The sequence below is a fragment of the Sphingomonas hylomeconis genome (assembly GCF_025370105.1).
Lineage (GTDB): Bacteria > Pseudomonadota > Alphaproteobacteria > Sphingomonadales > Sphingomonadaceae > Sphingomonas > Sphingomonas hylomeconis.
This window is the reverse complement of record NZ_JANQBK010000006.1, coordinates 56,454-99,326: the sequence shown is the minus strand read 5'-3', so window position 1 is coordinate 99,326 and position 42,873 is coordinate 56,454. Positions and strand designations below refer to the sequence as shown.

The 42,873-nt window shown below is 67.0% G+C and carries 43 protein-coding genes and 2 tRNA genes (1 of these 45 cut by a window edge); 31 read left to right on the top strand and 14 right to left on the bottom strand.

The features are described 5' to 3' along the window. Nucleotides 1-684 (bottom strand): tetratricopeptide repeat protein (locus NV401_RS10770; RefSeq protein WP_390903625.1); only part of this gene is annotated, 684 nt, incomplete at its 3' end. Nucleotides 685-857: 173 nt separating this feature from the next. Between NV401_RS10770 and NV401_RS10765 the strand changes: the two genes are divergently transcribed. The 4 genes from NV401_RS10765 (at nucleotide 858) to NV401_RS10750 (ending at nucleotide 4,170) form a co-directional block, all read left to right on the top strand. Further along, nucleotides 858-1,574: a ParA family protein gene (locus NV401_RS10765; protein WP_261294423.1), complete on the top strand. Its 717-nt coding sequence runs from the start codon at nucleotides 858-860 to the stop codon at nucleotides 1,572-1,574. 4 nt (nucleotides 1,575-1,578) lie between these two features. Beyond that, the gene (locus tag NV401_RS10760; protein WP_261294422.1) at nucleotides 1,579-2,208 is read left to right on the top strand and encodes a hypothetical protein; all 630 of its coding nucleotides are present in this window, start codon (nucleotides 1,579-1,581) and stop codon (nucleotides 2,206-2,208) included. Nucleotides 2,209-2,222: 14 nt separating this feature from the next. Next, the gene (locus tag NV401_RS10755) at nucleotides 2,223-3,578 is read left to right on the top strand and encodes an SPOR domain-containing protein (protein ID WP_261294421.1); all 1,356 of its coding nucleotides are present in this window, start codon (nucleotides 2,223-2,225) and stop codon (nucleotides 3,576-3,578) included. A 127-nt stretch (nucleotides 3,579-3,705) separates the two neighbouring features. Beyond that, nucleotides 3,706-4,170 carry a hypothetical protein gene (locus NV401_RS10750; protein ID WP_261294420.1) on the top strand — a complete coding sequence of 155 codons (465 nt, stop codon included), beginning with the start codon at nucleotides 3,706-3,708 and terminating at the stop codon, nucleotides 4,168-4,170. Here NV401_RS10750 and NV401_RS10745 read toward each other — a convergent pair. The 7 genes from NV401_RS10745 to NV401_RS10715 form a co-directional block, all read right to left on the bottom strand. Next, nucleotides 4,167-5,387, bottom strand: a complete 1,221-nt coding sequence (locus NV401_RS10745) for a dihydroorotase (RefSeq protein ID WP_261294419.1) — start codon at nucleotides 5,385-5,387, stop codon at nucleotides 4,167-4,169. The genes NV401_RS10750 and NV401_RS10745 overlap by 4 nt on opposite strands. Further along, nucleotides 5,384-6,373 (bottom strand): aspartate carbamoyltransferase catalytic subunit, encoded by a 990-nt coding sequence (locus tag NV401_RS10740; RefSeq protein ID WP_261294418.1) that lies wholly within the window; start codon nucleotides 6,371-6,373, stop codon nucleotides 5,384-5,386. The genes NV401_RS10745 and NV401_RS10740 overlap by 4 nt, the downstream gene beginning before the upstream one ends. A 46-nt stretch (nucleotides 6,374-6,419) precedes the next feature. Beyond that, complete coding sequence (locus NV401_RS10735; protein ID WP_261294417.1) at nucleotides 6,420-7,949, bottom strand: methyl-accepting chemotaxis protein; 1,530 nt, start codon at nucleotides 7,947-7,949, stop codon at nucleotides 6,420-6,422. Then, entirely contained in the window at nucleotides 7,949-8,263 is a 315-nt protein-coding gene (locus tag NV401_RS10730) for a hypothetical protein (protein ID WP_261294416.1), read from the bottom strand. Before NV401_RS10730 ends, NV401_RS10735 begins: the two co-directional genes overlap by 1 nt. Nucleotides 8,264-8,369: 106 nt before the next feature. Next, on the bottom strand, nucleotides 8,370-8,621 hold the full coding sequence (locus NV401_RS10725) for a DUF1294 domain-containing protein (protein WP_380816977.1): 252 nt from the start codon (nucleotides 8,619-8,621) through the stop codon (nucleotides 8,370-8,372). A gap of 70 nt (nucleotides 8,622-8,691) precedes the next feature. Beyond that, the gene (gene ruvX, locus NV401_RS10720) at nucleotides 8,692-9,153 is read right to left on the bottom strand and encodes a Holliday junction resolvase RuvX (protein ID WP_261294414.1); all 462 of its coding nucleotides are present in this window, start codon (nucleotides 9,151-9,153) and stop codon (nucleotides 8,692-8,694) included. Further along, nucleotides 9,150-10,253: a DUF3089 domain-containing protein gene (locus NV401_RS10715; protein WP_261294413.1), complete on the bottom strand. Its 1,104-nt coding sequence runs from the start codon at nucleotides 10,251-10,253 to the stop codon at nucleotides 9,150-9,152. The genes ruvX and NV401_RS10715 overlap by 4 nt, the downstream gene beginning before the upstream one ends. A gap of 141 nt (nucleotides 10,254-10,394) precedes the next feature. Between NV401_RS10715 and gatC the strand changes: the two genes are divergently transcribed. From gatC to NV401_RS10680, 7 genes are all read left to right on the top strand, one after another. Continuing rightward, nucleotides 10,395-10,682, top strand: coding sequence for an Asp-tRNA(Asn)/Glu-tRNA(Gln) amidotransferase subunit GatC (gatC, locus tag NV401_RS10710; protein ID WP_261294412.1), 288 nt, complete (start codon nucleotides 10,395-10,397; stop codon nucleotides 10,680-10,682). Further along, entirely contained in the window at nucleotides 10,682-12,166 is a 1,485-nt protein-coding gene (gene gatA / locus NV401_RS10705; protein ID WP_261294411.1) for an Asp-tRNA(Asn)/Glu-tRNA(Gln) amidotransferase subunit GatA, read from the top strand. Before gatC ends, gatA begins: the two co-directional genes overlap by 1 nt. A gap of 33 nt (nucleotides 12,167-12,199) precedes the next feature. Further along, nucleotides 12,200-12,478, top strand: a complete 279-nt coding sequence (locus tag NV401_RS10700; RefSeq protein WP_261294410.1) for an AbrB/MazE/SpoVT family DNA-binding domain-containing protein — start codon at nucleotides 12,200-12,202, stop codon at nucleotides 12,476-12,478. Continuing rightward, complete coding sequence (locus NV401_RS10695; RefSeq protein ID WP_261294409.1) at nucleotides 12,475-12,885, top strand: type II toxin-antitoxin system VapC family toxin; 411 nt, start codon at nucleotides 12,475-12,477, stop codon at nucleotides 12,883-12,885. The genes NV401_RS10700 and NV401_RS10695 overlap by 4 nt, the downstream gene beginning before the upstream one ends. Then, on the top strand, nucleotides 12,882-14,357 hold the full coding sequence (gatB, locus tag NV401_RS10690) for an Asp-tRNA(Asn)/Glu-tRNA(Gln) amidotransferase subunit GatB (RefSeq protein WP_261294408.1): 1,476 nt from the start codon (nucleotides 12,882-12,884) through the stop codon (nucleotides 14,355-14,357). Before NV401_RS10695 ends, gatB begins: the two co-directional genes overlap by 4 nt. Before the next feature lie 88 nt (nucleotides 14,358-14,445). Beyond that, nucleotides 14,446-15,057, top strand: a complete 612-nt coding sequence (locus NV401_RS10685; RefSeq protein ID WP_261294407.1) for a hypothetical protein — start codon at nucleotides 14,446-14,448, stop codon at nucleotides 15,055-15,057. Beyond that, nucleotides 15,054-15,914 carry a hypothetical protein gene (locus tag NV401_RS10680; protein WP_261294406.1) on the top strand — a complete coding sequence of 287 codons (861 nt, stop codon included), beginning with the start codon at nucleotides 15,054-15,056 and terminating at the stop codon, nucleotides 15,912-15,914. Before NV401_RS10685 ends, NV401_RS10680 begins: the two co-directional genes overlap by 4 nt. A 35-nt stretch (nucleotides 15,915-15,949) precedes the next feature. Here NV401_RS10680 and NV401_RS10675 read toward each other — a convergent pair whose 3' ends face one another. Both NV401_RS10675 and NV401_RS10670 read right to left on the bottom strand, forming a co-directional pair. Beyond that, the gene (locus tag NV401_RS10675; protein ID WP_261294430.1) at nucleotides 15,950-16,144 is read right to left on the bottom strand and encodes a hypothetical protein; all 195 of its coding nucleotides are present in this window, start codon (nucleotides 16,142-16,144) and stop codon (nucleotides 15,950-15,952) included. Between the two features lie 12 nt (nucleotides 16,145-16,156). Further along, complete coding sequence (locus NV401_RS10670; protein WP_261294405.1) at nucleotides 16,157-16,330, bottom strand: hypothetical protein; 174 nt, start codon at nucleotides 16,328-16,330, stop codon at nucleotides 16,157-16,159. Between the two features lie 136 nt (nucleotides 16,331-16,466). Between NV401_RS10670 and NV401_RS10665 the strand changes: the two genes are divergently transcribed. The 5 genes from NV401_RS10665 (at nucleotide 16,467) to clpX (ending at nucleotide 21,516) form a co-directional block, all read left to right on the top strand. Continuing rightward, nucleotides 16,467-16,551: transfer RNA gene (locus NV401_RS10665), tRNA-Leu, on the top strand. Between the two features lie 66 nt (nucleotides 16,552-16,617). Further along, nucleotides 16,618-18,333 carry a trigger factor gene (tig, locus tag NV401_RS10660; RefSeq protein WP_261294404.1) on the top strand — a complete coding sequence of 572 codons (1,716 nt, stop codon included), beginning with the start codon at nucleotides 16,618-16,620 and terminating at the stop codon, nucleotides 18,331-18,333. A gap of 130 nt (nucleotides 18,334-18,463) precedes the next feature. Beyond that, nucleotides 18,464-19,402: a glycosyltransferase family 2 protein gene (locus tag NV401_RS10655; protein ID WP_261294403.1), complete on the top strand. Its 939-nt coding sequence runs from the start codon at nucleotides 18,464-18,466 to the stop codon at nucleotides 19,400-19,402. A 72-nt stretch (nucleotides 19,403-19,474) separates the two neighbouring features. Further along, the gene (locus NV401_RS10650) at nucleotides 19,475-20,167 is read left to right on the top strand and encodes an ATP-dependent Clp protease proteolytic subunit (protein WP_261294402.1); all 693 of its coding nucleotides are present in this window, start codon (nucleotides 19,475-19,477) and stop codon (nucleotides 20,165-20,167) included. An 86-nt stretch (nucleotides 20,168-20,253) separates the two neighbouring features. Beyond that, complete coding sequence (gene clpX, locus NV401_RS10645) at nucleotides 20,254-21,516, top strand: ATP-dependent Clp protease ATP-binding subunit ClpX (protein ID WP_261294401.1); 1,263 nt, start codon at nucleotides 20,254-20,256, stop codon at nucleotides 21,514-21,516. A gap of 424 nt (nucleotides 21,517-21,940) precedes the next feature. Here clpX and NV401_RS10640 read toward each other — a convergent pair whose 3' ends face one another. The 3 genes from NV401_RS10640 to NV401_RS10630 all read right to left on the bottom strand — a co-directional run bounded on the left by NV401_RS10640 (nucleotide 21,941) and on the right by NV401_RS10630 (nucleotide 24,229). Then, nucleotides 21,941-22,288 carry a hypothetical protein gene (locus NV401_RS10640; RefSeq protein ID WP_261294400.1) on the bottom strand — a complete coding sequence of 116 codons (348 nt, stop codon included), beginning with the start codon at nucleotides 22,286-22,288 and terminating at the stop codon, nucleotides 21,941-21,943. A 79-nt stretch (nucleotides 22,289-22,367) separates the two neighbouring features. Next, entirely contained in the window at nucleotides 22,368-22,601 is a 234-nt protein-coding gene (locus NV401_RS10635) for a hypothetical protein (RefSeq protein ID WP_261294399.1), read from the bottom strand. Then, a complete protein-coding gene (locus NV401_RS10630; RefSeq protein ID WP_261294428.1) occupies nucleotides 22,598-24,229 on the bottom strand; it encodes a M1 family metallopeptidase in 1,632 nt (543 codons plus the stop codon). The genes NV401_RS10635 and NV401_RS10630 overlap by 4 nt, the downstream gene beginning before the upstream one ends. 175 nt (nucleotides 24,230-24,404) lie before the next feature. Here NV401_RS10630 and lon point away from each other — a divergent pair, with 175 nt between their 5' ends. The 5 genes from lon to NV401_RS10605 all read left to right on the top strand — a co-directional run bounded on the left by lon (nucleotide 24,405) and on the right by NV401_RS10605 (nucleotide 32,156). Beyond that, the gene (gene lon / locus NV401_RS10625; protein WP_261294398.1) at nucleotides 24,405-26,801 is read left to right on the top strand and encodes an endopeptidase La; all 2,397 of its coding nucleotides are present in this window, start codon (nucleotides 24,405-24,407) and stop codon (nucleotides 26,799-26,801) included. Between the two features lie 168 nt (nucleotides 26,802-26,969). Further along, a complete protein-coding gene (locus NV401_RS10620) occupies nucleotides 26,970-27,242 on the top strand; it encodes an HU family DNA-binding protein (protein WP_261294397.1) in 273 nt (90 codons plus the stop codon). Between the two features lie 109 nt (nucleotides 27,243-27,351). After that, nucleotides 27,352-27,426: transfer RNA gene (locus NV401_RS10615), tRNA-Val, on the top strand. A gap of 291 nt (nucleotides 27,427-27,717) precedes the next feature. After that, a complete protein-coding gene (locus NV401_RS10610) occupies nucleotides 27,718-29,334 on the top strand; it encodes a hypothetical protein (RefSeq protein ID WP_261294396.1) in 1,617 nt (538 codons plus the stop codon). Nucleotides 29,335-29,420: 86 nt separating this feature from the next. Beyond that, nucleotides 29,421-32,156 (top strand): TonB-dependent receptor domain-containing protein, encoded by a 2,736-nt coding sequence (locus NV401_RS10605; RefSeq protein ID WP_261294395.1) that lies wholly within the window; start codon nucleotides 29,421-29,423, stop codon nucleotides 32,154-32,156. Nucleotides 32,157-32,287: 131 nt separating this feature from the next. Here NV401_RS10605 and NV401_RS10600 read toward each other — a convergent pair whose 3' ends face one another. After that, nucleotides 32,288-32,944 (bottom strand): prolyl hydroxylase family protein, encoded by a 657-nt coding sequence (locus NV401_RS10600; protein ID WP_261294394.1) that lies wholly within the window; start codon nucleotides 32,942-32,944, stop codon nucleotides 32,288-32,290. A gap of 141 nt (nucleotides 32,945-33,085) precedes the next feature. Here NV401_RS10600 and NV401_RS10595 point away from each other — a divergent pair, with 141 nt between their 5' ends. The 10 genes from NV401_RS10595 to gspL form a co-directional block, all read left to right on the top strand. Continuing rightward, complete coding sequence (locus NV401_RS10595) at nucleotides 33,086-33,919, top strand: type II secretion system protein N (RefSeq protein WP_261294393.1); 834 nt, start codon at nucleotides 33,086-33,088, stop codon at nucleotides 33,917-33,919. Then, a complete protein-coding gene (gspD, locus tag NV401_RS10590) occupies nucleotides 33,916-36,111 on the top strand; it encodes a type II secretion system secretin GspD (RefSeq protein ID WP_261294392.1) in 2,196 nt (731 codons plus the stop codon). The genes NV401_RS10595 and gspD overlap by 4 nt, the downstream gene beginning before the upstream one ends. A gap of 199 nt (nucleotides 36,112-36,310) precedes the next feature. Beyond that, the gene (locus NV401_RS10585; RefSeq protein WP_315369328.1) at nucleotides 36,311-37,819 is read left to right on the top strand and encodes a GspE/PulE family protein; all 1,509 of its coding nucleotides are present in this window, start codon (nucleotides 36,311-36,313) and stop codon (nucleotides 37,817-37,819) included. A 126-nt stretch (nucleotides 37,820-37,945) separates the two neighbouring features. After that, nucleotides 37,946-39,172, top strand: a complete 1,227-nt coding sequence (gene gspF / locus NV401_RS10580; protein ID WP_261294391.1) for a type II secretion system inner membrane protein GspF — start codon at nucleotides 37,946-37,948, stop codon at nucleotides 39,170-39,172. An 8-nt stretch (nucleotides 39,173-39,180) separates the two neighbouring features. Further along, nucleotides 39,181-39,645, top strand: coding sequence for a type II secretion system major pseudopilin GspG (gene gspG / locus NV401_RS10575; RefSeq protein WP_261294390.1), 465 nt, complete (start codon nucleotides 39,181-39,183; stop codon nucleotides 39,643-39,645). Between the two features lie 25 nt (nucleotides 39,646-39,670). After that, nucleotides 39,671-40,114, top strand: a complete 444-nt coding sequence (locus NV401_RS10570) for a GspH/FimT family pseudopilin (protein ID WP_261294389.1) — start codon at nucleotides 39,671-39,673, stop codon at nucleotides 40,112-40,114. Nucleotides 40,115-40,163: 49 nt separating this feature from the next. Next, entirely contained in the window at nucleotides 40,164-40,592 is a 429-nt protein-coding gene (gene gspI / locus NV401_RS10565) for a type II secretion system minor pseudopilin GspI (protein ID WP_261294388.1), read from the top strand. Next, complete coding sequence (gene gspJ, locus NV401_RS10560) at nucleotides 40,589-41,212, top strand: type II secretion system minor pseudopilin GspJ (RefSeq protein WP_261294387.1); 624 nt, start codon at nucleotides 40,589-40,591, stop codon at nucleotides 41,210-41,212. The genes gspI and gspJ overlap by 4 nt, the downstream gene beginning before the upstream one ends. After that, nucleotides 41,202-42,194, top strand: a complete 993-nt coding sequence (gene gspK, locus NV401_RS10555) for a type II secretion system minor pseudopilin GspK (protein WP_261294386.1) — start codon at nucleotides 41,202-41,204, stop codon at nucleotides 42,192-42,194. The genes gspJ and gspK overlap by 11 nt, the downstream gene beginning before the upstream one ends. After that, on the top strand, nucleotides 42,191-42,873 hold the 5' portion of the coding sequence (gene gspL / locus NV401_RS10550; RefSeq protein WP_261294385.1) for a type II secretion system protein GspL. The gene runs 412 nt beyond the window's last position; 683 of the gene's 1,095 nt are visible here — the first part of the coding sequence; its start codon is at nucleotides 42,191-42,193; its stop codon lies off the right edge, out of view. The genes gspK and gspL overlap by 4 nt, the downstream gene beginning before the upstream one ends.

The following is a 42,873-nucleotide window of genomic DNA, read 5'->3' as shown; positions in this document are numbered from 1 at the left end:
GACGGTCGGCGGGGCAGGGCGCGGCTCCGCCGGCTGCACGGGCGTCGCGGCCGCCGCCTCCACGGGGCGTGCGGTCTGGCCGGCAAGCTCGGTCGGCAGATCGGCGCGCTGGCTGTCGCTCTCATATTGCCGCGCCAAGACCAGGCCCTGCTGGCGCGTTTCCTGCGGGATATACTGATCCATCTGCGCCAGCACCTTGTTGGCCGAGGGCAGGCCGGCCGCCGATGCGCGCACCAGCAGTGCATAGGCGCGGCGCCAGTCCTTGGGCACGCCATCGCCGTTGAACAGCATCGTGCCGAGCACGAGCTGCGCGCGCGGCTCGCCGCGGGCGGTCGATTTCTCCAGCCAGGGCAGTGCCTCGCCGCGCTTGCCCTGATCGAACAGCGCGAGACCGTAATTGGTTTCGGCCTGGGGCAGGCCCTGCAGCGCCGCCTTGCGATACCATTGCTCGGCCAGCGCCATATCGACCGGCACGCCGCGGCCGAGCTTGTAGGCCTGGCCGAGATTGAACTGCGCCTGGGCGTCGCCGGCATTCGCCGCGGGCCGCCATTGCTCGACCGCCTTGCGATAGTCGCCGCGGCTCCAGGCATCGACGCCCTGCTTGACGTCGGCCAGTGCGGGGGCGGTAACCGCCGCGAGCGCGGCCATGCTCGCCAGAAGCGCGCGCTTTGTCCCGTTTGCCATGATCATGTCCGTTCCGCTGCCTAGCCCTGAATGCCGATAATGCCGCGTAACCGTGGTTTGGCAAAGATTTCGTTAGCCAATCGTACTGTGTGCAGCGGAAATGACGCGGCGTTAACCTGTTCTTGACGCCGCCATGCGATCTCCCGGTCTCGAATTGGGGAGTTTCGGGACACATGCGCGTTCTCGCGATGGCATCACAAAAGGGCGGGTCGGGCAAGACCACGCTATCCGGGCATCTCGCCGTACAGGCGCAGCTGGCCGGCGCCGGGCCGGTCGTCCTGATCGACATCGATCCCCAGGGATCGCTGTCCGATTGGTGGAACGAGCGCACCGCCGAATATCCCGCCTTCGCGCAGACCACCGTTGCGAGGCTCGCCGCCGATCTCGAGACGCTGCGCCAGCAGGGCTTCAAGCTGGCGATGATCGATACGCCACCGGCGATCACCATGGCGATCCAGAGCGTGATCACCGTCGCCGAGCTGATCGTCATCCCGACGCGCCCGAGCCCGCACGATCTGCGCGCCGTCGGCGCGACGGTCGATCTGTGCGAGCGCGCCGGCAAGCCGCTGCTGTTCGTCGTCAACGGCGCCACGCCCAAGGCACGGATCACCAGCGAGGCAGCGGTCGCGCTGTCGCAGCACGGCACGGTCGCGCCGATCACGATCCACCACCGCACCGATTTCGCCGCCTCGATGATCGACGGCCGCACGGTGATGGAATGCGATCCCAAAAGCCGGTCCGCCGCTGAAGTCGCGGCCTTGTGGTCCTATATCGCCGATCGGCTCGAGAAGAATTTCCGCCGCACGGTGTTTGCCGCGCCGGGCACGGCCGCCGGCTATATCCCGCAACGCACGACCACCGGGGGTTTCGGCCGCCGGGTGGTGAGCTGAGGCCATGGCGATGATCGGAAGCTCCAAGCCGCTCGCCTCGCTCTCGGCCACGCTGCTCGCGCGCAAGGGCACGGCACGCCCGGCGATGCGCCCGCAAGGGTTTGGCGGGTTCGGCGCGCCGCCCGGCGCACATGACGATCTCGGCTGGAACGACATGGGCGATTCCGCGCCGGTCGAGGCACCGGTGCCGGTCGTGCTGGTCCAGCGCGAGGCGCTGCACGAGGAGTTCGCGCCGGTCGCGCCCGACACCGCCGTGGCGGTGCCGGCGATGCCGGTCGTCGAGGCTCCCGTGGCAGAGGCTCCCGTGGCCGAGGCTGCGGTCGAAACAGAAGCCCCGGTCGTCGCGCAGGTCGCGGCGCCCGAACCAGAACCCGAAGCAGCGGTGCGCCGTCCGGTCTCCGTCGCCACCGCGACGCGGATCCGCCGCGAGACCAATGCCAAACATGTCGTGCGCGCCAAATCGGCGTTCACGCTGCGACTCGATAGCGATCGCCATCTCAAGCTGCGGCTGGCGAGCGCCATGCAAAACCGGTCGGCGCAGCTGCTCGTCACCGAGGCGCTCGACGCCTTTCTCGAAACATTGCCCGAAGTCGCGGCGCTGGTCAGCCAGCTGCCCGACCGGGCGAAGCGATAGATAAGGATTTTCCGATGAAGACCCGGGCAATCGTCACGCTCAGCCTGTCGGCCCTCCTGCTCGGGGGCACGATGGCAGGTTATGCCGGCGTGAGCGGTATCGCGTTCGCCGGCATGCAGGACGGCGCGAAGATCGCGGCGAAGAATGCCGAACTCGCCCGCCGCAATCTGGCCAAGGGCAGGACCGATGCGGCGATCGAGCAGGCCGAGCGCGCAGTTGGCTATGACCCGCAGGTGCCGGCCTATCGCGTGCTGCTCGGCCAGGCCTATCTCAAGGGCGGGCGGTTCGCTTCGGCGCGCGCGGCCTTTGCCGATGTGCTTGCGCTCGAGCCCGGCAATGGCAAGGCCGCGCTCAATCTCGCGCTGACGGAAATCGCGCAGGGCAATTGGGATGGCGCACGGCGGACGCTGGACGCCAATGCCCAGATCATCGCGGTCAGCGATCGCGGCCTGGCCATTGCGCTGGCCGGCGATCCGGCGACGGCGGTCGAGCTGCTCGACGGTGCGGCGCGCGCGCCGGAGGCCGATGCCAAGACACGGCAGAATTATGCGCTGGCGCTGGCCCTGGCCGGGCGCTGGATGGACGCGCGCACCGTCGTCGCGATGGATCTCGCGCCCGATCAGGTCGATGCGCGGATCCTGGAATGGGCAAGCTTTGCCAAGCCGAGCTCCGCCTCGGATCAGGTCGCCAGCCTGCTCGGCGTGACGCCGGTCGTCGATCCGGGCCAGCCGGTGCGACTCGCGCTGAACGGCACGGCGCCGGTCGGCCTCGCCGCGACCACGCCGGTCGATGCCTATATGCCGGGCGCACCCGGCAGCCCGGCGCCGGTGGCGGTCGCCGAGGCGGAAACGACGGCACCGATGCTATCCGAGGCAGCGCTGCCGGTGGCGGCGTCGGTCTCCAATGTCAGCTTCGCCGCGCGTCAGGAAGTGATCCAGGTGCTGCCGCCGCGTGCGGTCCGCCAACTTCCCGTGCAGCAGGCGGTCGCGTCTGGTGCGAAGGCTAGGGCGCTGTTCGCGCAACCCAAGCCCGCGATGGGCGCGGCGGTCGCGGCCAAGGCGCCGGCCAAGGGCAATTTCTTCGTCCAGCTCGGTGCGTTCGACAATGCCGGCGTCGCCCGCGATGCCTGGGGCCGGATGGCGCGTCATGGTGCCTTTGCCGGCAAGACGCCGTCGGGCGTGGCAGTGCAGACCAAGGCGGGCACCTTCTACCGCCTGTCGGTCGGCGGCTTCGCGCGCAGCGACGCGGTCAGCATGTGCCGGAACTACAAGGCGGCGGGCGGCAGTTGCTTCGTGCGTGCCGATGCCGGCGACAAGATGGCGGCATGGGTCAAGTCGGGCGGGCGGGGTGCGCAGCTGGCCGCGCGCTGAGCCTTTTCGACAGATCGACCACGAACGGCCGGCCCCCGATCCGCGGGGCCGGCCGTTTTCGTATGTGCAATGCGACCCGTGGCCGTGTCATGCGTTACGCAGGCTCAACGATTTCAGGATAGCTGTCATGAAGAACCTTGCCGTATCGCTTGCCACGCTGGTCGCGCTATCGCTGTCGGTCCCGGCGCTGGCGCAGCAGAAGGAGAGCGACGAGAAGATCGCCGGGCGCGTCGTCAGCCAGCCGGCGCGCGACGTGGGCATCGCCAAGACCAAGATCCCGCCCGTCCTGCAGCGCGCCGCCGATGCCACCTACGCGCCGGTCTCGGGTTGCGCGCGGATCGCCGCCGGGATCAGCGAACTGAGCGAGGCGCTGGGCCCCGATTTCGGATCGGGCGAAAGCAGTAAGCGCGCTGGCATCGCGGAACTGGGCGGCTCGGCGGTGGTCAATTCGCTGATTCCGTTCCGCGGGGTGGTGCGCGAAGTATCCGGCGCGGCGGGGGCACAGCGTCGGCTGGAACAGGCGATCAGCGCCGGCCATGCGCGGCGCGGTTATCTGCGCGGCTTGCAGAGCGCGCGCGGCTGCCGCCGTTAACGCAGCGCGGCGCCGCCCTTCCACAGGCGCAGCACCTTGCCCTGCACCGGCAACCCGTCGAACGGCGTGTTGCCGGCCAGCGCGACCATCTTGTCGGCATCGATCAGCCACGGCGCGCCCTCGTCGAACAGCATCAGATCGGCCGGCGCGCCGACGGTCAGCGTGCCCGTCTCCAGCCCGAGGATCGCCGCCGGCCCGGCCGAGAGCATGGCGATCAGCCGTTGCAGCGTGATGCGCTCGTCGCGCACCATACCGAGCGCCAGCGCGAGCAACGTCTCCGCCCCCGCCATGCCGTGCGCCGAATCGGCGAACGGCAGGCGCTTTTCCTCGGGCCCGCGCGGATCGTGGCCCGAGCACAGGATGTCGATCGTGCCATCGGCCAGTGCTGCGAGGCAGGCCTGACGGTCGCTTTCGTCCCGCAAGGGCGGCGAGAGATGCGTGAAGGTGCGGAAATCGCTCATCGCGATATCCGACAGCAGCAAATGCGCCGGCGTGATGCCGCAGGTGACGCGCACGCCGCGGCGCTTGGCCGCACGGACGAGGTCGAAGCCGGCCGCGGTGGTGACGGTGCGGAAGTGGATCTTCGCGCCGGTGTCCTCGGCCAGCATCAGATCGCGCGCGATCGCCAGCGGCTCGGCCAGCGACGGCGCGGCGGGCAGGCCCATCCGCGTCGCGGTTTCGCCCGCGGTGGCGACGGCGTTGCCGAGCACGCCACCGTCCTGCGCCTCGGCGATCAGCGTCAGCCCGAGATCGCCGGCATAAGCGAGCACTTTGCGCATCACGCCCGAATCCGCGATCCAGCGCTCGCCGGTGCCGACCGCAACCGCACCGGCATCGCGGTTGATCGCCATTTCGGCCAGATCCTTGCCGGCCAGCCCGCGCGTTGCCGCGGCGATCGGATGGATCCACAGCCCGGGACGGCCGATCAGCGCGGCGCGCTGGACGATACCGGGATCGTCGAGCACCGGTGTCTGGTCCGGCATAAGCCCGACGCGGACGATGCCGCCGGCATGGCAGGCGGGCACGTCGATCGTGAACACGCCGAGATCGACGATCGCGGGCGCGAGGATCTTGCCGTGACAGTCGATCACGTGCGCGTCGTCCGGCACCGCAAAGGTGCCGACCGCGGCAATGCTGTGCCCGTCGATCAGCACGCCGCCGCTGCTGGCGCCGCCCGTTGGGCACACCAGTTGCGCGTTGAGAAGTGCGATCGTCATGCCCAGCCTTTCACGCCGCGCGACCGGCGCGTCAGCACGTCGAGGCAGGCCATGCGCACCGCCACGCCCATCTCGACCTGTTCGGTGATCGCCGACTGGTCGACGTGATCGGCCACCGCGCTATCGATCTCGACGCCGCGGTTCATCGGCCCGGGATGCATCACCAAAGCGCCTGGCTGCGCCTTGGCGAGTCGTTTCAGGGTGAGCCCGTAGCGCAGGTGGAATTCGCGGTTGGATGGCACGAAGCCGCCCGCCATCCGCTCGTTCTGCAGCCGCAGCATCATCACCACGTCGGCGCCTTCCAGCGCGGTATCGAAATCGGTGAACGGCGTGACGCCCATCCGCTCGATCCCGGCCGGCATCAGCGTCGAGGGTGCGCAGACGCGGACGTCGGCAGACAGCGAGGTCAGCGCGAGAATGTTCGAGCGCGCCACCCGGCTGTGCAGCACGTCGCCGCAGATCACCACGCGCTGGTTGTGGATCGTGCCGCGCCGGCGGCGGATGGTCAGCGCGTCGAGCAGCGCCTGGGTGGGATGTTCGTGGCTGCCGTCACCGGCGTTCAACACCGGGCAATCGACCTTGTCGGCGATCAGCCGCACCGCGCCCGACGAGCCGTGGCGGATGACGATCACGTCCGCGCGCATCGCGTTGAGCGTCATCGCCGTGTCGATCAGCGTCTCGCCTTTCTTCACGCTGGAGGTAGCGGCATGCATGTTGACGACATCGGCGCGCAGCCGCTTGCCGGCGATCTCGAACGAGAGAAGCGTACGCGTGCTGTTTTCGAAAAAGGCGTTGATCTGCGTGAGTCCGCGCAGCCGTTTGTCGTTCTTCTTGGAGCCGCGATTGGCGGCGACCCATTGTTCCGCCTCGTCGAGCAGGAACGTGATCTCGTGCGGCTTCAACCCGGCAATGCCGGTGAGGTGCCGGTGCGGGAAGACGGCGCTGCCCGGGAGGGAGGCAGCGGGGCTGTGATCTGAGGGTTGCATTAAAGGGGTTCGGTAACGGCGGGCGCGGCGCGGCGCAAGCCGCCGCTCACGCCGCGTGCAGTTTCGCCACGAATTGCTCGGTCGCCTGCTGCAACTGGCGCGCGGTCTGCGACAGGCCACCGGCGGCGCTGGTCACGCGACCGGACAGTTTTTCGGTGTCGGCCGCGACGATAACGACGCCGCGGAGCAGTTCGGACATCTGGCCTGCGCTCGCTGCCGTATCGTCCGCCGTGGCATGGATCAGCGAGACGGTGCTGCGTTGTTGCTCGACCGCGGCGCGGATTTCCTCCGCCGCCTCGGCCAGTTCGGCGACCATCGCGGCGATATCGCGCAGCGCGCCGTTGGCGATATCGGCGCCGCCCTGCACCGTGCCGGCAAGCGAGCGGATCTCGCCAGTCGCGCCCGCAGTCTGCCCGGCGAGCAGTTTGACCTCATGCGCGACGACCGCGAATCCGCGCCCGGCCTCGCCGGCGCGCGCCGCCTCGATCGTCGCATTGAGCGCGAGCAGGTTGGTGCGCCCGGCAATCTCGCTGATCGATTCAGCGAAGCGGGTGATGGCCAGCGCGCGATCGGCCAGCGAGCCGACCGCCTCATGGCCCGAGCTGGAAACCGCCCGGGCGTTGCCGCTGAGCGTCGCCTGCTGATCGACGCTGGCGGCGATCGCGGTGATCGAGATGCCCAGTTCCTGCGTGCGGCCGGCCAGCGCGCGTGCGCTGCTCGACGAGCAGGCCGCGGCATGGGCGGTATCGGCGGTCTCGGCGCTGGCCCGCGTCGCCAGGCGGTTGAGCGCGCGGGCGGACTGTTCGAGCTCGGTCGAGGCGGTGCCGACCGCGACGACGATATCGGCGACCGATGCCTGGAACGCCGCGGCAAAGGCTAGCATGTCGTGGCGCCGCTGCGTCGCGGTATCCTGCTCGACGCGTTCGCGGCGATCGCGTTCGCCGCTCGCGCGCAGGTCTGCAGCGCGCATCGCGGCCAGCGCGGTCTCGACATCGCGGCGGCCCTGGATCGCATCGGCCGCCAGCCGGCTGCTCTCGTCGCGGTCCGCCGATTGCTGCACCAGCAGGTTGCGCAGGCGCGTGGTGATATAGCCGAGCACGGCGAATTGCAGTGCGACCGCCACGGCATGGATGACCACACGCGCGAAATTGCCCGTCCCGGTGAATACCCAGGCCGGCGCGAGCGCCTCGAGCGCTAGGTGGTGGACCGCGATCAGCGCCGAGGCGAGCGCGATCGGCCGCCAGTCGCACAGCACGGTCAGCGCGGCGAGCGCGACGAAGAAATACATGTGCCCGTCCATCTGCCAGGCATGGCCGGCGAGCAGATAGACGCCGAGCGCGGGATAGGCGGCAGCCAGCGTGCCGACCAGCAAGCGGGCGCGCCGGTCGTGCCGGCCGCCGACGGCGATCGCCGTCGGGGCGAGATTGACCAGCGCGCCCAGCCCGACGATCAGTGCGCTGTGTTCGGCGCCCTGAGCAAGGGCAAGCAGCCCGAGCCCGGCGGTGCACACCCAGCCGGCGATCACGAGGATCCAGATGCCGCGCCGCCGTAGCTGCGCCAGATCATCGAGGGGCATCAGGCCGGGCTTCCCGCGCTGCCACAGCCGCTTTGCGGCGCCGCGACGATCAGCACCGTGCGCAGTGCGGACGAGAGCGGGCCACGCTGCCCCTGCACCACCAGCGACCCCGGAAACGGTCCGCGCGCGATCAGCCGCGCGCCGGTGGCGAGTGCGGTCGGGGCGAGACGCGCGGCACTGTCCGATCCCACGGGAATCAGCAGCATGCGGCCATCGCGGGGCGGCAGCAATGGCAGCACGAGCAACGCGGAGACGATCCCGAGCGTTTGCAGGACGAGGATCGACAGGGGCCAGGAGGGGACGGGAAAGGGCATGGCCAGCGCTTAAGCGGTGCATGGTTAGCAAGATGCTAAGCAACGAGATCGGGTTCGATCGCCTCCGATGTGGCAACGATCTCGAGCCGGAAGACCCGCCTTGCGGTCAGCGAAAGATGAAGAAGAATCCCAGGCCGGCGATGATCCCCACTTGCAGCATCGCAATCAGATCGAGCTGCATGGAAAAGGGCTGTTTACGGGTCTTGTGGCGGAATCGCTGCCGCGCCCAATAGGCCCCCGGCGTCCCGCCCGCGAGCGCCAGCAGCAGCAGGTTCGATTCGGCGACGCGCCATTCGCCCGCGATCGCCCGCGGCTTGTCGGCCGAAAAGGCCACGATCTCCGCGGCATTGATCAGCACGGCATAAAGGATGGCGATGATAAGCAACATAGGCGCCGATAGCGTGACAGGCCTTAGGCGTGGGTAAACGTCACGCCGCGACCAGCGCGTCGATCGCGCCCTGCAGGATGTAGGCCGCGGCCATCTTGTCGACCAGTTCGGCGCGCTTGGCGCGCGATGCATCCTGCTCGATCAACGTGCGCGTGACCGCCTGGGTCGACAGGCGCTCGTCCCACAACAGGATCGGCAGATCCAGGTCTTCCATGTTGCGCGCGAAGGCGCGGCTGGATTGGCTGCGCGGGCTTTCGTTGCTGTCGAGATGCAGCGGCAGGCCGATCACGATCCCGGCGACGCGCTGTTCGGTGATCAGCGCGACCAGCGCGAGCTTGTCCTTCTGGAACTTGGTGCGGCGGATCAGCAGGGCAGGGGAGGCGAAGCTCCACCCGGCATCGCAGATCGCGGTGCCGATCGTCTTGGTGCCGACATCGAGCCCGATCAGCCGGCCGGCGGCAGGCAGCGCTTCGCGATAGCGGGTGCGGTCCGTGGTGATCATCGCGCCGCGAACGCCGCCAGCCGCCGCGCGGCGTCGGCTCGGACATTGGCCCAGAACAGGCCGTAATCGTAGACATGGTAATTGTTGCCCGGCAGCACGTAACCGCCGATCGATGGCGGATCGCCGATCAGCAGGAAGCCTTGCGGGTCGCAGCGCGCCGGTACGCTGCCGGCGACGATCGTCGCGCTGCCCAGATCGGCGGCGGGGACCAGCGTGCCGAGATTGGCCGTGGCCGCTGCCGTCGCGTTTGCCGTACCGGTCAGCGGATTGGTGCAGACCATCGCCGTGCCGCGGCGCGCTTTGCCGTCGAAGCCCGTCGTCTCGTCATAATGGTCGACGACCATCGCCGGGTCGGCCGGCTCGGCGAAACTCTGCCATGACAGGATACAGCCGGCCTGATCGGCACGCGCGCATTCGGGCAGGCCGAGCGCGGCAAGATCGGTGCTGCGCGACACCGGCCAGCCGACCACATAGGCGGCGACGATGCGCCGGGCGACCGGCCTGCCGGCGATGCGATCGCGCAGCAGCCGGCTGAGATGCAGCGCACCCTGGCTGTGGCCGGCGAGGATGATCGGGCGGCCGCCGGCTTCCTTCACAAACTGGTCGAACGCGGCAAGCACGTCGCCATAGGCCAAGTCGAGCGCCTGGTTGGCGGCGGCAACGTTGGTGAGGAAGGCGCCGAAGGTCGCCTGGCGATAGCGCGGCGCCCAGATCGCGCCGACCTCGTTGAACGCGCTGGCCTGGCCGCGCAGGAACAACTCCGCGCGCGCGTTGGTCTCGGGATCGTCGAGCGCGGCGTTCCAGCGCGTCGTGCCGAGGAAAGAGGTCGGATGGATGTAGAAGACCGCGGCGGTCGGCGTGGCGGCGGGGCGATAGCCCGGCGGGGTCCAGCGCGCCGGATCGTTGGCCCGGCCGGGATGCGCGATCCACATCTTGCCGTCGGCATAGGCATTGCCCGCAACCTTGGGCAGCGGCTGGAACTGCGCGCTCGGCACCGCCCACCAGCGGATGATCTCGGCGCCCCACAGCCGATAGGCGAAGGCGGCGGCGATCGCGAGCACGATCAGCGTGGCGATGACGTAGAGGAACTTGCGGGCCAATTGGCGAACTCCGGGGGCAGCGGCGCAGCCTGGTCGCTGCTTGGGCCGATCGCGCGCTGACTGCACGATGATTGGCCTGCACGCAATCTTGCAGGCAGGTGAACCTTGCGCCGGTCGGCCCCGCTCTGCTAGCCGCGCTCCATGCCAGTAGACATCCCCACCGTGAAGAAGATCGCGAGCCTAGCCCGCATTGCGATAACCGAGGAAGAGGCCGCGCGCATCGCGCCGGAGCTCGACAATATCATGGGCTGGATCGAGCAATTGAGCGAGGTCGACACGACCGGCGTCGCGCCGATGACCGCGGTGATCCCGAACCATCTGCGGTTGCGCGACGATGTGGTGACCGATGGCGCCGTGCGCGATGCCGTGCTCGCCAATGCCCCGCAGGCCGAGCACGGCTTCTTCACCGTGCCGAAGGTGATCGAATAATGACTGAACTTACCAACCTCGGCGTCGCCGCGATCCGCGATGGCGTGCGCGACGGCTCCTTTTCTGCCCGCGAAGTGGCGGAAGCGTTCGTGTCCAACGTCGCCCAGGCCAAGACGCTCAACGCGTTCCTGGTCGAAACGCCGGATCATGCGCTGGCCGCGGCCGACGCCGCCGATGCGGCGCGCGCCGCCGGCGAGACGCTTAAGCCGCTGGCCGGCGTGCCGATCGGCATGAAGGATCTGTTCTGCACGCGTGGCGTGCCGGCGACCGCGGGTAGCCTGATCCTCGAAGGCTTCACCCCGCCGTATGAGTCCACCGTCTCGGGCAAGCTGTGGGCGGCCGGCGCCGGCATGCTCGGCAAGCTTAACATGGACCAGTTCGCGATGGGCTCGTCGAACGAGACGAGCGCCTTCGGCAATGTCATCTCGCCGTGGCGGCGCAACGACGGCGGCAATGCCGCGCTGACCCCGGGCGGCTCGTCCGGCGGCAGCTCGGCGGCGATCGCGGCGCGGCTGTGCCCGGCGGCGACCGGCACCGATACCGGTGGCTCGATCCGCCAGCCCGCCGCGTTCACCGGCATTGCCGGTATCAAGCCGACCTATGGCCGTTGCTCGCGCTGGGGCGTGGTCGCCTTCGCCTCGTCGCTCGACCAGGCCGGGCCGATGGCGCGCGACGTGCGCGATTGCGCCATCATGCTCGAGAACATGGCCGGCTTCGATCCTAAGGACGCGACCTCGCTGCAGCTCGACGTGCCCCAGTGGGAAGCCGGATTGTCGGGCGATCTCAAGGGCAAGCGCATCGGCATTCCCAAGGAATATCGCGTCGACAACATGCCGGCCGAGATCGATGCGTTGTGGCAGCAGGGCATCGCCTGGCTCAAGGATGCCGGCGCCGAGATCGTCGAAGTCTCGCTGCCGCATACCAAATACGCGCTGCCGGCCTATTACATCATCGCGCCGGCCGAGGCCTCGTCCAATCTCGCGCGCTATGATGGCGTGCGCTACGGCCTGCGCGACCTGCCCGAGGGCGCCGGGCTGCAGGACATGTATGCCGCGACGCGCGCCGCCGGGTTCGGCCCGGAGGTCAAGCGCCGCATCATGATCGGCACCTACGTACTGTCGGCAGGCTTTTACGACGCATACTTCACACAGGCTTCGAAGATTCGCACGCTCATCGCGCGCGATTTCGATCGCGCTTGGGAAAGCTGCGATCTGCTGCTCACCCCGACCGCGCCGTCCGCGGCGTTCGCGCTGGGCGACAAGTCGGCTGACCCGCTGGCGATGTATCTCAACGATGTGTTCACCGTGCCCTCGTCGCTCGCCGGCCTGCCGGCGATGTCGGTACCGGGCGGCGTCGACGCGGGCGGCCTGCCGCTCGGCCTGCAGATTATCGGCAAGGCTTTGGACGAGCAGGGCGTCCTCAATGCCGGGCTGGCGCTCGAGCAACGCGCCGGCTTCACCGCGCGCGCCAAGGCATGGTGGTAGACAGTATTACCATATTTTGGTAATACCGACGACATGACGAAGCTCACCAATCTCACGGTCAAAGGCCAGGTGACGATTCCGAAGGACGTGCGTGATGCGCTCGGGCTGGTGGCGAACGAGCCGGTCGAGATCGCCATGCTCGGCCCGGATGCCGCGGTCATCCGCAAGCCTAAATTCGATCGCGAGGCTGAGATCGAGCGGCTAGTTGCGGAGATGCGTGTGACGTCAAGCAAGTTCGCACATTTGCGCGAAGGCCGGCCGACCGACGACATCATGCACGACATTCGCGGTGACGACCCGTTCCCGCCGTGATTTTGGTCGACACCAACATTCTGGTGGATCTGCGTGAAGATGATGCCGAGTGGCAAAGATGGTCTTTTCGCGCGGTGGCCGATGCTCGGCTGACAGGCGACGTCGTTACGAGTGCGGTGACGATCGGCGAACTTACCACTCGGAGCGGTACGCTGGCGGAATTGGAGCAGCTGTGCGCCGGATTTGGCATCCGTATCGCGCCGCTCAGCTCTGCTGGGGCCCACCGCGCGGGACTTGCGCAACGAGCGTATCGCGCAGCTGGCGGGCGCCGCGAAAAGCTTCTCGCGGATTTCATGATTGGCGGGGAGGCGGAGGCGCTCAATGCGGCCCTTCTCACGCGCGACCCAAGTCACTATCGCCGGTATTTTCCCGAGCTCAACCTTATCACGCCCGAGATGCATCCATGACCGAAGCTCTGAAATACACGATCCGCGGCAATACCGGCGACTGGGAGGTCGTGGTCGGCCTCGAAGTCCATGCCCAGGTCACCTCCAACGCGAAGCTGTTCTCCGGCGCCGCCACCACGTTCGGTGCCGAGCCCAACACGCAGGTGAGCCTGGTCGACGCGGCGATGCCCGGCATGCTGCCGGTGCCCAACCGCGAGTGCATCCGCCAGGCCGTGCGCACCGGCATGGCGATCGAGGCACAGATCAACACTTGGTCGCGGTTCGATCGCAAGAACTACTTCTATGCCGATCTGCCGCAGGGTTATCAGATCAGCCAGCTCTATCATCCGCTGGTCGGAGAAGGCGCGATCGACATCAGCCTGGACGACAAGAATCCGGATGCGACGGGCAAGCGCATCGGCGTCGAGCGCATCCATGTCGAGCAGGATGCCGGCAAGCTGATGCACGATCAGCATCCGACGCGTTCCTATGTCGATCTCAACCGCTCGGGCGTCGCGCTGATGGAGATCGTGTCCAAGCCCGATCTCGCCTCGCCGGCCGAAGCGGGCGCCTATCTGCGCAAGCTGCGCTCGATCCTGCGCTATGTCGGCAGTTGCGACGGCAATATGGAAGAGGGCTCGATGCGCGCCGACGTCAATGTCAGCGTGCGCAAGGCGGGCGATCCGCTCGGCACGCGGACGGAGACGAAGAACGTCAATTCGGTGCGCTTCGTGATGGCGGTGGTCGAGCAGGAGGCCAAGCGCCAGGTCGAGGTGCTCGAGGAGGGCGGCCGCATCGTCCAGGAGACGCGGCTGTACGATCCCGATCGCAACGAGACGCGCTCGATGCGTTCGAAGGAAGACGCGCACGATTACCGGTACTTCCCCGATCCCGATCTGCTGCCCTTGGAACTGGACGAGGCGTTCCTGGCGGAATGCCGCGCGTCGCTGCCCGAACTGCCCGACGCCAAGCGCAAGCGCTACGAGGCACTGGGCATCACGCCCTATGGCGCCGCCGTGCTCACCGCCGAGGTCGAGAATGCGCGCTGGTTCGATGCCCTGCTGGAAACCGGCGCCAAGCCGGTTGCGGCCGCCAACTGGGTGACGTCGGAACTGTTCGGCGCGCTCAACCGGCTGGGCAAGGATATCGCCACCTCGCCGGTCACGCCCGAGGGCGCGGCCGAGTTGCTTGCTCTGGTCGCCGACGGTACGCTGTCGAACACGCTGGCCAAGCAGGTATTCGAGATCATGCTGGAGACCGGGCAGGGGGCGAGCGAGATCGTCGAGGAGCGCGGGCTGAAACAGACCAGCGATACCGGCGAGATCGAAAAGATCATCGCCGAGGTTATGGCCGCCAATGAAGACAAGGTCGCCGATTACCGTGGCGGCAAGGACAAATTGTTCGGCTTCTTCGTCGGCCAGACGATGAAGGCGATGGGCGGCAAGGCCAATCCGGGCGTGGTCAACGATCTGCTGAAGAAGGCGCTGGGGTAAACGTTATCGGCCGCTTGCCGAGCGGTCCGCGCGCGCTATTCTTTCCCCCGTAAGCGGCCGATTCGGTGTTGTTTACTGGGGGGATGCAATGAACATAGGGGGTTGCGGTGCCGCGCTTGCGGTGCTCGCGTTGATGGTCGGCGAAACGTCGGCATCGGCACAGACGGTACGCTATCTTGCCGAAAGCGCGTCGCCGTTCGGGCCGCCCGCCGCCGATTTGAGCGACATGACCGGCGTCACCATGCCGGTGCTCGCCTTCACCTCGGACGGTACCGAAGCAGCCGATTTCGACAAATATTACGCCTTCCACCGCGCCGACACCGATTTCGCGACCGCTTATGCCGATATCGCCGAATGCGATGGCTATGCGAGCGGGTTGCAGAGCGGCATCGGCTATATGCAGACGCCCTATCCCTATGCCGGGACGATGGCCGGCGCGGTCGGCGGGGCGATTGGCAGCGCGATGGCGATGATGATCTTCGGCTCGGCCGAAAAGCGCCGCCTGCGCCGGGTCAACATGCGCACCTGCATGCATTTCAAGGGCTATCAACGCTACGGCCTGCCCAAGGATCTGTGGGACAAGTTCAACTTCGAGGAGGGCCTGTCCGGCGTGAGCGAGGAAAAACGCCAAGCCCTGCTCAAGCAGCAGGCGATGGTTGCCTCAACCGGTACCCTGCTGGGCAAGGAGTTGGGCCTGTGAAGAACCTGCTGCTCGCCGCGCTGCTTGCCCCTCTGCTCGCCAGCGCCCTCACCATGCCGCTTGCCGCCAAGGAGAAGCCGCCCGTGTTCGTCGTCGCTGCGGCGGTCAAGGACAAGCCGGTGGTCGCGCTCGATCCGGCCAAGGCCTATATTCTGTTGCGGACCGCCAGCGCGACACCGCTCTACCTGATGAGAGTGCCGACAGCCGAGGATCAGGCGACCTATGATCGGGTTCGTGCCGCGGCCTTCGCCGAGGCGCGGGAGAAATACGCCAAGAAGGCGGCGAGCTACGAAAAGGCCAAGTCCGCCGCGGCCAAGACGCCGGGCCTGTCGGTGCCCGAAAAGCCGGTCGAGCCGACCGAGGCCAATTTCGAATTCGTGCCCTTCGGCATGATGGCGAGCGTCGGCATCGGGCCGATGAACCGCTTTGCCAAAGCGAAAGACAGCTCGACCTATCTGCACGAAGTCACGCCAGGATCGTACCGCGTCTATGGTCAGTTGGCGGCACCGTCTGGGGTAGCGCCGGTCGGCAGTTGCTTCTGCATGGGGAGCGTCAGGTTCGATGCGACGGCAGGGGCGATCGTCGATCTCGGCGTGATCGATCCGCCGGACGTGCCCGACAAGGTCGCGGGCGATTCGTCGCAGCCCATGATAGGCGACACTAAGCCGCTATTCCGCCCGGCCGGCACCGGCATGGCGATCGACCCGCGGCTCGCCAACGTGAAACTGATACAGGCATCATTCCAGCCGGTCGGCAAGCTGCCAAACTATTTCGGTGTGACGATCAGCCGCGTGCCGGAAATGCCGGGCGTGCTCCGCTATGATCGTGATCGTATCATCGATCTGACGGCACCATGATGCAGCGGGAGGGGCGGCCCGCGGCCGCCCCTCGCTTACTGTGCGTCGTCGTCCTGGTTCTTCACCACGCCGCCGGTGCCGCCGACGCCGTCATGCTCGCCGGTCGCGGTGAACATCGACGGCTCGTCGCCGCCTTCGCCGCGCTCGACTGCGTCCTTGCGCGCCTCGACCATCTGTTCGAGATCGCTGCGCGGATCGTCCTGGGGTTCGGGTATCGCTTGGTCAGCCACGGATCGGCTCCTTCAGGAATAAGCGGCGCCGCCGACCGGCTGGCCGGGGGCGATGTCGGGGCTGGTACCGGGCGTCGTGTCCGGAAAATCGACGTCGGGCTGCGGCGAGGGCAGTTCGGTCGGCGCCGGATCGGGCTGTGCCGGCTGGCTCGGCTGGGGGGGAAGTTCTGTGGGCGTGGATGCCATCATTTTTCTCCTGTGAACGCCCTCAACGCGCGAGGGCGGAGGCGGTTGCCGCAGTCAGTATAGCCCGGCTGCGCAACTTGTCTTGCCCCGGGGCCCGTGACTGGTATAGACGCCGCCGACCTGCGGTGTCCTAAGTGCGGGCGTGGCGGAACTGGTAGACGCGCTTGGTTTAGGTCCAAGTATCGCAAGATGTGGGGGTTCGAGTCCCTTCGCCCGCACCAGTCCTTCGCGCAAACGCGCGAAGGCGGCCGCGAATAAGAAAAATTCCTGAAAAGGCGTGAGTTGAAATGCAGACTGTCGAAACGTTGAACGAAGGCCTGAAGCGCGCCTACACGCTGACCATCACCGCCAAGGACATCGATTCCAAGGTCGATGCCGAGCTCAAGCGCGTGGCGCCGCAAGTGCGCATGCCCGGCTTCCGCCCCGGCAAGGTGCCGGCGAACCTGGTGCGCAAGATGCACGGCGAATCGCTGATGCAGGATGCGCTCAACAGCTCGATCCAGCAGGGCGTGCAGCAGCTCATCGCCGAGCAGCGCATCCGCCCCGCGATGCAGCCCTCGGTCAGCCTCGGTGACTATGCGCCGGGCCAGGACGCCAATATCACGGTCGAGCTGGAAGTGCTCCCGGATGTGCCGACCCCGGCGATCGACGCTCTGAAGCTCGAGCGCCTGACGGTCGCGGCCGACGAAGCCAAGGTGCAGGAGCAGCTGCAGAAGTTCGCTGACCAGCAGAAGCGCTTTGACGACGCGCCCGAGGGCCATGCTGCGGCCACCGGCGATCTCGTCGAGATGGATTTCGTCGGCAAGGTCGACGGCGTCGCGTTCGATGGCGGCACGGGCGAAGACATGTCGGTCGAGATCGGCACCGGTCGCCTGATCCCGGGCTTCGAGGATCAGCTGGTCGGCGTGCATGTCGGTGACGAGACGCAGATCGAAGTGACGTTCCCGGCCGATTACCAGGTCAAGGAACTGGCCGGCCAGCCTGCCACGTTCGATCTCAAGATCAAGGCCGTGAAGGTCGCCGGCGAGACGGTGATCGACGATACGCTCGCCACCTCGCTCGGGCTCGAGAGCCTCGAGCAGTTGTCCGGTCTGCTCAAGGGGCAGATCGAGCAGGAGCTGAACGGCCTGACGCGCACCTATATGAAGCGCAAGCTGCTCGATCAGCTGGCCGAGGGCCATGATTTCCCCGTGCCGCCGTCGATGGTCGAAGCCGAATTCGGCCAGATCTGGTCGCAGCTCGAGCATGAAGCCACGCACGAGGAAGATCCTGCCGCGGCGCTCGCCGAGATGGAATCCGAGCGCGAGGACTACCAGAAGATCGCAGAGCGTCGCGTACGCCTCGGCCTGCTCCTGTCGGAAATCGGCCAGGCCAACGGCATCGAGGTCTCCAACCAGGAAATGCAGCGTCTGGTTGCCCAGGCCGCGCAGCAATACGGCCCGGAAGACCGCAAGCGCTTCATGGACTATGTCCAGCAGGAGCCGATGGCCGCCGCCCAGCTGCGCGCGCCGCTGTACGAGGACAAGGTCGTCGACTTCCTGTTCGAGAAGGCCGAGATCAGCGATCGCGAAGTGACGCGCGAGGAACTGGAAGCGGCGATCGAAAGCGACGAAGGCTTCTCGACCGGCACCCACACGCACGATCACGACAACCACAAGCCCAAGGCGAAGAAGGCATCGGCCAAGAAGGCCGCGCCGGCAACCGAGGGTGAGCCCGAGGCAACGACCGAGACGGCCGAGGCCAAGCCCAAGCCGGCCAAGAAGGCTGCCGCCAAGAAGATGGAAGCGGCCGATATCGAGCCGGCAGCGCCGGGCGACGATCTGGTGCAGGCCGAGCCGGTGAAGAAGGCGGCGACCAAGAAGGCCAAGGCCGCACCGGCCGACGCGGCGACCGAACTGACGACCTCGTCGCCGGTCGCAGCGGAAGCCGCCGACGGTACGCAGGCAGCGGATGCGCCGGCCAAGAAGCCGCGCGCCAAGAAGCCGGCAGCCGACAAGGCGTAACGCACGTCATCGTCAGCCCGGCGACCGCGGGGATCTTACGCGGCGCGCTTGTAACGCGCGCCGCACGAGACCCCAGCTGTTGCCCGGGTGACGATCGGGCGGCGGGCGAGATGAGGGCAGGGGGCGAACGATGACGGATAGCAGCCCAACCATCGCCGTCCTGCTGCCCTGCTACAACGAGGAAGCCGCGATCGCGCAGACGGTGGCGGGGTTCCGCGCCGCGCTGCCGGACGCGCGCATCTACGTCTACGACAACAATTCAAGCGACCGGACGATCGCGGTGGCGCGCGCCGCCGGGGCGATCGTGCGCATCGAGCGCCTGCAGGGCAAGGGCGCGGTGGTGCGGCGCATGTTCGCCGATGTCGATGCCGATATCTATGTCATGGCCGATGGCGATGCCACCTATGACGCGAGCGTCGCGCCGGCGCTGATCGCGCGGATGCTCGACGAGCAACTCGATATGGTGGTCGGCTCGCGTGTGCACGAAGCGGCGGACGCCTATCGTCGCGGCCATCAGTTCGGCAATCGCGCGATGACAGGGCTACTCGCGCGCCTGTTCGGGCGCAGCTTCACCGATATCTTCTCGGGCTACCGCGTCTTTTCGCGGCGCTTCGTCAAGAGCTTCCCCGTGCTGTCTGCCGGGTTCGAGATCGAGACCGAGATCAGCGTCCATGCGCTCGAACTCAAGATGCCGGTCGGCGAGATCGAGACGCCCTATTTCGCGCGGCTCGAAGGCTCCGAATCCAAGCTCAACACCTATCGTGACGGCTTCCGCATCCTCGGCACGATCGCCACCTTGTACCGCATCGAGCGGCCGATCCTGTTCTTCGGCGTGATCGCGGGCCTGCTCGCGGCGCTGGCGGTGATCCTGGCGATCCCGCTGGCGATCACCTATATGCAGACGCACACCGTGCCGCGTTTCCCGACCGCGATCCTGGTCACCGGGCTCGGCATCCTTGCCGCGCTCAGCATCTTCACCGGCCTGATCCTCGATACGGTGGTGCGCGGTCGGCGCGAGATGCGCCGGCTGGCCTATCTCGCACACAAGGCCCCCGGCAACGGGGGTTGAACTCGTTTCTCCCAGCGCCGATGTATAGCGTTCGCCGACAAGGCATCTGGGGCATAAGGACTGAATCTTCCCATGCATAATCCGTTCGAGACCGGTAATTTCGCTCCTCCGGGGTTCCGCGCAGACCCGATCACCGGCGGCCTCGTGCCGATCGTGATCGAGCAGTCGAACCGCGGCGAGCGCAGCTTCGATATCTATTCGCGCCTGTTGCGCGAACGCATCATCTTCATCACCGGCGGCGTCGAGGACCATATGGCCTCGGTGATCACCGCGCAGCTGCTCTTCCTGGAGTCCGAGAACCCCAAGAAGGACATCTTCATGTACATCAATTCGCCGGGCGGCGTCGTCACGGCGGGCATGGCGATCCACGACACGATGCAATATATTCGCCCGCGCGTCGGCACGGTGTGCATCGGCCAGGCCGCCTCGATGGGCAGCTTCCTGCTTGCCGCGGGCGAGCCCGGCATGCGTGTCGCGCTGACCAATGCGCGGATCATGATCCACCAGCCGTCGGGCGGCGCGCAGGGCATGGCCAGCGACATCCAGATCCAGGCGCAAGAAATCCAGCGCATCAAGAACCGCATGAACCACCTCTACGCGCAATATACCGGCAAGCCGATCGAGGAGATCGAAAAGGCGATGGATCGCGATACGTTTTTGGAATCGCACGAAGCCAAGGCGTTCGGGCTGATCGACGAAGTGTTCGACAAGCGTCCTGCGGTGGCGGACGAAACGGGCAGCCCGCCCGTTCTGCCCGCATCGTAAGGCCGATTGCTATTGTACGATTGAAGGCGGGCAGCCTAAGGTGGCTGCCCGCACTAGCGCGCGTATCGGCGCGAAGGATGGATTGAATGACGAAGTTGAGCGGCGGCGATTCGAAGAGCACCCTGTATTGCTCGTTCTGCGGGAAGTCGCAGCACGAGGTGCGCAAGCTGATTGCCGGGCCGACCGTGTTCATCTGTGACGAATGCGTCGAGCTGTGCAACGATATCATCCGCGAGGAAACCAAGTCGGCGCTCGTCTCCAAGAAGGACGGCGGCGTGCCCACGCCGCAGGAAATCTGCGACGTGCTCGATGATTATGTGATCGGCCAGAAGCGCGCCAAGCGTGTGCTCTCGGTGGCGGTGCACAATCACTACAAGCGACTCAACCACGGCCAGAAGGGCGCGGATGTCGAGCTCGCCAAGTCGAACATCCTGCTCGTTGGGCCGACCGGCTGCGGCAAGACGCTGCTCGCGCAGACGCTCGCGCGCATCCTCGACGTGCCGTTCACGATGGCCGATGCGACGACGCTGACCGAAGCCGGTTACGTCGGCGAGGATGTCGAGAACATCATCCTCAAGCTGCTCCAGGCGTCCGATTACAACGTTGAGCGCGCGCAGCGCGGCATCGTCTATATCGACGAAATCGACAAGATCAGCCGCAAGGCCGAGAATCCGTCGATCACGCGCGACGTGTCGGGCGAGGGCGTCCAGCAGGCGTTGCTCAAGCTGATGGAAGGCACCACCGCGAGCGTTCCGCCGCAGGGCGGGCGCAAGCATCCGCAGCAGGAGTTCCTGCAGGTCGACACGACGAACATCCTGTTCATCTGTGGCGGCGCCTTCTCGGGCCTGGAAAAGATTATCGGCGATCGCCTGCAGGGCAAGTCGATCGGCTTCGGCGCCTATGTCGCGAGCCCGGAAGAGCGCAAGACCGGCGAGACGCTGAAATCGGTCGAGCCGGAGGATCTGCTCAAATTCGGCCTGATCCCCGAATTCGTCGGTCGTCTGCCGGTCATCGCGACGCTGGAAGATCTCGACGTGCCGGCGCTGGTGACCATCCTGACCGAGCCGAAGAACGCGCTCGTGAAACAGTATCAGAAGCTGTTCGACATGGAGGACGTGAAGCTCGGCTTCACCGATGACGCGCTAGTGACGGTGGCCAAGAAGGCAATCGACCGCAAGACCGGCGCACGCGGGCTGCGCTCGATCCTCGAGAGCATCCTGCTCGATACGATGTTCGATCTCCCGGGGATGGATTCGGTCGACGAGGTAATGATCGACGGCGACGTGATCGAGGGCCGCAAGGAACCGATCCGCGTCTACGCCAAGAAGGAAAAGTCGGGCGCGGCGTAACGCCGCGTCCGGCTATCCTCCTATACTACCGTCATCCTGAACTCGCTTCAGGATCCATCTCTCCCCTCGGACGACCGGCCATCAGGCGCTATGGATCCTGACTTGCGTCAGGATGACGTGGCGGCGGGGAAGGCAGCCTGCTGCGACCGACGCGAGCCGGCACTTCCCCCACTGCCGTCATCCTGAACTCGTTTCAGGATCCATCTCTCCCCCCGGGCGGCCGGACGTGGGGCGCGATGGATCCTGACTTGCGTCAGGATGACGCGGCGGCGGGGAAGGCAGCCTGCCGCCACCGGCGCCAGCCCGCACTTCCCCCACTGCCGTCATCCTGAACTTGATTCAGGATCCATCTCTCCCCCCGGGCGACCGGACGTGGGGCGCGCTGGATCCTGACTTGCGTCAGGATGACGCAGGGGCAGGGCGGTCAGTCCGCCGCCAGCGCCGCCAGCCGCTCCAGCCACGCCTTGGCCTGTTTGGGCTCGCCCACCGCGCTCGGGCTGGCCAGCCCGCGCGCCGCGATGAACTCGCCGTGCAGCGTGAACGGCGCGAGATCCAGCTGCCCGCGCATCTTGTCGATCGCAGCGGCCAGATCCTCCAGCTCATCGATCAGCGGAGCAACTTTGGCGATGCTCTGTTTGTCCGGGCGGTGCCCGAACAGCCCCCAGCGCCCCGCGGCGCAGGTTTCCAGCGCGGTGGTGAGCAGGGCGAGATATTCCGCTTCGAGCTCCGCGCGGCGGATATCGGTATGGGCGAGACGGTCAGCTTTGGCCATGGGCAATTCCTTTGCGCCTCCTGTGGCACGAACTGCCGCCGCGCGCCGCGCACAATCGACCGTGCTGCACCCGCTTGCCTCAGCGGCTGCCCCGCTGTTGCGCGGCGAGCGCGACGCCGACGCCGATCTGCACCAGCGCATAAGCCCGGCGGCGGCCCGGGCGCTCGCGGAACGGCGCGACCAGCTTTTCCGAACCGAGCGCGTCATCCGCCCACAGCGCGACGTGCCGCCGCGGCTGGAGCAGCCCGAGCAGCCCGTCGCCGATCATGAACATCGCCGCCATTTCCACGCCACGCTGCGTCCACTGACTCATTTCGCCGCTCCGTTCTTGGCCGCCTGTGCCGCCTGCCAGGCCTGATACTCTTCCACGGCCGTCGACCGCCTCAGCACGCGCGCCAACGGATCGATCACGACATGTGCCCCGTCCGCCACCCTGAGCATGCCGCGGCCGCCCGTCATCGCCAGCCGCTCGATCCGGCCATCGACCTGCACCTCGACCGGCATCGGGAAGGCGAGACCATCGGGCGCCGTCCAGCGGAGCGTCAGCATGCCGCCACTACGCGTCTTGATCAGCTCAGGCAGCGCCGCCTTGCGCAGATAGGTATCGAAGAACCAGCCATAGTCCTTGCCGGTCACCGATTTGACCAGCGCCTCATAGGCCATCGTCGAGCCGAAGCGCGGGCGGAAGCTGCCGGGCGTCGGCACGGCTTGGCCGTACACTGCGCGTCGTGTCACCTCGTAGAACGCGGCATCGCCGATCAGCCCGCGCAGCGTGTGCAGGATCCACGATCCCTTGTAATAGATGTCCGTGCCGGGGCCGCCGAGCTTGGTTTCGTAGACCTCTTCCTCGGTGCGGACGCGGCCGGAGACGATCGGCTGCGCGTTGCTGATCTTGCCGCGATGATCGTCGAGCATCGTCGCATAGCGCGCCTCGCCCTCGCGCCAGCGGCCGTAGAGCGGCTGCATATAGCTGGCATAGCCCTCGTGCAGCCAGTAATCGTCCCAGTTCGCCGCGGTCAGCTGGTTGCCGAAATATTCGTGCGAAAATTCGTGGTGGAACAGCCAGTCGAACCCCTCGGGCGCCTTGGCGTAGTCGTTGCCGTAGGCGTTGATCGTCTGGTGCTCCATGCCCTTGTGCGGCGTCTCGACCACGCCGAGTTTCTCGTCGCCGAACGGATAGGGGCCGATCATGCGCTCGAAGAAATCGAGCGTCGGCGCGAATTCGGCGAACAGCGCGCGGGCCTGGCGTTCCTCCCCGGGCAGGTACCAGTAATGCATCGGGATGCTGTTGCCGTAGCGGCTGCGATAGGTCCCGCTCAGCTCCTCGTACGGCCCGACATTGAGCGCGATGCCATAGGTATTGGGCTGCCGCGCGCGCCAGTGCCAGGTGGTGCGGCCATCGGGCAGCGTATCGACGCCGATCAGCTTGCCGTTGCTCGGCGCCTTCAGACCCTTGGGCACGGTGATGTGCAGATCGACCGACGCCGGTTCGCCCGACGGAAAGTCGAGGCACGGCCAGAACAGGTCGCAGCCATAGCCCTCCGCCGTGGTCGCGAACCACAGGCGGCCATCGGGCGTCGTCGACCATACCACGCCGTCATCCCACGGCGCGCGCACCGCGATGTGCGGCGTGCCGCCATAGCGGATCGTCGCCACCAGCTTGCCGCCGGCGGCGATCGTGCGGGGCAGGGTAATGGTCAGCCGGCCCTCGGGATTGGTCCAGGCCGATCGTTTGAGCGTGCGGTCGTCGATCGCGATCGCGCTGACCGGCAGGTTGCGGTCGAGATCGATCGCCAGCACGGTCAGCCGCGCCTTGGCGGTGAAGCCCAGCGTCGCGACCCCCTCCAGCCGCTGCGTTGCGGGCAGGACCTCGAACGCGAGATCCGCGTGATCGAAGCGCAGCTTGGCCTGCTCCACGTCGATCTCGCCCCCGGAGCGCATCGTCTGCGCGGTCAGCGGCGGTTCGCCCTTCTTGAGCGGCGCCGCCGCGATCAGCAGCAGCGCGGCGGCGGCAATCACGGTTCGCCGCGTCCTGATCCGCACCCGATTGATGGATCCGCAACCATCACCATATAAGGGAAGTAACGTGGCCCGTTTGGTCGCACCCGGAGTATTCATGACCCAATCTTACCCCGTCTTGCCGCTGCGTGATATCGTCGTGTTTCCGCACATGATCGTGCCGCTGTTCGTTGGCCGCGACAAGTCCGTCGCGGCGCTGGAAGCGGCGATGAACGCCGACAAGGAGATTTTCCTCGTCGCGCAGCTCGATCCGTCCGAGGACGATCCCGAGCGCGAGGATCTCTACGATCTCGGCGTCACCGCCACCGTGCTGCAATTGCTCAAGCTGCCGGACGGCACGGTGCGCGTGCTTGTCGAGGGCAAGACGCGCGCGACGCTCGATCTGCTCACCGAGACCGACGGCTATCTCAGCGCCACCGTGCTGCCGGTCGACGATCTCGCCGCCGAGGGCAATGAGGTCGAGGCGCTGATGCGCTCGGTCGTCACCCAGTTCGAGAATTACGCCAAGTTGAACCGCAAGCTGCCGGCCGAAACCGCGGTGCAGCTCGGCGAGATCGACGACGCGTCGCGCCTGTCGGATGCGGTCGCCGCCAATATCTCGGTCAAGGTGTCGGAAAAGCAGACGCTGCTGGTCGAGCTCGATCCGGCCAAGCGGCTCGAAATGGCCTATGCCTTCATGGAAGGCGAGCTGGGCGTCCTGCAGGTCGAGAAGAAGATCAAGAGCCGCGTCAAGCGCCAGATGGAGAAGACGCAGCGCGAATATTATCTCAACGAGCAGTTGAAGGCGATCCAGCGCGAGCTCGGCAACGAGGGCGAGGAAGGCGAGGGCGACGAGATCGCCGAGCTGACGCAGAAGATTGCCGCGCTCAAACTGTCCAAGGAAGCGCGCGGCAAGGCGCTGGGCGAGCTCAAGAAGCTCAAGACCATGGCGCCGATGAGCGCCGAGGCGACGGTGATCCGCAACTATCTCGATGTGCTGCTGGGCCTGCCCTGGGGCAAGAAGAGCAAGGTGAAGAAGGATATCGCGACCGCGCAGAGCGTGCTCGACGAGGATCATTATGCGCTGGAGAAGGTCAAGGACCGGATCATCGAATATCTCGCCGTGCAGGCGCGCACCAACAAGCTGAAGGGGCCGATCCTGTGCCTCGTCGGCCCGCCGGGCGTGGGCAAGACCAGCCTCGGCAAGTCGATCGCCAAGGCCACGGGGCGCGAATTCATCCGTCAGTCCCTGGGTGGTGTGCGCGATGAAGCAGAAATTCGGGGGCACCGGCGCACCTATATCGGCTCGCTCCCGGGCAAGATCGTCACCAACCTCAAGAAGGCCGGCACCAGCAACCCGCTGTTCCTGCTCGACGAGATCGACAAGCTCGGCCAGGATTTCCGCGGCGATCCGGCGTCGGCGCTGCTCGAAGTGCTCGATCCGGAGCAGAACGCCAAGTTCCAGGATCATTACCTCGAGGTCGATTACGATCTGTCGGACGTGATGTTCGTGTGCACCGCGAACTCGCTCAACCTGCCCCAGGCTTTGCTCGACCGCATGGAGATCATCCGGCTGGAGGGCTATACCGAGGACGAGAAGGTCGAGATCGCGCAGCGCCATTTGATCGAGAAGCAGATCGAGGCGCATGGCCTGAAGGCCGGCGAGTTCGAACTGACCACCGAGGGGCTGCGCGCACTGATCCAGTTCTACACGCGCGAGGCCGGCGTGCGCACGCTCGAGCGTGAGATCGCGCGTCTCGCCCGCAAGGCGCTGCGCCAGATCCTCGAAGGCAAGGTTACGAGCGTGGTGATCACGCCGGACAATCTCGGCGAGTTCGCCGGCGTGAAGAAATATCGCCACGAACTGGGCGAAGAAGAGAACCAGATCGGCGCGGTTACCGGCCTCGCCTGGACCGAGGTCGGCGGCGAATTGCTGACGATCGAAAGCGTCACTGTGCCCGGCAAGGGCGCGGCCAAGGTCACCGGCACGCTCGGCGACGTGATGAAGGAGTCGATCGATACGGCGCTCAGCTTCGTCAAGGCGCGGTCGCCGAGCTACGGGATCAAGCCGAGCCTGTTCAACCGCAAGGACATCCATATCCATTTGCCCGAGGGGGCGGTGCCCAAGGACGGGCCGTCTGCAGGCATCGGTATGGTCACCGCGATCGTCTCGACGCTGACCGGCGTGCCGGTGCGGCGCGAGATCGCGATGACCGGCGAAGTCACGCTGCGCGGTCGCGTGCTGCCGATCGGCGGCCTCAAGGAAAAGCTGCTCGCGGCGCTGCGCGGCGGGATCAAGACGGTGCTGATCCCGTTCGACAACGAGAAGGATCTGGCGGAAATCCCGGCCAATATCCTGAGCGGCCTGCACATCGTGCCGGTCAAGCATGTCGACGAAGTGCTGGTACTCGCGCTGACCGAGCCGCTGGTCGCGATCGACTGGACCGATGCCGACGAACTCGCCGCGTTGCCGCCGCCCGGCGTCGCGCCGGCAGGGGGCGAACTGCACCATTGATGGGGCAAGAGGGCGGGGTGCGACTACGCAAGATCGCAGCATTTCCGCCCTTTTTGCTGCGCCGCCACGTCATTTTGCTTTGACAGGCCGCGCAACAGCCGCCTTACTGAACCACCGGCTATGCGCCGGGAATCATTATTCCTAAATTTGTAACGGGGGGTTTTTGGCATGAACAAGCAGGAATTGATCGGCACGGTCGCGGATGCGTCCGGGCTGAGCAAGGGTGATGCAAGCAAGGCCGTCGAAGCAGTGTTCGACGCGATTTCCACGTCGCTCAAAAAGGGTGACGAAGTACGCCTCGTCGGATTCGGCACCTTCTCGGTCAGCAAGCGTAAGGCATCGATCGGTCGCAACCCCCGCACCGGCGAGCCGATGCCGATCAAGGCGTCAACCCAGCCCAAGTTCAAGGCCGGCAAGGGTCTCAAGGATTCGGTCAACTGAGCCGCTTTCGTCGCGTGCGGGGCTGGACAAAGGCAGCGGGCGGGCGTTAAGGCGGATGGAACAGGGCGGCGGCGACGCCGCCCTGTTGCGTTGACGGGCCACCGTCGACGGGCGCGTAGCTCAGTGGTAGAGCACACCCTTCACACGGGTGGGGTCGCAGGTTCAATCCCTGCCGCGCCCACCATATTGCAAAACCCGCCGGTCGCCAGACCGGCGGGTTTTTGCTGTTTGGAGCCCGGCACAGATCTCGGCCCCCCGGCTGAACGCGGGCGCCAGTCATGATTGTCATCGCTTCGTAGCATTCGTCACAAAGTCGTAACCTCGGCGTCACGTCGATGTCTTCAAAAGCGCGTTCCGCCGTCACGAAGCCCGCCTAGGGGCAAGCGCAGTGGAGCGACGGGGGCACAATCCGAGTCGGCCGCGAGGGCATCCGCCCGCAGGATTCAACCCGGTAAGACCGGACTCGGAGAATTTCATGGCCAGCTTCACGCGCATCAGCCTCGCTTTGTTGACCGGCACTGCCGCACTTGCGCTAGCCGCTTGCGATGGCGCCGACGGCGTCGCTTCGCCCGGTGGCGTGATCGGCGGCGCGCCGACGCCGACCCCCACCAGCACGCCGACGCCGACGCCGACGCCCGCTGCGATCGCAGCCTTCGCCGAAACCGCCCAGAGCGGCATTACCGTCACGCGCGACGAGCAGCTCGCCGTCGTCAATGCCGGCACCAACAATGTGCTGACCGGTGTCAATCCGCTCAACGGCTTCCTGCCGATCGGCGCCGCGGCGACCGCAACGGCGTTCAACGCGTCGACGATCAACCCGTTCTTCGTCGCGACAAGCTATATCGGCGCAGTGAACCCCGCCGGTGACACGTGGTACCAGGGCTGGACGTGCAACTCCTCGACGGCCAATTTCGGCAGCACCAGCACGGCCTGCTCCTCCGTGCCGACGATCGCCGCGGCGAACACCCCGGCGGCTACCGCTTGCCCGGCGGGCACCACCGCTGGCGGCACCAACACCAACTATCGCCTGTGCATCCTGCCAGCGCTGGTCAGCGGCAATCTGTCGCTCCCCGCGGTCGCCGGCGTGGCGTACCAGATCAACGGTCGCGTCGACGTCGGCGTTGATACGGGTGGTGACGGCACTGCCGCCGGTGGCGCAGTCGCCACGCTGACCTTCGCTGCGGGCAGCCTCATCGTCTCGAACTCGAGCGATGCCGCAAACGACTATCTCGTGGTCAATCGCGGCTCCAAGCTCAACGCGATCGGCACGGCGACTGCGCCGATCGTCTTCACCTCGCAGCAGAACCTCAACTCCGCGTCGAACGGCGATGCGACGCAGGGCCAGTGGGGCGGCATCATCCTCGCCGGCAAGGCGCAGATCTCGAACTGCAACTCGACCGGTGTGGCCGGCGGCGCAGCCAATTGTCAGAACGTCGTCGAAGGCACGGGCAATGCGCTGTACGGCGGCGCCACCGCAGCCGACAGCAGCGGCACGATGCAGTTCGTGCAGATCCGGTATTCGGGCATCGCGATTTCGGAAGGCAACGAGCTGCAGGGCCTGACGCTGGGCGGCACGGGGTCGGGCACGACGCTTGATCACATCCAGATCCACAACAGCTCGGACGATGGCATCGAAATCTTCGGTGGTCGCAGCAACCTGAAGTATCTGGCGATCACCGGTGCCGATGATGACGGCCTCGATACCGATGTCGGCTGGCAGGGCCTGGTGCAGTTCGCCATCGTCGCGCAGAAGGTCAGCGGTGCTACCACCGACTCCTTCTCGACCGAGATCGACTCGAACGGCAATGAGGACTTCATCCCGCGCCAGAAGGGCAAGCTCGCCAACTTCACCTTCATCCAGACGGCAAATGCGGCCGCCGCGATCCGCCTGCGCGGCGGTGCGGACTACACCTTCATGAACGGTATCGTGAAGTCGGTCGTGCCATGCCTCAACATGATTGCCGGCACGGATGCCAACGGCGGCAAGTCGACGATCCGCCCGGCCGGCGGCACCGGTTCGGTGCCGACGACCATCGAGGAGGACGGCCCGCCCGTGTTCCGCTCGGTGTATTTCGCCTGCAACAACGCCTGAGCCTCTAGCGCCCAGCCGACCAGCGGATGCCGGGGCGAACACCACGCCCCGGCATTCGCCGTATCTACCCAATCGGGATATTATCCATGGCCAAGCCACTAGCATTCGGTTCGCTGCTGCTTCTTTCCTCTAGCCTGATCGCGCCGGCCGCGCTGGCGCAGACGACGGGATCGTCGACGGGCGGCGGCCAGAGCGCGTCGCCGCCGGCGACCGTCACGGTCGATCCCGCCGCCGGCCAGACGCCGGAGGTGCAGGAAGAGCAGATCGAAGTTTCCACGCCGGGTGCCGGTGATGATACCGGCGCCGACATCGTCGTCGTTGGGCGCAATATCCCGAACGCGATCCGCGCCACGCCGGAAGTGATTTCGGTCCTGTCCTCGGCCGATATCGCGCGCACCGGCGAAGGCGATATCGCCGGCGCCCTGCAGCGCGTCACCGGCCTCAGCGTCGTCGGCAGCGGCTTCGTGTTCGTCCGCGGGCTTGGTGACCGCTATTCCTCGTCCTTGCTCAACGGCTCGCCTTTGCCGTCGCCCGAGCCACTGCGCCGCACTGTGCCGCTCGACATCTTCCCGACCAGCATCGTTGCCAGCGCGCTGGTGCAGAAGAGCTATTCGGTCAATTATCCCGGCGAATTCGGCGGAGGCGTGATCAACCTCACCACCAAGGGCGTGCCCGAGGAAAGCTTCCTGTCGTTCGGCGCCTCGGCCGGTTACGACAGCGCGAGCACAGGCCAGCTCGGCTACGTCTATGACGGCGGCAGCCTCGACTGGCTCGGCTATGACAGCGGCGAGCGTACCGTTCCCGGCTTCATCAAGGCCGGCGGCGCCAGCGCACCGCAATATAGTTCAGCGCAGATCGGCTCGATGTCGAACGCGCCGACCACGTTGCTCCAGCAGAGCGACAACCTGCCGGCCAATTTCTCCGGCGAACTCAATCTCGGGCACAGCTTCGATGTCGGCGGCGCACGCATCGGCGTCATTGCCTCGGGCAGCGTCAGCAACGGCTTCCGCACGCGCGAAGCGACGCAGCAGGACACGATCGATGCCAGCGGCGCGCTGCGCAGCGATTTCCGTACCGTGCTGACCGACAACCGCATCGTCACCAACGGGCTGATCGGCCTCGGCGCCGATTTCGGTGAGCACAAGGTGCGCTGGACCAATGTCTATATCCACGACACGCTCAAGCAGGGCCGGCTCGCGACCGCGACGGTCTATCCGAACAGCAGCGGCGATCGGATCATGCAGCAGAACACCAACTGGTTCGCACGCCAGCTGATCGACACGCAGCTGACCGGCGAGTTCAAGTTCGGCGATCTCGGCCTGGATGTGCGTGGCTCCTATGCCAATACCAAGCGCGATTCGCCGTATGAGCGCTCGTTCAGCTACCGTTTCGATCAGAACGCCCAGCGCTATCAGAACAACTTGAACGGTCTTGGCGAAAACGCCTTTGTCGCCTTCAGCGCGCTGAATGAGGATCTGTACAGCGGCCAGGCCGATCTCAGCTACAAATTGCCTACGGCACGGCCAATCACGGTCTCGGCCGGCTATTATTACAGCGATACCGACCGCACCTCGACCCGCTATAACTTCCAGTACCGTACCTTCGATCAGTCCGCCCTCCCGGCGCCGTACAGCTATCTGCGGCCGGATTATCTGCTCAGCGGCGGTACGATCAACGGTGCCTGCGCGGCCAATGACGGCGGCGGCTGCATCCGCCTGTTCAACCTGTCGGGCGCCGATGGCGCGGCGCAATATGACGCGTCGCTGCGCATTCATGCCGGTTACGGCCAGCTCGAAGGCGAGATCGCCGACGGTCTGCGCGCCACGGTCGGCGTGCGCTACGAGACGGCGAAGGAAGAAGTGACGACCAGCAGCACGTCGTTCCAGGGCACCACGCTCGACAATGATTATTTCCTGCCGGCCGCCACGGTGACGTGGAATTTCGCGCCCGACATGCAGTTCCGCGTGCACGGCTCGAAGACCATCGCGCGCCCGCAGTTCCGCGAGCTCGCGCCGCAGCTGTACCGCGATTTCGATTCCGATCGTCAGTTCTTCGGCAACCCGCAGCTCAAGGATTCACAGCTGACCAACGCCGAGGCACGTTACGAATGGTTCTTCGCGCGTGATCAGCGCGTCACGGTTGCGGGCTTCTACAAGCATATCAAGAACCCGATCGAGCAGATCGGCTTTTTCCCCAACGATACCTCGCCGCTGCAGACCGGTTTCTCCTCGGCCCCGGCCGCCGATCTCTACGGTGCCGAGTTCGAAGCGCAGAAATATATCCCGCTCGATACAGCGTTCGGCAGCGATTTCTTTGCGGGCCGCCGCCTGCTGCTCATCGCCAACTACACCTATACGCAGTCCAAGCTGAAGGTGGGCGACGAGCTGGTGCCGAGCCCGATCCAGAATGGCAGCGGCGTGCCGGTGCTGTTGCCGGCCAACCAGTTGTTCCGCGACGGCGCACCGCTCACCGGCCAGTCCGATCATCTGATCAACGCGCAGATCGGCATCGATCGCAAGACCGGCGTCGTGTCGCAGCTTACCATGCTGTTCACCTATGCCAGCGAGCGGGTGACCAATCGCGGGCCGATCTCGGGCGGGTTCCTGCCCGATATCGTCGAAAAGCCCGGCATCAAGCTCGACATCGTCGCCCGCCAGGGGTTCAAGGTGCGTGGCGCGGAACTGGAGCTGAAACTGGAGGGGCGCAACCTCACCGGCACCAAGTTCCAGGAATTCCAGAAGTTCGACGATGGTACGCGGGTGGACGTCAACACCTATCGCCTGGGGCGGACGTTCACCATCGGGCTGAGCGCCAAGCTGTAACCGGGATGGTGAGGAGGGGCGACGCATCCGCTCCCCACCCGTCACCCTGAACGCCGCTCAGGATGACGGGAAACGCAGGGTCGATCGGGCAATGAACGGGGGTCCGGGCCGGCAGGCCCGCCCGTCCGGCGTCAGCCCCAGGCTCGCTCGCGAAACCATTTCGTGATCACGTATTTCGCGCCGGCGCGGACCTTCATGCCCTGGTGGATCGTCGAGGGGTTGGGCGATCCGTCGGGCCGCAAATTGTTCCATGCCAGCAGCTTGCCGACCTCCGGCTGGACGATCTTGTCGATCGTCTTGAACCGCGTCGCGCCGCCCGCCTCGGGCTCGTTGAGATAGATCATCACCGTCCAGGTGCGCTGCCCGGCGACGCTGCAATAGCGCGCGAAATCCACGCCATTGGGCTCGAAATAATCGGTATGGCCCTTGAACTCCTGGCCGACGCCGTAGCGCTGGCCCTGCATCGGTTCGCCATGCGCGCCGGACAGGCCGGTAAAGGCGCGGATCCGCGCTTCGATCTCGAGCACCGCGGGATCTGCCTGGTCGAGATCGCAGGTCTCGCTAGTGCGGAAGGTCGGATCGCCATTGGCATCGGAAATCGTCGACGGGCGGCGCTGCGCCTCGATCTGCGCGATGATCCGGCCGCACAGCGCGGGTTCGAGGAACGCCTTGCGCAGGAACAGCGTGAGCTTGGGGCTGGGCACGCGCTGCACGCCCGGCTGCGCCTGCAGGTGCGCGACGATCGCCTCGCTCGGGTGGCCGCAGCCGAAATCGGGAATCGTCGTCATGCCGCGCTATGTGGCAAAGATGTCGGGCTTTTTCCATACGGAGCTTAGCGCGGACAGCGGCTGCCGCAAAACCTTCACACTTACGCCGCGCGACTGTAACACTGCGCCTCTAGCAGCGGCACCGGAGGGATTTCACCAGCAATGCGCCTCGAACTCGACGCCCGCGCGCGCCGCCTGCTGCGGCGCCTGCCGCGCACCAACCTGTACAGTGCGCTCGAGCTGGTATTGCTCGCGGCGCTGGCGGTTCAGTGCGCGCGGCTGCTGTGGGTGATCGTCACGCCGGTCGGGCCGCTCGGGGCCTGGCGCCCGGAGCAGCCCGGCGTCGCCGGCTCACCGATTGAGATCCTGCGCGGCTTCGATCCGTTCTTCCGCTCGGCGCCCGTCGCCGGACCGGCAGTGGTCACGTCGCTGCAACTCACGCTCTACGGCACGCGCATCGACGAGGCCGTGGGCGGCGGCTCGGCGATCATCGCCGGGCCGGACGGCGTGCAGATCAGCGTGGCGGTGGGGGACGAGATCGTGCCCGGGGTGAAGCTCAAGGCAGTGGCGTTCGATCACGTCACGGTCGATCGGGGCGGCGTGGCGGAGGATCTGTTCCTCGATCAGTCGGGCGCGGTCCAGCCGGTCGTGCCGGCAGTGCCCGGCGCGCCCCCCGCGCTGCCCGGCGCCGTGCCGCCCGCTGCCGGTGGCGCGATCAAGCTCGCCCAGGTCCAGGCGGATATCGGTTTCATCCCGCGCGTCGATGGCGGGCGGGTCAGCGGGCTCGTCGTGCGGTCGCAAGGCAGCGGCGCGGCGTTCCGCGCAGCCGGCCTGCGCGATGGCGACGTCGTCACCGCGATCGCCGGGCGCGCGGTGAGCGGTCCCGGCGATATCGAGCGGCTCGCCGCGCAATTCGGCAATGGTGGCACGCTCGCAATGACGGTAGAGCGCGGCACGGAAACCATTCCTCTCTCCCTTACGATAGCGGGCCAATGAAAAAACTGATTCTGGCGCCGCTGCTGGCCGCGCTTCTCGCCGGGCCCGTGCTCGCGCAGACCACGCTCAATGTCCGCGATGCGGATATCCGCGCGTTCATCGCCGATGCCGCCAAGGTCACCGGCCGCACCTTCATCATCGACAGCCGGGTGCAGGGCAAGGTGACGGTGGTCACCGATCGGCCGCTCAGCCGCTCGGAATATTTCGAGATCTTCCTCTCCACGCTGCGCTCCAACGGGCTGATCGCGGTGCCCACCTCGGGCGGCGCGTTCCGCATCCAGCCGACCGATAATGCCGCGGCCCAGCCGAGCCGGATCGGCTCGCGCGGTGCGGCACGCAACTCGTACGTGACGGAGATCATCCGCCTGCGCTCGATCGATGCGGCATCGGCGCTCGATACGGTGCGCCCCCTGGTCAGCGCGCAGGGCTCCGTCACCGCCAATCGCGGCGGCAACAGCCTGGTGGTGGTCGATTTCGCGGACAATGTCCGCCGCGTGCGCGAAGTCGTGCGGCAGATCGATACCGACAATGCCGCGACGCGGGTGATCGCATTGAAGAATGCCGGCGCGCGCGAGATCGCCACCGCGCTGACCGCGCTGATCGGCGGCGGCGGGCAGCCGGGCGGGCAGGGCGGCACCGGCGCCAGCGTCAGCGTCGTCGCGGTGACCAGTTCCAATGCGATCGCGCTGCGGGGTGACGCGCCGAGCGTCGCGCGGCTTGCCGCGGTGGCGCAGGATCTCGATGCGCGTGCCAAGAACGGCACCGAGATCAAGGTCCAGTTCCTCGAAAATGCCGATGCCGAGCAGTTGCTGCCGGTGCTGCAGCAGCTCGTCGGCCAGACGCCGACCCAGCCGACCAGCTCCAGCACGCTGTCGCGCTCCAATTTCGGCGGCACCGGCAACAGCGCGGCGAACCAGCCGAGCGTGATCCAGCAACAGGCGCAGCCGCAACCGCAGCAGTCTGCGGCAAGCGGTGGCACCGGCCAGGCGGCGATCGTCGCCGATGGCGGGCGCACCGCTTCGGTGGTGACGCGTTTCGCCGGCGCCAACGCGATCGTCATCGCAGCCCCGGCCGAGGTGCAGCGTCAGCTCGCCGACGTGATCCGCCAGCTCGACACGCGCCGCGAACAGGTGCTGGTCGAGGCGATCGTGGCCGAAGTGTCGGATTCCACCGCGAGCAAGCTGGGGGTGCAGTTGCTCCTCGCTGGTACCGGCATTCCAAGCTTTGCGACGTCCTACAGCAATTCCGCGCCGAACCTGCTGACCATCGCCGGAGCGCTTGGCGCGCGGTCGCTCAACACCACGACGACGACGATCAACGGCGCCACGGTCACCACCAGCACCAACAGCACGATCAGCGATTCGCTGGCGCAGTCGGCAATCAGCTCGATCCTCGGCGCGAGCGGCGGCTTCGGCGGCGGTGCGTTCAACATCGGCAAGGACGCGATCTTCGGCGCGATCATCAACGCGATCAAGAGCGATACCACGTCGAACCTGCTACAGGCGCCCTCGGTCACCACGCTCGACAATCAGGAAGCGCGCATCCTGGTCGGCCAGGAGATCCCGATCACCACCGGCCAGGCGCTGTCCGACAATTTCGACAATGCCTTCCGCACCGTGCAGCGCGAGAATGTCGGCATCCAGCTCGAGGTCAAGCCGCAGGTCAACTCGTCCGGCGCGATCAAGCTCTTCCTGCACCAGCAAGTGTCGAGCATCGCCGGGCCGGTCTCCAGCGACAATAGCGATCTGATCCTCAACAAGCGCGAGGTCGAAACCACGCTGACCGTCGATGACGGGCAGATCGCGGTGATCGGCGGCCTGCTCAGTGACAGCGAGCGCCGCACGATCGAGAAGATTCCCTTGCTCGGCGATCTGCCCGGCATCGGCGCGCTGTTCCGCTCCAAGGCGAAGGAACGCGACAAGACCAACCTGATGGTGTTCATTCGACCGACGATCCTGCGCTCGGCGGAAGACCAGCGCCGCGTGACCGAACAGCGCTATGGCTATCTGCGGTTGCAGCAGGCCGGGCAGAACCCCGATGCCGAGCCGAGCATCGACCAGCTGGTGCGGGATTATCTCGGCGCGTCGGCGCCGCTCCCGCCGGCCGGACGCGATGGCGCGATCGAGGATCCGCGCATTGCCGTGCCGATCCAGCGCAACACGACGAAGATCATCCGTCCGAAGGGGCAGTGAGCATGATGCGCAATCCTTCCGCCCTCCTTTTTCCGTTCGGTGAAGCGCTGCGTAGGAAGGCCGGCGCATGAGCGTCGCCGGAGATTTCGCCGCATCGCATGGCGGTCCGCTCAGCATGGGTGCTGCCGCCGCGCTGAGCGAGGCGGCGGCAACGGTCGATCCGATCATCATCCCCGACGCGCCGATCCTGCCGCTGGAAATGCTCGCCATCCCCTATGCCTTTGCGCGCCGTTTCGGCGTCGTGCTGCAGGCGCATGAGGGCAGCCATGCGGCGATCGCGATGCGCGCCGGGGCCGATCCCAAGGTCCTGCTCGAGCTGCGCCGTCATCTCGCGCGGCCGTTCGATGTTGAATTCGTCGCCGTCGAGGAGTTCGATCGCCTGCTCTCCGATCGCTACGCGATGGACGGCCAGGCCGCGGCGGTCGCCGCCGGCACGCTCGGCCTGGGCGACGAGCTCGACATGCTTGCCGGCGACATGCCGACCGCGGACGATCTGCTCGATACGGCTGACGATGCGCCGGCAATCCGCCTGATCAACGGCATCATCGCCGATGCCGCGCGCAACGGCGTGTCCGATATCCACGTCGAGCCATACGAGACCGGCCTCGTCGTGCGCATGCGCATCGATGGCGTGCTGCGCGAGACGCTGCGCATGCCGCCGCACGTCGCGCCTGTCGTGGTCAGCCGCATCAAGGTGATGGCGCGGCTCGATATCGCCGAGCGGCGCGTGCCGCAGGATGGGCGTATCGGCCTGACCTTGGGCGGTAAGCTGCTCGACGTTCGCGTCTCGACGCTGCCCAGCCGCGCCGGCGAACGCGTCGTGCTGCGTATTCTCGACAAGGACAATGCCGGGATCGACATGGACGTGCTCGGCCTGTCCCCGGCGATCAACGCGATCCTGAAGGAGGCGCTGTCGGAGCCCAACGGCATCGTGCTGGTCACTGGCCCGACCGGCTCGGGCAAGACGACGACCTTGTACGCGGCGCTCCGCACGCTGAACGATGGCAGCTCGAACATCCTGACGGTCGAGGATCCGGTCGAATATGCGATGGACGGCGTCGGCCAGACCCAGGTCAACCCCAAGGTCGGGCTGACCTTCGCGGCCGGTTTGCGCGCGATCCTGCGCCAGGATCCGGATGTGGTGATGGTCGGCGAAATCCGCGATAGGGAGACTGCCGAGATCGCGGTCCAGGCCTCGCTCACCGGACATCTCGTGCTGTCCACCGTCCATACCAACGATGCGGTCGGCGCGATCACGCGCATGCGCGACATGAAGATCGAGCCGTTCCTGTTGGCCTCCACGCTGCGTGCGGTGATCGCGCAGCGGCTGGTGCGCAAATTGTGCGAGCATTGCCGCAAGCCGGTCCAGGCAAGCGGCTCGGTCTCGGCATTGCTCGGCTTCGATCCCGGCGCAGTGGTGTACGAGCCGGTCGGTTGCGAACAGTGTTCGCATACCGGGTTCAAGGGCCGGATCGGCGTGTTCGAGGCGATCCGCATCGACGAGACGATCCGCCGCCTGATCAACGACGGCGGCGACGAATCGATCATTGCCCGCCACGCCTTCCTGCACGCCCCCAATCTCGGCTCGGCAGCGCGGCAATTGGTGCGCGACGGCCAGACCACGCCGGAGGAAGCGGTGCGCGTGTCCCGGCGTGACATGGCGGATATCGAAGCGCCGTTGGTGGTGGAGCCGGAAACAGGTGCCTGATCGGGCAACACTGCTCCCCTCCCTGAAAGGGAGGGGCCGGGGGTGGGTCGACGCGCGCGCTGACAGGGGCGTTTCGGGAAGGCCCAACCCACCCCCAACCCCTCCCTTGCAGGGAGGGGAGTAGAGATGGCTGACTTCGACTATCTCGTCATCGACACGGCCGGTGCCGAGCGGCGCGGGCATATCGCCGCGGACTCGATCGATGCCGCGCGGATCGCGCTCGACCGGCGCAAGCTGTACGTCGTCAGGATCGAGCCCGGCTCGGGCGCGCCGCCGCGCGGGAAACCGCTGGTCACCGGCCTGTCGTTCCGCCGCAACAAGATGAGCGTCAAGGATCTCACCTTGTTCACGCGCCAGCTCGCCACGCTCAACCAGGTCTCGCCGCTCGAGGAATCGCTGCGCACGATCACCCGCCAGACCGAGCAGGAGCGCGTCCGCGCGATCGTCGCCACGGTCCATAGCGGCGTGATGGAGGGCCGCCGCCTGGCCGAGGCGATGGGCCGCGAGCCGAAGAGCTTCCCGCCCCTGTACCGCGCGATGGTCTCGGCCGGCGAGCGTTCGGGCTCGCTGCCGATCATTCTCGAACGGCTGTCGATTCTGCTCGAGCGCCAGGCCGAGATCAACGGCAAGGTCATTACCACCCTGGCATATCCGGCGGTGCTGTCGCTGGTCGCCACCGCGGTGGTCACCGCGCTGATGGCGTTCGTCGTGCCGCAGGTGGTCGAGCAGTTCGATACGGTCGGGCAGGAGCTGCCCCTGCTGACGCGGCTGGTCATCGGCCTGTCCGCTTTCCTGGTCGGCTATTGGTGGGTCATGCTGCTCGGGATCGCCGCCGCCGGTCTGCTCGGCTGGCAGTCGCTCAAGCAGCCGTCGATCCGGCTCGCCTTCGACACGCGGCTGTTGCGTATCCCGCTGCTCGGCCGGCTGATCCGCGATCTGCACGCGGCGCGCATGGCGCGCACGCTCTCCACCATGGTCGCCAGCCGCCTGCCGCTGCTCGAAGGGCTGACGCTCACCGCCGGCACGATCCACAATCGCCGGCTGCGCGCCGCCTCGGACGAGATCGTCGATGCGATCCGCGGCGGCGGCAGCCTGTCCGCCGCGATGCGCCGCACCAGCGTCTTTCCGCCGCTGCTGACGTATCTTGCCGCATCGGGCGAAGCGGCCGGGCGGCTTGACGAGATGCTCGAAAAGGCAGCGGACTATCTCGAGCGCGAGTTCGATCGCTTCACCGCCACGGCGCTGTCGCTGCTCGAGCCCGCGATCATCGTGCTGATGGGCGGGATCGTCGCGACGATCGTGCTCGCGATCCTGCTGCCGATCCTGCAGCTCAACACCCTTGCCGGCCAATGAGGTTTGTCATGCTTACCGTCTCCACCGCCCCCGATCGTCAGCAGCGTCGCCGCCGTCGCCGCGAGGAAGGCTTCACGCTCGTCGAGCTGATGGTGGTGATCGTCATCCTCGGGCTGCTCGCGACGATCGTCGCGATCAACGTGCTGCCGAGCGGCGATCGCGCCCGCGTCGAAAAGGCCAAGACCGATATCGCCACGATCGAGAGCGGCCTCGAAATGTACAAGCTGCAGAACTTCAATTATCCCAGCACCTCGGATGGCCTGCAGGCGCTGATCACCCCGCCGGCCGGGCTCGCCGATCCGTCGCGCTTCCAGAAGGGCGGCTATCTCAAGAAGCTGCCCAACGATCCGTGGGACCGGCCCTATCTCTATGCCTCGCCCGGCACGCACGGCACGGTCGATATCTGGTCGCTCGGGGCGGACGGCAAGGAAGGCGGCGAGGGCACCGACGCCGATATCACCAGCTGGCAGTAAGGTGGATCGTCGCCGCGCCATATCCATGCGGAGCGCCGAGCGCGGCTTCACGCTGATCGAGCTGATGGTCGTGGTGACGATCATCGGCCTCGCCTCGGCGATCGCGGTGCTGTCGATGCCCGATCCGCGCGGCCGCCTGTTCGACGAGGCGACGACCTTCGCCGCGCGCACCCGCGCGGCGCACGATTCGGCGATCGTCGAGGCGCGCCCGGTGAGCGTCTGGGTGTCGGTCGGCGGCTATGGCTTCGATCAGCGGAGCGGCGGGCAATGGGCGCCGATCTCGGAAAAGCCGCTGCGCGTGTCGCCCTGGGGCGCGGGCGTGCGCCCGACGCTGACGGCCGAGCGCGACCGCGTGGTGTTCGATCCCACCGGCCTCGCCGACAAGGCGCTCGATCTCCGCCTGACGCGCGATGACGAGAGCGAGATCGTCCATATCGGCCTCGACGGATCGGTCCGCGTCGGTGGTTGAGCCTATGCCGTACCGTGCTCCTGCGGACGCAGGAGCCCAGGCTAACGGAGTGCTGCGCTCGTGGCCCTGGGCCCCCGCCTGCGCGGGGGCGCCCCCGCTGCGCTCGAGCGGATTCACCCTGATCGAGATGATGGTCGCGCTTGCCGTGTTCAGCCTCGCCGCGATGGCGCTGATCCGGCTCGAGGGCGCGACGATCCGCGGCGCCACGATCCTCGATTCGACGCTCGTCGCGCAGATGGTCGCGCGCAACGTCGCGATCGAGGCGCTGACCGACACCGGCCCGCCGGCGATCGGCAAGGCCACCGGCCAGGAAACCAATGGCGGCCGCGCCTGGGCCTGGACTCGCGTCACCACGCCGACCGGCGACGCCCGCATCCTGCGCATCGAGGTCGCCGTCGCGGATGCCGGCGGCACGGTGCAGGGCCGCCTCACCGTGGTGCGCCCGGCGACCCAGCCGGCGACGGTCACCGCGTCATGACGAAGTCGGAGCGCGGCTTCACCTTGGTCGAGATGCTCATCTCGCTGATGATCTTCGGCATGCTCTCCGCCGCCGGCGTCGCCATCCTGGCGTTCAGCGTGCGCGCGCAGGGCGCGACCGGCGAAAGGCTCGACGACGTCTCGTCGCTCAACCGCCTGTCCGCCGCGCTGTCGGCCGATCTCGCCCAGGCGACGCTGCGCCAGACGCGCAACGAGTCCGGCGATCTGCTCCCCGCCTTCACCGGCGATAGCGGCTCGAACGCGTCGCCGATGCTTCGCCTGGTCCGCGCCGGCTGGAGCAATCTCGACGATGCCCGCCGGGCCGGGGCGCAGAAGGTCGAATATCGCCTTGCCAACGATACGCTGGAGCGCATCGCCTATCCGATGCTCGACGGGGCCGATCCGCTGCCGCCCGCCGCCCTGCTCGGCAATGTCCGCCAGGTCGGGCTGCGCTACCGCATCGACGGCGCCTGGACCGACCGCTGGCAGGGTACGCCGCGCGCGCCGCTACCGCAGGTGCTGGAACTCAGCATCGTCCGCACCGACGGCACCGCGTTCCGCCAGCTCTTCCTGGTCGGCTCGGGCTACCGCCCGACCGTGAAGGCGGCCGATGCCGGCTGATCGTCATTCCCCCCGCGAGCGTGGCGCCGCGCTGCTGATGGTGTTGCTGCTCGTCGCGGTGATCTCGGTGCTGGCCGCCACCGCGCTGGAAAAGCTGCGCCTGTCGACCCGCCTCGCCGGCAACGCTGCCGCCGGCGAACAGGCGCGTGCCTATGGCTATGCCGCCGAGACGCTCGCGCTGACCAAGGTCAACGACCTGCTCGGCCAGGCGGGCAAGCGCGTGACGCTGGCCGGCGGGTGGAGCGGCAAGCCGTTCCGCCTGCCGGTGCCCGGCGGGCTCGCCACCGCCCGCGTCCGGGACGGGGGCAATTGCTTCAACCTCAACGGGCTGGTGAGCGAAACCGATCCCGGCACCTATGTCGCCAATCCCGCCGCGACGCTGCAGTTCGCGCGGCTGATGCGGCTTGTCGGCGTGCCTGCATCGCTCAGCGACGGCATTGCCGATGCCGCGACCGACTGGATCGATAGCGACACTGCGCCGCTGGCCGGCGGGGCGGAGGACGGCGCCTATACCGGCGCGGCGGTGCCCTATCGCACCGCCAACACGCTGGTCGCCGATATCAGCGAGTTGCGCGCGGTCGCCGGCGTCACGCCCGAAACGTACGCGCGGCTGCGCCCTTGGCTGTGCGCGCTACCCGTGGCAAAGCCGGCCGAAATCAACGTCAACACGCTCATGCCGGAGCAGGCCCCTTTGTTCGCAATGCTGCTCCCCGATACGCTCGGCATCGATGCCGCGCGCCAGTTGCTGCTCAAGCGCCCGCCACAGGGTTTCGAAAGCGTCGAGGCGTTCTGGAAGCTGCCCGCGCAGAGCGCCATCACGCCGTCGCCCGATGCCATCGCGCAGACCGGGGTGACGACGCGCTGGTTCGCGCTCCAGGTCGATGTCGCGCTCGGCGCGACCGAGCTCGAGCAGCGCTCGACGATCGATGCCACCACTTTACCGGCACGCTTGGTGTCGCGCTCCTGGGGGGAGCCGTCATGAGCGACACGTTGGTCCTGTTCCTGCCCGTCGCAGACGTGCCGTGGCGCTGGCTGCGCATCGCCGATAATGGCGTCCGCGCGCGCGGCGAGGGCTTTCCGGCAGATCTCGATCCGGATGCGCCGCCGCCGGTCGCCGTCGTGCCTGCCGATGCGGTGACGCTGCACTGGGCTGAATTGCCCGATCGCTCGGTCGCGCAGTCGGTCACCGCCGCGCGCCTGCTCGCGGCGGACGCCAGTGCTTCGCCGATCGGCGAACTGCACGTCGCGGTCGGCCGGGAGGGTGACAATGCCGAACGGCCGATCGGTGTCGTATCGACGCTGCAGATGCACCACTGGCTGGCGGCGCTAGCCGCGCAGGGCGTCGATCCGCTGTCGATGCTGCCCGCGCCGATGCTGCTGCCGCGCCCCGATGAAGGCTATCTGCGCGCCGATCTGGGCGGCGAGGGCGTCGTGCGCGGGCCGACCAGCGGGTTCGCCGACGAAGCACGGCTGACCGAACTCGTTACCGGTGGCGTGGCGCCGGCCGTGCTGGAGCGCGATGCGCTGGACGCCGCGATCGTCGCCGCGATCGGCAATCCGGCGCTCGATCTGCGCCAGGGCGCATTCGCGCGCCGCCGGCGCTTTGCGATCGATTGGCCGTTGGTCCGCCGGCTCGGCTGGCTGTCGCTGGCGATCCTTAC

Excerpts from the sequence above, each read along its gene's own strand:
- NV401_RS10755 (WP_261294421.1), top strand. The coding sequence starts at position 2,223 with ATGAAGACCCGGGCAATCGTCACGCTCAGCCTGTCGGCCCTCCTGCTC.
- NV401_RS10585 (WP_315369328.1), top strand. The coding sequence starts at position 36,311 with ATGCTCGCCATCCCCTATGCCTTTGCGCGCCGTTTCGGCGTCGTGCTG.
- NV401_RS10750 (WP_261294420.1), top strand. The coding sequence starts at position 3,706 with ATGAAGAACCTTGCCGTATCGCTTGCCACGCTGGTCGCGCTATCGCTG.
- gspF (WP_261294391.1), top strand. The coding sequence starts at position 37,946 with ATGGCTGACTTCGACTATCTCGTCATCGACACGGCCGGTGCCGAGCGG.
- NV401_RS10630 (WP_261294428.1), bottom strand. The coding sequence starts at position 24,229 with ATGCGCTCCGGGGGCGAGATCGACGTGGAGCAGGCCAAGCTGCGCTTC.
- NV401_RS10605 (WP_261294395.1), top strand. The coding sequence starts at position 29,421 with ATGGCCAAGCCACTAGCATTCGGTTCGCTGCTGCTTCTTTCCTCTAGC.
- NV401_RS10650 (WP_261294402.1), top strand. The coding sequence starts at position 19,475 with ATGCATAATCCGTTCGAGACCGGTAATTTCGCTCCTCCGGGGTTCCGC.
- NV401_RS10700 (WP_261294410.1), top strand. The coding sequence starts at position 12,200 with ATGACGAAGCTCACCAATCTCACGGTCAAAGGCCAGGTGACGATTCCG.
- gspK (WP_261294386.1), top strand. The coding sequence starts at position 41,202 with ATGCCGGCTGATCGTCATTCCCCCCGCGAGCGTGGCGCCGCGCTGCTG.
- ruvX (WP_261294414.1), bottom strand. The coding sequence starts at position 9,153 with ATGATCACCACGGACCGCACCCGCTATCGCGAAGCGCTGCCTGCCGCC.
- NV401_RS10670 (WP_261294405.1), bottom strand. The coding sequence starts at position 16,330 with ATGGCATCCACGCCCACAGAACTTCCCCCCCAGCCGAGCCAGCCGGCA.
- NV401_RS10620 (WP_261294397.1), top strand. The coding sequence starts at position 26,970 with ATGAACAAGCAGGAATTGATCGGCACGGTCGCGGATGCGTCCGGGCTG.
- NV401_RS10760 (WP_261294422.1), top strand. The coding sequence starts at position 1,579 with ATGGCGATGATCGGAAGCTCCAAGCCGCTCGCCTCGCTCTCGGCCACG.
- tig (WP_261294404.1), top strand. The coding sequence starts at position 16,618 with ATGCAGACTGTCGAAACGTTGAACGAAGGCCTGAAGCGCGCCTACACG.
- NV401_RS10600 (WP_261294394.1), bottom strand. The coding sequence starts at position 32,944 with ATGACGACGATTCCCGATTTCGGCTGCGGCCACCCGAGCGAGGCGATC.
- gspG (WP_261294390.1), top strand. The coding sequence starts at position 39,181 with ATGCTTACCGTCTCCACCGCCCCCGATCGTCAGCAGCGTCGCCGCCGT.
- gspJ (WP_261294387.1), top strand. The coding sequence starts at position 40,589 with ATGACGAAGTCGGAGCGCGGCTTCACCTTGGTCGAGATGCTCATCTCG.
- NV401_RS10570 (WP_261294389.1), top strand. The coding sequence starts at position 39,671 with ATGCGGAGCGCCGAGCGCGGCTTCACGCTGATCGAGCTGATGGTCGTG.
- NV401_RS10740 (WP_261294418.1), bottom strand. The coding sequence starts at position 6,373 with ATGCAACCCTCAGATCACAGCCCCGCTGCCTCCCTCCCGGGCAGCGCC.
- clpX (WP_261294401.1), top strand. The coding sequence starts at position 20,254 with ATGACGAAGTTGAGCGGCGGCGATTCGAAGAGCACCCTGTATTGCTCG.
- gspD (WP_261294392.1), top strand. The coding sequence starts at position 33,916 with ATGAAAAAACTGATTCTGGCGCCGCTGCTGGCCGCGCTTCTCGCCGGG.
- NV401_RS10610 (WP_261294396.1), top strand. The coding sequence starts at position 27,718 with ATGGCCAGCTTCACGCGCATCAGCCTCGCTTTGTTGACCGGCACTGCC.
- NV401_RS10765 (WP_261294423.1), top strand. The coding sequence starts at position 858 with ATGCGCGTTCTCGCGATGGCATCACAAAAGGGCGGGTCGGGCAAGACC.
- NV401_RS10685 (WP_261294407.1), top strand. The coding sequence starts at position 14,446 with ATGAACATAGGGGGTTGCGGTGCCGCGCTTGCGGTGCTCGCGTTGATG.
- gatB (WP_261294408.1), top strand. The coding sequence starts at position 12,882 with ATGACCGAAGCTCTGAAATACACGATCCGCGGCAATACCGGCGACTGG.
- NV401_RS10745 (WP_261294419.1), bottom strand. The coding sequence starts at position 5,387 with ATGACGATCGCACTTCTCAACGCGCAACTGGTGTGCCCAACGGGCGGC.
- NV401_RS10730 (WP_261294416.1), bottom strand. The coding sequence starts at position 8,263 with ATGCCCTTTCCCGTCCCCTCCTGGCCCCTGTCGATCCTCGTCCTGCAA.
- NV401_RS10635 (WP_261294399.1), bottom strand. The coding sequence starts at position 22,601 with ATGAGTCAGTGGACGCAGCGTGGCGTGGAAATGGCGGCGATGTTCATG.
- NV401_RS10640 (WP_261294400.1), bottom strand. The coding sequence starts at position 22,288 with ATGGCCAAAGCTGACCGTCTCGCCCATACCGATATCCGCCGCGCGGAG.
- NV401_RS10655 (WP_261294403.1), top strand. The coding sequence starts at position 18,464 with ATGACGGATAGCAGCCCAACCATCGCCGTCCTGCTGCCCTGCTACAAC.
- lon (WP_261294398.1), top strand. The coding sequence starts at position 24,405 with ATGACCCAATCTTACCCCGTCTTGCCGCTGCGTGATATCGTCGTGTTT.
- gatC (WP_261294412.1), top strand. The coding sequence starts at position 10,395 with ATGCCAGTAGACATCCCCACCGTGAAGAAGATCGCGAGCCTAGCCCGC.
- NV401_RS10595 (WP_261294393.1), top strand. The coding sequence starts at position 33,086 with ATGCGCCTCGAACTCGACGCCCGCGCGCGCCGCCTGCTGCGGCGCCTG.
- gatA (WP_261294411.1), top strand. The coding sequence starts at position 10,682 with ATGACTGAACTTACCAACCTCGGCGTCGCCGCGATCCGCGATGGCGTG.
- NV401_RS10735 (WP_261294417.1), bottom strand. The coding sequence starts at position 7,949 with ATGCCCCTCGATGATCTGGCGCAGCTACGGCGGCGCGGCATCTGGATC.